This window comes from Candidatus Marinarcus aquaticus (assembly GCF_004116335.1).
Lineage (GTDB): Bacteria > Campylobacterota > Campylobacteria > Campylobacterales > Arcobacteraceae > Marinarcus > Marinarcus aquaticus.
In genome coordinates, this window is sequence record NZ_PDKN01000002.1 from 1 (window position 1) to 56,761 (window position 56,761).

Consider the following 56,761-nt stretch of genomic DNA (forward strand, 5'->3'; position numbering starts at 1 on the left):
GCCTGTGATTTGTCCACCTGGCATCCCCATTTCAAACATGGTTACACTCTTTAATCCACCTCGTGTCGCGTACAAACCTGCTGTTAATCCAGCTGGCCCTCCCCCTATTATCGCTAAGTCTAACATCGTATAATCCTCGCTTTTAGACAAGGGCAAGCCTTGTCATTAAATTTTATAAATATGTATTTAATTTCTCTTCAAGAGCAGCTTTTGAGGTTGCTCCAATAATTTGGTCAAGCACTTCGCCATCTTTTACAAAAAGAATAGTAGGAACAGAACGAATACCATATTTCATTGTTAAATCTTGTTCATCTTCCGTGTTGACTTTACAAATTTTTGCTTTCCCTTCGAAATCTTGGGCTAACTGTTCAATAACAGGTGCAATCATTCTACAAGGTCCACACCAAGGAGCCCAAAAGTCGACGAGAGAAACTCCCTCTTTAATGGTTTGTTCAATTGTATCTTGTGTTAAATCTATATATTTTGCCATAATCAATCCTATAATTTGTCTTCATTTTTACCTAAGTATTCAGCCACACCTTCAGTTGAAGCTTTCATGCCTTCATCACCTTTGTTCCATCCTGCTGGACACACTTCACCATGCTCATTGGTAAAAATCATGGTATCCACCATTCGAATCATCTCATCAATGTTTCTTCCAAGTGGTAAGTCATTGATAACGGCGTGTCTGATTGTTCCATCTTTGTCAATTAAAAATGATCCTCTAAGAGCAACAGAGTCTGCAAATAATACGTCATAATCTTTTGAAATTTGTTTGCTCAAATCTGCAACCATTGGAAATTTCACTCGTCCTATTCCCCCATTTTCAACGGGAGTCTCTCTCCATGCAAAGTGTGAGAACTGTGAATCTACAGAACAACCAATAACTTGAATCCCTCGCTCTTCAAAATCTTTGACTCTTTTTGAGAACGCAATGATTTCTGATGGGCATACAAATGTGAAGTCAAGTGGCCAGAAAAATAACACGGCACCTTTTTCACTAATATTTTCATATAAATTAAAATCCTCTACAATTTGTCCATCAGCAAGCACTGCTGTTGCTGTAAAATCGGGAGCTTTTTTTGTTACTAACATTTTTTTTCCTTAAATAATTTTTTTCTTGTGTTGAAAGTATAACGATTTAAATTTAAATAAATATTAATAAATTTTATTAAAGGATAAAAATTATCCTTTAATAAAAGAGTTTTTCAAATGCAATTATTGCTTACACTATTTGTGTACTGCGATTCAATAAGAATAAGATGAAGTGAAGTTTGGGATTAAAAAAGTATAGGAGGTATTCTTTTAAATACTTTATATAAAACTTTTTAATTCTATTTTACAATCATTATTAATTAATTGTTAGAGTTATTTATTTTAAGACGCAAGCAGCTATTGCTGCTTGTGTTATATGAATTGCGCTGAAGTCTCTTGCAAAATTTTTCCTACTTCTAAGGAATCACCATTGTATTTCACAATCTTAATACCTTGTGATATAAAAGAATTTGCAGTATTTTTACACGCTTTTTGTACAACAATATAGTTACACTCTTTTAAAGCTGTCCCCATTTTGTTGTGTTGTGCAATATGCTCTTCATCATCATGGTCATGACTACATACATGATCCTCTTGGGCATGATGATGGTCAAGATCTGTTCGTGGATTAGCAATGATGTTTTCTAAATTGAATGATTTGAACATCCCTGACCCTGCCAAAGAGTAGATTGCAAACTTTGGTGTGTGTCCTGCATTGCTAAAAAAAGTTAAGTTTTCGTCTTTTACTGGAATTGCTATTTTCATGTGTAAACCTTTATAAATTATAATCGTAGATTATACCACGATTTAAGTTTAATTATACAATTTCTACTTGAGTTAGCCTTTAATTTAGAGTCAAATATAAAAAAAGAATTTTATCAATAGATAATTTTTTATATAAGATGTCATTATACTAAAACATTTTTTGAAGTAGAAATAGTGTATAATTAAGCATGACTGAGAAAAGAAAAAATATTAATTATCTTTTATATACTATTATTATAACACTGATAGTTTTTTCATTATTTGCATTTAAAGAATTGCTTGGAAGCATTGAAAATATTGAAGAGGATATTTTCCAAACGCAAGCACACACCAATGAAAAAAATATGCAATCTTTGATGTCGGATAAACAAAATTCGACACTCTCTATTGCATTGGTACTTTCACAAGACAGAAGTGTTCAGAACTTCTTACTCAACGGTGAGGGTGTGAAAGTACAAATGGAACAACTCTCGCAATTATTAAAAGAAAAAACCCATTATCGCTCTACATGGATTCATATTATTGACAAAAATGGCACCAGTCTGTATCGAAGTTGGACGAAAAAAGCGGGTGATAATGTGCTTAATGTACGAAAAGATTTACAAAGAATGCATCAAAACCCCAAAATCATGAATACGATCAGTACGGGTATTTTTGACATGACGTTTAAATCGATGGTGCCTATTTTTAAAAATGAAACGTTTATTGGCAGTGTGGAAGTCATTACCAAATTTAATTCCATTACAAAAAAAATCCAAGCAGATGGCATTGAACCGATTATCTTAGTGGATAAAACCTATAAAAATCAACTGAAAAAACCCTATACAAAACTCTTTATTGATGATTATTATGTGGCCAATATCAATGTAAACTCAAAAATTGTTGATTATGTACGTCAAAAAGGGGTGGAACGTTTCTGGGCTAAAAACAGTTATGAGACCATGGATGGTTATTTTGTTTCGTATTATCACATTAAAGATATTGATGGAAAACTCATGGCCACAACGGTTTTTTTCTCTCCTTTACACGAAGTACAAACTGGACACTTGGACTACTTTAAAAATATCGCTTTAGTGCTATCTTTCAGTGCTATTGTTGGGTTTGTTTTAAGTATGGTTTTGATTTACAACTATTTAAAACGGCAAGAACAGGTGAACTTGAACAGTGTATTACGTACGTATAATCAAAAGTTGAAATCTAAAATAAAAAAAGAGATTGAAAACAGCCGTAAAAAAGATATCATCGTTGCACAACAAAGCAGACTTGTGGCTTTAGGTGAAATGATTGGAAATATTGCGCATCAGTGGCGACAACCACTCAGTGCCATTTCGACTGCAACAAGTGGTTTACAAATCAAATATGAGTTTGGAAATTTAAATAAAGAGGAGTTTTTGGAGTTGACCAATGGTATCATGCACAACACCAAATTTCTTTCAGATACCATTGAAGATTTCAGAACCTTTTTCCAAAAAGATAAAGAACAGGTCAACTTCAGTCTCTCTACTCTTGTATTTGAAACATACAATATTATTAAAGCACTTTATAACACACAACACATTGATGTCTTTTTTGATTTGGATGAATCCATCATGTACAGAGGTTATAAAAGTGAGCTTTCACAAGTGCTTTTAAATCTTTTTAATAACTCAAAAGATGCACTTGCACAAGTCAGTAATGAGAACAAAATGGTTTATATTAAAACCTATGAGACCAAAGAAGCACTCTTTTTAGAGTTTCATGACAGTGGGGGTGGTGTTGATGAACAGTATAATGAAAAAATCTTCGATCCATACTTTACAACCAAACATCAAAGTAATGGTACAGGAATAGGACTTTATATGAGTAAAGAGATTATTTCAAAACACTTTGACGGAGATATTTCGAACCAAAATGCTCACTTTGTTGTGGATGGAAAAGAGTATTTTGGTGCTAATTTTGTGATTGTACTTCCTAAAGTTTAACATCAACTAGTCAAAATAAGATAAAGGATAAAGATAGCATGAAACAATTTATTCTTTTCATGGTATTATATAATATTGGATTGGCTTCAAACTATGCCGGTTTACTCTTTGATGGTAATTGTGTGACCTGTCATCACAAAACCAAAGCTATTTCAGCACCTTCAATCAAAGAGGTCAAAGAGAATTATTTAAGAGCATTTCCAAACAAAGATGATTTTGTGTTGTATATGTCCAATTGGGTTCATGCGCCTAATGAAGAGACCTCTATCATGCAAAATGCCATTTTAAAGTATGGTTTAATGCCGATGTTATCGTATGACAAAAAAACACTTGAAGAGATCAGTGCTTATATTTATGATATGAAGTTTGATTAAAACAAAGGAGTTCGTATGAAGTGGCTTTTTAACTCTCCCATTGCACACAGAGGATTGCATACAAAAAATGTGTGTGAGAACTCTTTAAATGCTTTTGCTCAAGCCATAGAGCATAGTTATGGTATTGAACTGGATGTTCAACTCACTCAAGATGGTAAAGTGGTGGTGTTTCATGATTTGAATACTTTTCGTTTAACCAATAAAGATTTGGAAGTTGACAAAACAGAGTACGCAGAGTTAAAAATACTCTCATTGGGAAACAATCAAGAACATATTCCATTGCTTAAAGAGGTTTTGGATTTGGTTCAAGGAAAAGTCCCTTTATTAATAGAGTTAAAAGTGTTTGAGTATAACGGTGAACTTGAAAAGGCAGTCTCTAAATTGCTTGATAAATATCATGGCGAGTATGCTGTGTGTTCATTTAACCATCAAAGTTTAAAATGGTTTAAAAACCACTCACCGCAGATACCAAGAGGTCTGCTTTTTGGGGAAGAGAGAAAGAAGGTATCGTTGCGTGATTTTTTTAACTTTATCTATTATTTTGATGCCACAAAACCCAATTTTATATCGTTGAATAAATCATTACTGAAAAGTAAGATTGTACGTTTTTGCACGATGATTAAAATGCCTATAATTATTTGGACAGTCAACAGTGCCCAAGAGCAAAAAAAGGCTTTAAAAAAAGCCAATGCGGTTATTTTTGAAGGTTTTATGCCTTCAAATTAACCCTGTTTTAGAATAATATCTCCCACATTTTTTGAAATGGCATTGGCCACGACATTGCATTTGACTTTAAATAAAAAGAAGACGCGTTTGTCTTTTTGTGACTCTAAACATTCAAAATTTCCCATCCCTTTTGAGATAATGACATCGGCTTTTTCAAACATATGTCTGAATGTCGTGGTAGCTCTTTGAAGCTCTAAACCTGGGGTATCGACTCCTGTACTGACAACATTTGCAAATTTATCAATGCCAATTTGAAAAGCCTCTTTGGTGGTGATGTCATTGATGATGGGTTTCCCACGTGTGGCATAGGTTATTTTTTTCTCTGGATACATCCGTGTGATGATTTTTATAAGAATTTTATCAAATACATTTTCACCTGCATTGTCTGCGAGTATGAGAATATTGTTTTTGGTTTCAATTTGTTTGGCCAATTTTGCATAGTCGTTAATTGCAAAGTTGGTATGAAATACTTTGTTGATCTCTTGCTCTAAACTGAACTGCTCTTTGGCTCCAAAGTCAATTACATTTCCAGCCACAGAGGCTTTAATAGCAGTAAAGAGTTTGTCATCTTCTTGTCGTATTTTTTTTTCAATAAAAGGCACAAATGTCAGTGCATTTTCAATAGAGGCTTGTTTGATGGACTCAAGTGGATCTGCGCAGTTTGTTTTTTGTGCCAAATATTCATATACATCACGTGCCACGTAGGGAGGTGTGTGCTCAAACGAAAAACTTTTTGAACGTTTTTCAACCTCTTTTTGAATCTCTAAAGCCTCTTTTTCATCGAGTTGTAAATGGTCAATGGCTTTGTCAATTTGCCCTACAATACAGTGTACACAATCATTTGTAATATTCATATATTTTATAAACCTCATAAGTTTTTGGTCTGCTATTATCGTTTTTTCTTACTTATTAAAGCATAAAAAAATAGAACATTTATCGATATTTTTGTAAAATTCCAAACGCTTATGAGGTTTGTCATCTTTTTATCATTTGACTTTTATACAATCACAACGATTTTTTGTAGAGGAAGAGATTTTGGGTTATTTTAAACTGAAAAAACACAACACGAATGTCAAAACAGAGTTTGCAGCAGGCTTTACTACTTTTTTAACCATGTTGTATATCGTACCAGTGAATGGGTTTATTCTTTCAGATGCTGGTTTGCCAATGGATGCTGTTGTTACTGCGACGGCTTTGATTACTATTTTAGCAACTTTGTTTAGTGGGCTTTGGTCCAATACGCCTATTGCTATGAGTGTGGGAATGGGATTAAATGCTTATTTCTCTTACGGATTGGTTCTTGGAATGAAAATTCCATGGCAAACGGCTTTAGGGATTGTCTTTTTATCGGGGATTATTTTTGTGATTTTGTCATTTACAAACTTTCGTGTTTGGATTATGACGTCAATTCCACTGAATTTACGCCGAGCAATCAGTGCGGGTATTGGTACCTTTATTGCGTTTATTGGTTTAAAACAGATGGGTATGATTGTTGGCAGTGATGCCACACTGGTTAAATTGGGTGATTTTTCAAACCCTAATGTGATTTTAGGTTTGATTGGTTTGGTATTGGCTTTCTTTTTTTACGCACATAAAATCAGAGGGGCATTTATTTTCTCCATTGCAATCACCTCTGGCATTGCGTGGGCTTTTGGAATAGGCTCTTTGCCTAAAGAGTTCATCTCAGTACCTGCATCAATTTCACCTATCTTTTTGCAACTTGATATTGTAAGTGCACTTTCCCTCTCTCTTTTGCCCATCATCGTAACTTTTTTAATTACGGATATGTTTGATACCTTAGGAACATTAACAGGTGTTGGAGCACGGGCTAACTTGTTTCAAGAAGAGAACAATAAAGAGGATAAAAGTCTTCAAAAAACACTTGAAGCCGATGCCATTTCAACCGTTGGAGGAAGTCTGCTTGGGGTTTCAACGACCACAAGTTTTATTGAAAGTGCCAGTGGCGTTGAAGCGGGTGGTCGAACAGGATTAACGGCTGTGTTTACTGCACTGTTTTTTGTAACAACGCTGTTTATGTTGCCTATTTTTAAATCCATTCCTTCTAATGCCATTTACCCAGTACTCGTGGTGGTTGGAGTATTGATGTTTACTGAACTTGGAAAAATCAATTTTAAAAAAATGGATTTTGCAACGAGTGCAGGTACATTTTTTATTGTGTTATTGATGCCTTTGACCTTTTCAATCACCAATGGTATAGCAGCAGGTTTTGTTATCTATACGTTTATCAAAGTGGCCAAAAAAGAGTATGAAGATTTAAATATCGGTATTCTTTTAATCACTTTAATCAGTTTTTTAGTTTTTATATTACAAGGATAGATTTTATATGGAAAAATATTATTACGGATACAACGAGTTTTTGGAAGATACGAAAGTATTAATCAATAAGGTCAAACCTTATGGTGCAGATGTGCTTTTGGGTATCTCCAGAGGAGGCTTAACGCTTTCACACTTTATGGGGCAAGCATTGGATAATCGAAATGTGTTTACTCTTAATTCGATTCATTACAATAAAACAGAAAAGTTGGATACGTTTGATATATTTAATATCCCTGATTTAAGTAAAGCCAAAAAAGTGTTGATTTTAGATGATATTATCGATACAGGTGAAACCATGGTAGAAATTTTAAAAATACTCAATGAAAAATTTCCTCATGTTGAGTTTAAATTGGCCACACTTTTTTATAAAAAAACGGCCTTGATTTCCCCAGATTTTACGGTTAAAGAGGCACCTGCTTGGATTGATTTTCTTTGGGAAGTCGATATTTAATCTTTTAAAAGTATATTATTGTTACAAATTCGAAGTTTCGTAAAAATTAAATAATATATAAAGATATTTTTTCACCCTAAAGGGTGAAAATGTAACTTTCTTTTGTTAAAATGATAACGTTTTTAAAATAATTTAATTCATATAGGTTTTTAATGAGATATATTCTGGTTCTACTGCTTTTTTTTATTCACTCACTTTATGCAAATGCTGACTCATTAGACTCACTTCTAGAGGAGTATGAAAGCACCTCTTTAAACTCTTTGCAAACCGTAGATGAAAAGATGGGGCATGTTGTTGTCTATTCTCAAAAAGAGATTCGTCTCATGCAGTATGACACCTTGGATGATATTTTAAAAGAGTTGCCTCGAAAAAACCTTAATAAAAATCGATTTGGAGTCAACTCTTCAGCTCTTTCTGGTACCAGTGTGAGTGTGAGTGGTTTTTTCCGTTTTTTTATCAATGACCATGAGATAAGCTCTATTCATACTCAGTCTTCATCAATTACTTGGGGAGATATGCCTTTAGACTTTGTGGATTATATCGAGGTCTATTACGGAGACAGTTCCTTTGCATTGGGAAACTCAACGGGAGTCTATTTTATCCGTATTTATACGAAAAATGCTCAAAAAATCAATGGTGGAGAGATTGTTTATAAGGTTACAGACAATGGTTCGAATACACAAAGCGTGATGCATTCACAAACGTTGAGTAATGGCTGGTCATATCTCTTTTTTGCAAGCAGAAACAACGTGAATGATGAGAGTGACTCCAACTATTCTGAAACGATTGATAATGATTCACAACGAGAATATTATTATCTTGATTTAAGCAATGATCGTACCAAAATCAATTTGGCCTACAGTCATCTTGACAAAGATGCCTATTTATCGTTATCAAAAGATTTAGACCCTGATGAAGGCACAATCAAAGCTGAAAGTATCTATTTTGATGTAAGTCACTATTTTTTAGAGGATAAATCTTTAAAGCTGAACCTCTCTTATGACATTAACAATCGTTTTTTTTACCAAAAAAATGACGGTGGTTTATCCATTGTGCCTATTCGAAACCCTTATATACCTGTTTATAATATCAGTTCTTACATGGAAGATTTAGAATTAACCAAGAAAAATCTTTATCTTTCAAAATCGACACAGTTTGGTGACCATACGCTCTTTACAGCTTTTAACTATACAAACAACAAGTATAAAGTCAAAAACAGAAAATACACTGAGACGTTTATTCCAACAAACATAACCACAAATTACTCTGTGGATCACTTTAATGATTTTGAAGAGGAGAGCATTTACTCCTTTTTATTACAAGATGAGTATCGACCTTTTGATGACTTGGTGTTAATTGGAAACTTGAAGCTTGATCGATATAAACGAAATGATTTTGTGGATGATAGTACGGAGACACTTTATCGTGCAGGATTTATCTATACACCTACACAAAACTTTGGTTTAAAAGGATTTTATAATAAAACCTATATTCCACCAAGTTTTTATAATATTGACTTTATCAGTGCCAATGAAGAGGAAATCAAGACTCAAAAGTATCGATTTTATACGTTAGAAGGAGTTTTCACCACTGAAAATTCAAAAACAAGTTTACAATATAATAACATTCGGATCAATGATTTTGTTTATTTGACTCCTGTTGGATTTATCAATGTGCCGTATGTGATTCGTACGGAAGGGTTTATTTTTAACTATGAGTATCTTTTTAATAATACCGATAAATTACAGTTTAACTATTTTGTCACGACATTGAATCGCTCTGCAACCAATGCAGACAGAGGTGGTTTTTTAAAATATATGGCTAAGAAAGGAAACTTTGAGTATTTTGGTTCGGTAGTATACCGAAACAGTTATGATTATGATGAGATTACTGTACCAAGCAGTTTTGATATGAATGTGGGAGCAACATACTATTTTAGTAATGATATCAGTTTGGGATTAAAAGTAGAAAATCTTTTAGATAAATCGACACAAACGGTTTATACGGATATGAGTGATACGAATAATCCTGAACAATATGTGTTTAAAGATCGTGCTCGAAGCGCTATTTTGACACTGAAGTGGGTGTTTTAATGAAAAAGTTATTACTTCTACTGAGCCTTACTTCAGTATTGTTGGCTAAACAATACACCTTTTTAGTGGATGATTATGATAAAGAGCTTGAACTGGAAGCCAAAATTATTTTTAACATTGCCACATCATCAAGTCAAAAACCTGTGCGGTTGTTTATTCCCAATATGTCAGTTGCCGAAGAGAAATCATTTTCACGATATTTTACAATTTCTAAAGATTGTGAAAATGCCAATTTTGTGTATGTGAAAAAAAGTGTGGAAATTGATCATAAGTGTTATAATAAAAAACGACTCTTTTTTACCAATAATTATGAAAAACTGCTTTCTGACACTAAGTTTTATGGGGCATTTTTTTGGAATAAAAGCCGACCCAATATTGTGTTTATTAAAAACAGACTGACTAAAGACAATATTCAACTTCCCAATACGTATCAAAAATACGTTGAGGATTTTTGATGAAGACGAGGTTTTTTATTAAAAATCCTATCTATCTTATTCTTCTGACGCTCTCAATTGCAACCATTCTGATTTTATTGCTTTTTGGTACTTTTAAGCTTGAAGACAAAATTGAAGATAAGATGTTTGAAATTTCAACTTTGGATGTTATTTCAATCACTCAAAACAGTGCAAACAACATTGAAAACCTTCTTAATCCAGAAAAAGATTACATCTCTCAAATTCAAAAAGATATGCCATTGCGACACCATATTGAAAAAAACCTTGAATTGTTACTGACTAAAAATATCAAATATGCGTATGTGATTTATCGAGATAAAAAAGGAACATTTCGTTTTTTAGCAGATGGGTCAGACCCTTCTGATAAAGCATTTGTCAATCAAAAACTGGATGTCTTTAGTCCTAAGTGGAATGAAATTTATGAAATTAAAGAGCCTTTGATGATTCGACACACATTTTTACAAGAGTTATCGATGAGTTATTTGGTTCCTATTTCACAAAATGGCCAAGTAGAGTTGATTCTTGTGATTGATTTTTCGATTAAAAAAATTGAGAATATCAACCAAATCATTGAATGGATGAAAAATGCTATTTTGAGTATCATTGTTATTATTGCTATCTTTTTACTGGTATTGATTATTCAAACCATCAAATACACGGCGGTTAAAAAAACAGCGTATATTGATAAACTCACCAATGTATATAACCGTAATTACTTGCATGAACTTCAAGAGTTTGTTAATTTGAATGATTATATTTTAGCTGCGATTGATATTGACCACTTTAAAAAAGTCAATGATACATATGGGCATGAAGTAGGAGATAAAGTACTCAAACAAGTTGCTAATACCATACTTTTGAATATTCGTACGAAAGATGATATTGTCATACGTTATGGTGGGGAAGAGTTTTTACTTCTTATTCGAACAACAAGAGACGATCATTTAAGTGCTTTGAATGTTTTAGAAAGAATTTTTAAGAATATTCAAGAGAACCATTTTCATGTGACCAAAAAAGAGTATATTGAAGTGACTATCTCTGTTGGAGTGAACTTGGTACCAGAAAAATCACGTACGTTCTCAGATGCTTTTAAACTGGCTGATATTGCTCTGTATAACGCAAAAAATAAAGGTCGAAATAACATTGAGGTTTACGATGAACAAGGGAATGGAAATGGTTTAACACTTTCTATTAATGAGATAAAAGATGCGATGGAAGAGCAACGAGTCATATGTCATTATCAAGCCATTGTGGATGCCAAAACACAAGAGATTTCTCACTATGAGGCACTCTTAAGAGTGCGGGATAAAGAGGGAAATATTTTAATGCCGTATCAAATATTGCCTGTTATTAAAGGAACGTTTATTCTACGTAATATCACTAAGACCGTACTTAAAATTTGTCGTAAGAAGCTTTTAGAACGTCCTGATATCAGTGTTAATGTCAATTTAAATCCTCAAGATATTATCAATGAATCCATTCTTAAAATGCTTATAGAGTATGCCCGTGAAGATCAATTAGGAAGTCGATTGGGCATTGAGATTGTGGAGAGTGAAGATATAATAAATTGTCCAGATGCTAAAGAGAACCTTTTGATGCTTAAAAATTTGGGTTATAAAATTTTTATTGATGATTTTGGAAGTGGGTATTCTAACTTCATTTACCTCACACAAATTAAAACCGATTACATCAAAATTGATGGAGAAATTATAAAAAATATTTTAACGGACAGAGTCTCTTATTTATTGGTTAAAAACATTGTGGAGTTTTCAAAAGAGGCCAATATTAAGGTCATTGCAGAGTATGTCAGTAATGAAGAGATTTTCTCTGAAATTCAAATGTTAGGCGTGGATTATGCGCAAGGATACTATTTCAGTAAACCAGCTGATTTAGTGTAGGCATGTGTACACCTATCATTGAATGTAGGCTCTTCATAAAGAGTTGGTTTATGCACATACCAGTAAGCCAAACATTAACTTTCTTAGTATAAAATTTCAAAAATTTAAATGATTATATAGGATGAACAGAATGAAAAACAGCAAAATGATGCTGACAATAAAAGAGATACGAGATGCCAGTTGGTTTTCAAATCTTACCACAGCTATTATTATTTTATACGCTTCAGTATTGGGGTTTAAAACGCTTGATGAAGCCGCTCAGCCATATGGCAATATTCTTTATATCTTTGACTGGGTGATTACTATTTATTTTGTCATAGAAATTGCCATTAAGATGATTGCAGAAGAGCGTTTACGAGATTTTTTTAAAAATGGGTGGAATAATTTTGACTTTATCATTGTGGCCATTACATTAGTGCCTTTAGAAAACAGCTCTTTTGCAGCCATTGCACGGCTTATGAGGGTCTTTAGAATCTTACGACTTTTTACTGCTCGACCAGAGTTGAAACGTATCATTGATATGCTTATAAAAGCAGTACCTTCGATTATTGATATTGTGATACTCATGTTTATCATCTTCTATATCTATGCAATTATTGGGAGTTTTGTATTCCAAGATTTACCTTCAGGGTTATGGAGTAACTTCTTAACAGCGATGTTGACTCTTTTTAGAATTTTAACCTTTGAAGATTGGACCGATGTGATGTATGAAGCCATGGAGGTCTACCCTTGGGCGTGGGCATACTTTGTCAGTTTTGTTATCATTGCTGCGTTTGTTTTCTTTAATTTGTTTGTGGCTGTTATTATTGGCGAGATGCAAAAATTGCAAGAAGAAGATATGAAGCAAGAGATTCATGAAGAACATGAAAAAATTGACCAACTTTTAAAAGAGGTTCAAGAGTTAAAGGCACTGATAAAAGAGCGTGAAAAGTGATTATACTGGACTTTGAAACCAACACTCAAAATGAGCGTGATGTCATTGAAGTAGCGGCTGTTAAAGTAAGTTATGAAAAGAGTGAGTGGAAAGTTTTAGATAAGTTTCATCGATACTATTTTTCCCGTTATCCTGTCAATCCATACTCCTATGAGGTGCATAAGTTATCCCCTGAGTTGATTTCGGATATACGAGATGGTGTAGAGTATGCTCGTTATTTCAATGAAGATGAGGAGTTTATTGAGTTTTGTGCAGGTGCAAGTACGCTTGTGGCACACAACATCAGTTTTGAGTTACGTCATCTACGAAATATCATCTACTTTGAAAACCATATCTGTACCATGAAAGAGAACAAACCAAAGGTCAAAGCACTGAATCGTCAAGGCAGAATAAAAAATCCCACACTGGATGAAGTGTGTCTGTATTATGGTATTGAGTTTGATAAAAGCAAACACCACAGTGCCACTTATGATGTGACCAAAACCTTTCAAATATTAAAAAAGATGCAAGGGGTTGTATGAGTACTATTACTTTAGAGTATCATCAAATGATGGATGATAAGGTTATTAAAAAAGAGTTGAGTTTTTCAGAAGAACTTTTAACCTCACCTTATGCACTTGCTTCTTTGTTTGTCATTCAAGTTGAGGGGCGTTCAATGCAACCTTTGATAAAAGACAAAGCATTGGTTATAGCCGATTTATCGCAAAAAGTTTTTGAAGAAGAGGGCATATTTTTAGTTGATTATGAGAATAAAATGTGGATAAAAAAAGCCAGTATGGTTGAAGATAAAAAGTGTTTTGTCTCGATTAATCCTGAGTTTTCACATTTAGTGTATGAAGCTAAAGAGGTTGCAATCATTGCAAAAGCCATATTGACTTTTACAAATCTTTAAAATAACTCTCCGAGTTGGTCATCTAAATACTCATCTATTTTTTTTATAAATATTTCAAAAGAGAGACTTCCCTCTTTATCAAAAAGAACAATCTCTTCTCCAAAGTCGTTTCGAATGAAATGATTGTTCTGTAGTGTTACTTTTTTATAGAGTTTTTGGCTTAAATCATCTGATTCCTCTTTGTGGTATAAGAACCATTTACAAGTCGAGTCCTCAATGCGAATAAGACCATAAGTATTATCCTCATCCACATAGTCTTGAATGGTGCCATTTCCAAAACGTGCGCCTACTACCATGTCGTATTCATTCAGTATTGTTTCCATCATCATTTCCTAAAAGTTCTGTTATCATCACGTTTTGTGGTTTTTTTAGTTTTGGGTTTTCTCTCTTTTAACCCTTTTTTGACGCTGAGTTTCTTTGTTTTTGGTTTCTTCATACGTGGCGCTTTTTCTGTGGGTTCATAGCCATCAATGCTTTGTCTTGGGATATTGATGATGAGTTCTTTTTCAATTTCAGCCATTTGTTTATACTCTTTGGTGCAAAGTAACGTAATGGCAACACCTTCTTTTCCTGCTCGTCCTGTCCGTCCAATTCGGTGCGTGTAGTCTTGTATTCCTTCAGGCAGTTCATAATTGATGACATAAGGCAACTCTTCAATATCAATTCCACGTGCAGCAATATCGGTTGCGACTAATACTCGAATCTCACCCGCTTTAAACTTACGAAGTGCTCGAGCTCGTGCTGGTTGTTTGATATCTCCATGAATTGCAAGTGCAGGAAGTCCATCCAAGTTGAGTGTATCAACAATTTCATCGACGCAGGCTTTGGTGTTGGCAAAGACCAAAACTTGTTGGAAGTTTCGTGAACCAATTAAAAAAGAGAGCAGTTCTCTTTTTTTTTCAAAATCCACTTTAATGATTTGTTGCTCAATGATTTTAACGGTTGAACGTTGAGCAGCAACTTCAATCACCATAGGATCAAAGAGAAACTCTTTGGCCAGTTTTTTTACATTTTGAGTTAAAGTAGCACTGTACATCATGATTTGTCGTTTGGGACTTGCAAGTGGGAAAATAGCTTCAATATCTTCTAAAAATCCCATATCTAACATGGTATCCACTTCATCTAGAACAATTTGATTGACACTGCTTAAATCAACACTTTTATTTTGAATATGTTCCATGAGTCGACCTGACGTTGCCACTAAAATATCAATACCCTTTTCAATTTTCTTCGCTTGTTCTTTAGCGCTTAATCCCCCTACAGCTATTGCATGGGTAATGTCTAAGTGTCGTGAATAGTGAGAGATGTTTTTAGCAACTTGTGCGGCCAGTTCTCTTGTGGGAACTAAAATAAGTGCTCGTAAAATGGTCTCTTTCTCTTTTTTTTGTTGGCTGATATTTTGAAGTATGGGCAGTAAAAATGCAGCGGTTTTCCCCGTACCACTTTGTGCGGTGCCCAATACATCTTTCCCATTTAGAGCAATGGGTATGGCTTTTTTTTGTATGGCCGTTGGTTTTTCATACCCTTCTTCTTGAAGAGCTTTGATGATTTGCGGCATTAAATTGAGTGTTTCAAATGCTTTGATGATGTGTCCTTATGGTAAATAGTATAAAAAGTAAACGGATTATAACATGAGAATATAAAAATAACAAACTCAATGGAAAAAATATAGAACTTGCTAAGAAACAATAAAGAATTTAAGCTTCTTCAAGTATAATAAATAAAATTATTCTTTAAAGGCAAGTCATGAGAAAAATGAGTATCATCAGTGACAAGATTAAAAACAGTAAAAGCAACTATTTTGGTCGTGGCCATTTTGAAACCATCATCAAAGAGAACAAAAACCAAATTTTAGAGTGGTTTGATAATCTTGTGCCCGTACAAGAACAAATTAAAGAACTGAATGCTTTGGGTTGCGATAACCTTCAAAAAAGAAATTATGTACGTATCATTACAAAGTTGTTTCCACAAGAGTATCGACAATTCATCTCAATGAACATTCTTTTGCGAGACATTGATGCTATCACTGCAGTTGTCAAAGGGATACACGATACCAGAAAACAGTACGACACACTCACTGAACATCTTAAACTCAAATTTCCAGGGCGCCATCACAAGTTTGTTGACTTTCATACATATCAGCAGTTTGTAACGTTTTATAAAGAAGATTTAATCAATCGTGCACTCAATTTTGAGATTGATGAGAGTATTGAAATAGAACCACATCAACAATATATTTATAATGTCTATGCCGATAAAAAAACAGACAAACAAGAAGCGGTTCAAGAGGAATTAAAAGAGCTTACCTCTCAACAAGAAACAGCAGGCCAAGCAGAAGAAGCGGTTGAAACTGCTGTAGAGATTAAAGAGGGAAAAACGTCATCAAAAGTTGATAAAGATAATAAAACAAACTGGATGAAAGTGTTACTTAAAGGAGTTTAATTTAAAAACCAAACTTCTTTAAAATACGTTCAATACCATTCATATAACTCACCCCAAAAGCTCGAACATGAACCAAATAGGAGTAGAGGTTGTAAATATCCACTCTCTCTTCAAAGAACCCTTTTTCTATGGGATTGAGCTCATCATAGGTATTATAAAAAACATCGCCTAATGTGTTAAACATTTTAATAAATGCCAGTTCAACTTCATTGTGTCCATAATAAATGGCAGGATCAATGAAATAAACACTCTCTTTTGTGGGAATGATATTACCGTTCCAGACATCTCCATGTAATAAAGAGGGTTGTTTAGGTTCATATAAATAGTTGGGAATTTTATCTGTAAAAGATTCAATGCGTCTTAATAAATCAAGCTCTATGGCTCCCTCTTCAAATGCTAAAATCGCGAAACTCAAAATACGTTGTTCGATAAAAAAATCAATCCATGATTTTTTAGTAAGATTGGATTGCAAATAACCACCAATCGTTGTATTCATCTCAAACCCATAGGTTTCCTGGGTGTGTTGGTGTAACTTTGAAAGTTGCAGAGCTATGATCTCTTCGTGTTGAGTTGTCAATGTGCTTTGAGCAGGAATATACTGCGTTGTTAAGAGATTATCTTTCATAGAGATAATATCAGGTACATTTAATCCATGTTTTTTTAAATAGTTGAGCATAAAGGCTTCAATTTCAACAATTTTTGCATCACTTGATTCTTTTAAGATGTGTGTTTCATTTTTAGTGTGGATTTTGTAAATTGAGGCAATTGAACTTTGAGATAAAAGTGTTCTTGTTGTATGTGTTGTCATAAATCACCTCCGAAAGAAGTTGTTACATTGTAGCACAATAGAATAAATAATAATTAAATCATACCATCTAGTCACAATGTTTCATTCAGAAGTGAGTTTACTACAATACCTTTAGAAATCTTCCCACTCTTGCTCTTTTTGAACGGTTTCTGTGGGTTTTACTTTGGGTTTTTTAATCTGCTCTTGAGCAACTTCTTCTTCAATATGAATGGAGTCTTTACCTTTAAACTCTTTTTTATTGGCATCATCCACAATCATTTTAGCAATACTGTCTGTTTTGATTGCCACATCATGAGTTTGTGATGCGACCATTGCATTTTGTTGAGTTTGTTGGTCAAGTTGATTAACGGCATCATTGATTTGTTCAATACCAACAAGTTGCTCTTTTGAAGCATTTTCAATATTGGAGATGGTTTCAATGGTTTGTGAAATGTTTTGGTTGAGTTTTTCATACCCTTCAATCATATCACTGGCAATGGATTTACCTTCATTGGCTTTAGTTGTTGCATTTTCCACTAAAAATTTTATCTTTTTGGCTGCTTCTGCACTTCTGCTTGCAAGATTTCTTACTTCTTGCGCAACGACTGCAAACCCTTTTCCTGCTTCACCTGCAGTGGCAGCTTCAACAGCAGCATTGAGTGAAAGGATATTGGTTTGGAAAGCAATTTGATCAATGACCGTAATGGCTTCATTGATTGAGTTGACTTGATCGTTAATTTCATCCATTGATTTATTGGTTGCATTGGCTAGTTTTGCCCCCTCTTGTGCCGATTGTGTTACATTATTAGAGTAGGTTGCCATTTGTGCAATGTTATCGGTGTTGTGTCGGATATTACTTGTGATTTCTTCAAGAGCAGCGGCTGTCTCTTCAAGTGAAGAAGCTGCTTCGTTGGAACTGGCATTAAGCATATCGACATTTTTAAGCAGTATGTTTGAACTGTTATCTAAAATAAGTCCATTGGTTTTACTTTCAACCAACATACCAGTAATGGAATCACCTAAACTGTTCACTCCCGTTGCAAGTTTAAGTAAATGCTCTTTAAGTCCTTCGGTTTTAATCCGATTTAAGTAGGTGTATTGACTGTACTCTTCTAAAATAGAGAGGATGGCATCAATGTTGTTCTCTAAATTATCGGCCATTTTGTTGAGTACATTTTTGAGTTCTTGTAAAGCAGGATTAGAGACATTGCCTTCTAATCTTTGACATAAATCTCCACTTTCAAACTCATTTAACACTGTGATGGTTTGATCAATGAGTTCTCGATCCTCTTCGATGCCTTTTTGTGTTTTTTGAATATTGACATTTACCACTTTGGCCATCTCTCCAAATTCATCTTTGGATGTATCATTTAAAAAGGAGATGTTATCTTGTTCTCGATTTAAGTAATTGAAAAAACTCAATAAGCCCGATTTAAACTCTTCAATCGATTTTAAAACCGTATTGGAAATAACCAACGATACCAGTATAAAGATGATAATAGCAATAATTACAAGAGCTATTAAAATGGTATTGAGTTGAGTAACAGCATCCTCTTTTAATGTAATAGCACTTTGATTAATATGTTCTAAATCTTTGGCAATTTTCAATCCAATATTGACCATTTTTTGTACGGTTTGTTCCATTTCTAAAGAGTCTTTAGTTTGATTTGCTTGTTGTGTTTGTTCTATTTTCATTTCTGAAAACGTATAAAAATAGTTAAGATAACTTTGGATATCGTTTATGATTCCATCACATAATTCAACATTTTTTTTCGCAGACAGACCTGATTGAAATACGGTTACCTCTTTTTTTAAAAATTCAAACTGATTTTCAACATTAAGTGCAGTTTGTTGTGAAGGATTACGTAAAAACTGATACACGGCAATTCTTGCGTTAAGAAGATTTTGAACAAGCAGTTCACTTTTGCTTGCAGCAGTGTTCCTGATATTTGCAATGGAACTGTAGTGTTGGTAAATGAATGTTGTAAAAAATACAATGACAATAAAAAAAAGCGGAAATAAAAACAGCTTTTTTTTGGTGTTTAAATGAGTAAACATAAGTGATTCCTTTATTAAGATTATTTTATAAATGTGATTGTAAACTCTGCTCCACAATAGTGTTCGCCTTCATATGTAAATTTAGAGTTTTGAACTTTTATGCTGCCATGCATATGTTCTTCAATGATTTTTTTAACCATACAGAGTCCTATTCCACTCCCTTTTGTTGGGGATTTGGATGTAAAGTGTTTGGTGAAGATGATGTTGGTGTCTTCAAAAGGGATACCTCCCGCACTGTCTTTAATACTTAAAACAATCAATTTGTCTTTGACGCACGCCCGGATAAAAATCAGATTTCTTTTATGTAAGTTGTATTCATACAGTGCATAAATGGAGTTGTTTAAAATGTTTAAAATAACTTGCATAAACTCCACTTCAATGCCAAATAACGTGGCTTCATCCAATTCGGAAAAAACCTCTATTTGATTGTTATTCAGAAGGGGTTGAATGATATTGATGGAGCTTAAAATGGATTGTTTTAAACTGAAAGGTTGAACATAATTTTTTTGATGAATAAAATCGTTAAAATAGTTCATGGTTGTTAAAAGATGCTCAATGTTTTGGTTGATGGACTCTAACGTCTCTTTATAATGCTCCTCTTTACAAAGTCCCAACTCTCTTTTTAAAAGTGTGCCACTTGAAAGTGTATAAATCGCGTAGAGCGGTTGTTTCCATTGATGCATGATGTTTTGCATGACTTCGGCAACTTGAAGAAGTTTTTGGGATTTTTTATCAAATTGAGTATCAGGCATCATGTCCCACTAGTGCATCGTTTTAGATTGTAAAATATAGGTTTGTCCAGAGTACTTTTGGTTGTTATGCATAAACTCTGAATGGACAATATTCAATCTTGCATTGATGGTTTGATTGATGATTTTTTGATGAATATAATGACCATAAATACTCTCTAAATATGCAGGTGATGTAAAGGATTTAGAAGAGGAGCTTACATTAAAATGAAGCTCCAACTCATTGAGTTGATTTTTGGTAAAGGATTCTATAAATATGACTTTCTTTTTGTTGGTGGGTTTGCTTGATATTGTGAATAAAATAGAGTTAAGAATATTTAAAATAATCAAACGAAAATGTTCTTCGTAGGAATTACATTCAATTTTTTCACAGTGATTTAAAACAGAAATATTATAAAGTTTAAAGAGTTGTTGTAGTGTTTCAACTGATTGTTCAATGCAACTGTTCAGACAGAATATCTTTTTTTCTGGTTCGTTGTTGATCACACTATCAAACAAAGTATTCGTATTGATAATATGTTGTAAGTGGTAGGGAACCGCATTATTTGAAGTGGTGTTCATAAAAAGTAATCTCCCCTAAATTATGTATTCTTTATGTAAATCAAGTATAATGTGCCAAACAAAACGAAATGTGACTTTGTGCAAACGTGCTCTTAATTATTGGAAGTTCAGAGCAGAATAAGTCAATAAAAATATAAAAACAACTTATAATTGTTTTTTTGATACGGTGTTATTTATTAAAAATTACTATGAATTATAGAATTCAATTATATTTATCCTATAGAGTAAAGATTAAATGCAATTATAACGATATAGTTATATTGTCACTATATCCTATAGGATAAAAAATGGAAGTTGATTTTTCAAATATAGATGAGGAGGAAATAACCAGGTTTTATCGTCGTATTTCTCGTAACATAAAAAGAGTGAGATTGCAAAAAAATATGAGTCAATTAGATGTTGCATTAGAGCTTGGTATCAAGTCAGTTGCATTTTATTCTAATTGTGAAAACTTAAAATACAACAAGCATTTTAATCTTGAACACATATATAAAATTGCAAAATTATTTGATATGCAACCGCATGAGTTCTTAAAATGAAATGTTACAAAAGTTGTGCTATACTGTAAAAAAAATTGGAAGTGAATAATGAATGCAAATACAAAAAAGTTTTTAATCTTGGGCTCACTTTTGATGCCTTTAGCGATTGGTTTTGGAGCTTTTGGAGCTCATGGATTAAGAAGTTTAGTCTCTCCTGAAATGCTTAAAGTGTTTCATACGGGTGTGGAGTATCAGTTTTATCATGCGTTAGGTATGTTTGTGGTTGCTTTTTGTGCCCATTTCAAACCTGAAGAGAATTATATTAACATTGCAGGTATTCTCATGCTTGTTGGTGTGGTGATTTTCTCCTTTTCACTCTATTTCTTAGTGCTTTTTAATGTGCCTATGTTAGGAATGATTACGCCCATTGGTGGTGTTACGATGATTATAGCTTGGATTATTTTACTTATTGGAATAATACGAGATTAACACACTCTTAGAGTGTGTTAAATGCTCGATCACCTGCATCTCCCAATCCTGGACAGATATAGTTGTTTTCATTGAGCTTTTCATCAATTTGTGCAATGTACATGTGAATATCACTGTGTAGGTCATTGACTCTTTGCACTCCATGTGATGAGCCAATAATATTAAGCGTAATAATCTCTTTGGGTTCATGCTGTTTGACCACATCAATGCCATCACTTAAACTTCCTCCTGTAGCAACCATGGGGTCAAGAAGTACCACTATTTTGCCTTTTAAGTCAGGCAATTTCTCATAAAAAAGATGACTTTTTGCAGTTGTTTCATCACGTTTCATGGCTAAAAAACCACTTTGGGCATGTTTAAATATCTCGAACACTCCATTGAGCATCGGTTCGCCTGCTCTTAAAATAGGAATAAAAACCAATTTTTTTTCATCAATAAAGGTAGTATTGAGAGGTCCTTGCCATGTTGTGATGGTTTTTGAAAAAGTTTCATGGGTGTTAAACGCTTCACAGACCAACAGTTTTGCAATTTGTTCGATATAACTTCTAAATTCATGCGGTTTGGTATTGGTGTCGCGAAGAATATTGACCAGATGTTTAATCACAGCATTTGAGCTTTCTTGATACATTGGGGCTCCTTTTAATTCATACTGTATTGTATCAAATTTCTTTATAAATTTTTTTTGGTAAGATATAAAAAAAGATTTAAGGACAGACGTATGGCAAAAGCAAAAGAACATCATTTTGATATTTCAGCAAAATTGGACATGCAAGAGATGAAAAATGCGGTTGTTCAAGCACAAAAAGAGGTGGACAATCGATATGACTTTAAAGGGGTTACTAAAGAGATTAACCTCAATGAAGCAGCAAAGTCAGTGGTATTATTAAGTGCAACGGACAATAAAGTAGAAGCAATCTATGATGTTTTGATTTCTAAAATGAATAAAAGAGGGATCTCTATTAATTCACTTGAAGAGGTAAAAAAAGAGGATGCCAGTGGCGGAAATAAAAAATACAGTTATAAAATTATAGACAGTATTGAAAAAGATGAAGCCAAAACGATTCAAAATGAGATTAAAAAACTTAAACTCAAAGTCACTGCTGTTAATCAAGGCGATGAGATACGAGTGACGGGTAAAAATATTGATGATTTACAAGAAGTGATGAAACACTTGCGAAGTTTAGAACTCAAAGCGCCTTTGGTTTTTGATAATTTTCGATAGATCAAAAATTATTGTGAATTTTTAAAACGGCTTCTAAGCCGTTTGCCTCTTCTAAAATTTTCAGTTCAGGATTCAGCGTATTTCGTGTAGAGGACAGATGCCCTTGAATGGTCTGCAAAGTGTGCCAAAACCTCTCATAAAATGGTGTTTGTATCTTTTTGATTTTTTTAGCTTTAATTACTTCAACAATTGTATCAATAATATGCATATAAAAAATTTTATTTTTAGCACGTTGCAGTTTATACTCTTTCATTACTTGTAAATTTCCTACAAAAGCCTCTTTTTCTATTGAGCTTAAAAGACGGTGTTGTTTCACTTCTTCAATCTCTTCATCTAAATGAACCAAATAGTCATTGATCTCTTTTGTCATGGTTTTTTCAATGTCAGGATGGTAGTGCAAAATCACTTTTAACATCTCCTTTTCATTGAGTCTTTGAGTGTTATTACTGTAACAAAAAGAGTCACTTGTATAATCGCAATGGTCAATGGCTGTGAGTATTTGAATGGCAATGATTAAATAGACATATTTGTCCTCTTTCCCATCTTTAAAACTGATTCCGTGTTCTGAAATCATGGGTTTGGGACCTGCATATTTAAGTTGCATCATGGTATCCTTATTGATAATATAATTCAATTATAAGATAAGAAGACTTAATTATAATCAAGGCGTATTAAAAATGAATAACATCATCAAAGATTTTAAAAAGCACCCTTTAACGCAGACTCGATTTGTGCACCCTGTGAAGTTGACCTATGAACAAAACGGTAAGCAAAAAGCGTGGGAAGCAGTACAAAGCTTTGATAGTGTTGCTGTGTTGCTTTATCATACGCAACAAGATGCTTTTGTTTTGGTCAAGCAGTTTCGACCACCTGTATACTTAAATGATGAAAGTAAAACTTTTACTTATGAATTGTGTGCAGGTATTATTGATAAAGATAAATCACTTGAAGAGATTGTCAAAGAGGAGATTGATGAAGAGTGCGGCTATAATGTGGCTTTAGAGAACATTCAAAAAATCACTTCGTTTTATACCAATGTGGGTGTGAGTGGTGCGAAACAACATCTCTTTTTTGCTTGCATTGATGAGAGCATGAAAATGCATGAAGGAGGGGGAGTTCATGATGAACAAATTGAACTTTTGTATCTGCCTTTTAAAGAAGCAAAAGCATTTGTTTATGATGAAGAAAAAGCCAAAACACCGGGGCTAATTTTCTCATTTTATTGGTTTTTTGAAAACATCAAATCGCTTTAACGTGAGAGCGAAATACCAAACCCAATGCGGTTAATCTCATGGTCATAATCAATCAAGCTGTCACCATAACCGCTTGAGAGTTGAATATAACCAAAAGTATCTTTGCTTCCAGGAAAAGGGAAAAGCCAACTGGCTTGTGCAAACCCTTTGTTATCATCATTGAATTTTAAGTTATTACGCAGTAAAAGTTTAAACGTATGCTCTCCATAAGCATAAATTAAATTCAAATCACCGTACCCTAAGTAGTCTTCAATATCACGATTATCATCATCACTTTTTTTCTCAGGAATTCGGTACCAAACGCGTGGAACAGCAAAAAAGTTTTCAAATTGAAAATAACCTTCTAAATAGAGGCGGTTCCATGACCTCGAATCATTTCCATGTTGACCGTTGGATTCATGTAGAAAACCTATTTTATATGCTTTTAAAGTGGATTCTTCATGATTAAAATAGGGTGCTAACATATAGATTTCAGGTTGATAATTGGTCTCTCTAAAAGGGGATGAGTCCGAATAGATTTGCCACCACGAGGTTTGTGTGTATCCAAAGTTCAATGTCTCTTTTAAACCAAAAAGGTTATAACTGATGGGTTTTTTAATACTGATTTGAAATTTCGCTTCATTTCTGTCTCTGTCTTCACGTGATTTTGTGTCATAACTGATGGGTAAAAAGTAGTTCTCTTTATACGGATAGATATTAAAAGCTGAAGACAAAGCTTGTTCAATAGCACTGTTGGTGGTTTTATCTTCCACTTCTTTAAAAGCCTTTTTGATGTGATTTAATCCATTTTTGAGATTGACTTTCTCTTGTTCCACTTCATCCATACTTTGAAGCGTGGCCTCTAACTCTTCTTTTGTATCTTCATTTTTTAAAGCCAGTTGTTTATAAATCAACATCGCCTCTTTATATTGCCCCGCTTCTTCAAGCTGCATCGCTTTTTTGATTTGTTCATCTTGACTCAAAAGAGTGGATATGGTTAAAAAGAGTAAAAGTATCGATTTTTTCATGTTAATATTTTAGTGTGTGTATGCTTTGATTTTGATTTTGAAAAGATAAAATGATATAATCCCGAAAACAGTTTATAAAGGGTCTTAATGTTAGTAGCACCTTCAATACTTTCAGCCGATTTTGGAAAATTAAATGAAGAGATAAAAGCAATATGTGATGGTGGATGTGATTTGATTCACGTGGATGTGATGGATGGACATTTTGTGCCGAATATGACGATTGGACCAGTGGTCGTTAGTCCGGTTGCAAAAGTGGCAACAAAACCTTTAGACGTACACTTGATGGTGGAGAATAACAGCTTTTTTATTGATCTTTTTGCCCCACTTAAACCCGAATATATCTCTTTTCATATTGAGAGTGAAAAGCATCCACACCGTGTGATTCAAAAAATCAGAAGCTTGGGAATTAAACCTGCTATTGTTTTAAACCCCCACTCAACCCCTGAAAGTATTGAGTATTTGCTTGAAGATTTAGACATGGTTCTTTTAATGTCTGTAAACCCAGGTTTTGGTGGACAAAAGTTCATTGAAAATGTTGTTGAAAAGACGAAAAAACTCAAAGCACTTATTGAAAAAAGAAATCCAAACTGCCTGATTGAAGTCGATGGTGGAGTCAATGATAAAAATATCCATATCTTAAAAGAAGCAGGTGTGGATATTGTTGTGGCTGGTTCATATGTCTATGGTGCGCCTGATTATGCACAAGCAATTAAAAGTTTACAAGTTTAACAGTAATACAAAGGGCTGTTAATCGCTCTTTTACTGGAAATAGGTTATTATTTTTATACTTTAAAAGAAGGTTAATGATTGAGCAGAGTTAAAATATGTGGGATTACCAATTTAGAAGATGCACTCAATGCCATTAAAGCAGGCGCAGATGCTTTAGGGTTTGTTTTTTATGAAAAATCACCTCGTTATATCACCTCAAAACAAGCACGAGAGATTGTAGAAGCAATTCCTCCTTTCATACAAACAGTGGGACTGTTTGTCAATGAGAGTGAAACCATCATTAACCAAATCTCAGCTGAAGCCAAAATGCAACTGGCACAAATCATTGATGATAATAATCAATTAAATTATAAACAACTCAACATCAAACATGTTCGAGTTATTCGAGCCCAAAGTAAAGAGGATATTCTAAATATTCAAGATGAATATGTGCTTGTGGATGCCTTTGTTCCTTCCTTTGGAGGAGAAGGTAAACGTGTGGCTTTAGAGTGGTTTGATGATGTGGATTGTTCTAAAATCATTCTTGCAGGTGGTCTTAAAGCGCGAAATCTTAAAGAGCTTCATGGATATAACTTTTATGGTGTGGATGTCAGCAGTGGCGTAGAGGCTTCAAAACGTAAAAAAGATGATCAAAAGATGATTGACTTTGTAAGTAAAGCGCATGAAATCTAGAAAGAAGAGACATCCTCAAGTCAACGCGTTGGAGCTTTTGGTTAATAAGCTTCGAAAAAGAGACTATGCGCTTGAAGAGTTTTTAGAATTGCTTTCAAAAATTGAGACCAACTTTTTTGAAAATCCACAATTAGAACTGGAATTGCTCATATCCAACGGCTTACCAATTGTTGTAGAAAATGATAAAGTGAGTTTGCTCACCTCAAAACGTTTCATCAGTGAACAAACCTTTTGTATTGTTGACATTGAAACCAATGGAAGCAATGCACACAAAGGACAAATCATTGAACTGGGTGCAGTAAAAATCAAAAATGGTAAAGTCATAGAACAGTATGACTCTTTGGTTTATGCCAAAGATATTCCTGCATATGTTCAAGACGTCACCAATATTACACCAGATATGCTTGTGGGAGCCCCACCTCTTAAAGAGGTATTAGAAGAGTTTAAACTCTTTTTAGAAGACGATGTTTTTGTAGCCCATGATATTAAGTTTGATTATAAATTTATCTCTGACTCATTTGAGAAATATGATTTAGGAAAACTTCAAAACAGAAAGTTATGTACAATTGATTTGGCCAAACGAACCATTTTTGCACAACGTTATGGATTGGACTTTTTAAAAGAGTTACTCGATATTGATACACACAAACAACACCGTGCACTTAATGATGCAATCAGTACCACACATATATTTGAAAACTCATTGAAAAACTTGCCCAAAGAGGTAAAAACCGTTGAAGAGCTCATTGTATTTTCAAAATCTGACAATATCTTAAAATCATAAATTTTTTTATACGTCTGTTAGTCTTTTTTATGTAACATTTTTTAAATAGATAAAAGGTGAAAAATGAAACATATAATATTGGGTGTTTGCATCCTTATTTTGTTATCGGGTTGTGCAACCACAGGTGTTCAAAATATACAGATGGATAAAAGTTATGGATCCATAAAAGAGAGTACAATAGCGTTTGTATCGGGTAGTTTTAATGTTCCAAATGGCAGTATTTGTCAAAAGGCGATAGAGAATACCCGTCAACATTTATCCAAAAGTACGATTCTACATGATGAATATCGAGCACGTGATATTCAAATTGTTAACTTGGAAAAAAATCCAAGATATATCACTAAATTAATTTTAAATAAATACCAAACGAATAACAGAAACAGTGGTTGTAAGCCAAGTGTTATTGGAGTTACGGTGCAAATTGAAGACATAGAATATATTACAAAAAATTGGAAAGGGGATATTGATTCTACTAAAATCAATAACGTTTTTAGAAATGAGTCTCCCAAAGTGATTTGGAAAGGTGATTTTACGTTAGTTTTTAGTAATAATACAAAGCTGGATGATCTGTTTGAAGTAATCTTAAACTCATTAGATAAAGCGGCAGTATTGCCTACAAAAACGAAAACAATAGCTGAAATTAAACAAATAAAAGCGTTAGAACAAGAGAAAAATGCCAAAATCTTTTTAAAACAGTGCCTTACGAATGAAGATAATCTTAAATTGAACTATGATGCCAACTTAAAAACTTTATGCATAGGAAAAGCAGGCTTTGCTCATGTACAAAGAGAATATCATAAAAATAAAAAAGAGACACTGTTTCCAATCTCAACAAAGATTGAAGAGTATGTTACAGCTGATAAAGCGTGTTCATCCATAGGTTATAGTGTGGTCAACGGTGAAGAGTTGAAACATAAATTAAATTTTAAACAGACCTACGAACAGCAATTAAATGAGAAGTTTAATCGTGATTGTAAGATAGAACGCGTCAATGGATTGAACTTTTTGGTTTGTAAAAATAAGAACAAAAAAGAGTATTTCATAGAAGAATCACGTAAAACAGCAAATAGAATTTACGATAAGACTTTAGTTCATGTGGAGAAGTTATGTTTTGACAAATTAAAGGCATTTAATCAAAGCAAAGATAAAAAAGTATTTGAAGATAACTTTACAAATGAAGAAATCAACCAATCTTTCACGTTAGAAAGGTTGGACTTCTCTTCACAGTTAAAAGATGAACGATACAACTTCTCTTTTTATAATGGAGGAACCTCTTTACAAAAAGATGATGGTAAGTTTTATTTTGTAGGAAAAAGATTAGAAGGAGAGAAAACAAAACCAACTAGAGTTGAAGAGTATTATTTCTTTTTAGAAGATGAGAAGAATTATAATCTTAATAATGGCAAGTTTGAATTTACAAAAAAAGTTGTTAAAGAGTTTGATAAAGATGGATACGACCAAGAAGGATATGACTACAGGGGATATAATAAAAAAGGGTACAATAAATTAGGCTACGATATGAATGGTTTAGATGTACATGGTTATAACAAACATGGATGGAATCCAAAGTTAAGAATACGAGGAAAACAGATATTTGATGCGAAAGGATATGACCAAAGAGGTTATGATAAAAATGGATATGATAAAGATGGGTATGACCGCGATGGTTGGAATCCAAAGTTGAAAAAATTCAGAAAATGATAGGTTATAAACAGCCAATTGGCTGTTTATAATTAGATTTGTTTTGCTTCTGCAGCGTATTTTAATCCTAAGTCAAACGCTTTGTTATTGATATCGTGTACTTTTGCAGGTACTTTTGAAAGCATTGTTGTTCTTAAAATTTCATTATCAACAGTTTCACCCGTCATATAGTTTGCAATAGAAAGAGCAAGAACGGATTGTGTAATCACGTTTCCGACTTCTTCTTTAGCAATGGTGATGATTGGAATCTCATAAATCTTCCATTTTTGTCTGTCCTCTTCAGTTGGTGTAACTAAGTTAGGTTCAATTACAATAACTCCGCCTGGTTTAACACCTTTTTTGAACTGGTCATAAGATACTTGTGCAACTGAAAGCATGAAATCAATTTCACCATCATTTGCATATGGAAATAATATTTCACCATCTTCTAAAGTAATATCAACTACGGTTGCTCCACCTCTTACTTGTGAGGTATATGTAGAAGTTTTTAAACCATTTCCACCCGCTTTAATTTTAGCAGCAGCAAAAATAGATCCAGCAAGAAGTACACCTTGTCCACCAACACCTGTAAATCTCATTAATGTTCTAGCCATTGTGTCTCCTTATAGTTGAACCGCTGTTTTATTCTGATGTGCTTCTTGTACTTTTTTGTACATATCAGTATATTCAGCAGCTTCTGTGTCTTGTTTTAAGATACCAGTTGGGAATAACCCTTTTTGTTCTTCTTCACTCATTTTGTCAAACTTTGTTTTTGCAACTGTAATAGAGTCAATCCACTCTAAGTTTGCCATTGCTGAGTTCATTTTGTTTTTTCTACCTAAGTTAACGTGGCAGTTTGAGAAAATATCAAAGAAAGAGTAACCGTTGTGCTCTAAACCTTTAACAAATACTCTTTCAAGTTTTTTAGGATCAAGCATCGTCTCTCTTGCAACAAATGATGCTCCTGCTCCAATAGCTAATTTACAAGCATCAAATGTAGGGTCAATGTTTCCTCGTTTCATTGTAACTGTCCACATACCTTGAGGCGTAGTTGGAGAAGTTTGAGAGTTTGTTAACCCGTAAATGAAGTTGTTGACAACGATATGGTTAATATCGATATTTCTTCTACATCCATGAATGGTATGGTTACCACCAATTGCAAGTCCATCACCGTCACCTGATACACAAATTACGTGTTTATCTGGGTTCGCTAATTTAACACCCGTAGCATACGCAATTGTTCTACCGTGAGTAGTGTGAATGGTATTACAGTTGATGTAAGATGAGAATCGTCCTGAACACCCAATACCAGATACAACACACACATCGTCCATGTTCCATCCAAGTTTATCAATTGCTCGGATAAGTGCTTTTAAAATAACACCATCTCCACATCCCCAACACCATAGTGTTGGCATTTTATTAGTTCTTAAATATTCATCATAATTAAATGCCATCTTACATTCCTTTCACTTTTTCAACGATTTCAAGAGGTGCAATTGGTCGACCGTTTGCTTTAAACAACGTATCGAAATCTTGTCGTCCACTTGCTCTTTGAATCTCTTCTAAGTATTGACCTAAGTTTAACTCAGTTACCAATACTTTTTGAATTTTGTCGCATAACTCTTTGATTCTTTTTGCAGGGCTTGGCCATAAAGTAATTGGTCTGAACATACCTACTTTAATTCCTTCTGCTCTTAATCTGTTAACAGCTTCTTTAACAGATAAAGCCATTGAACCGTATGCAATAATCATAATCTCTGCATCATCTAACATATACTCTTCATTTGACTCAATTTCATCAGTGTAGTTTTCAACTTTTCTGAACAATCTTTTCATTAAGTCATCACACATTTGCTCATCTTCAGTTGGGTGACCGTTAAAGTCATGGTGAAGACCAGTATAGTGGTATCTGTACCCTTTAAACATTGGGTTCAATACGGCTGGTTGGTCATTAGGAACATTGTATGGCTCATACTCTTTTGCTGGACCATCAAATGTAGCTCTTGGTTTGATACCTGCTTTTACCTCTTCTAAAGTAGGCAGTACAGCTTTACCACTCATGTGACCAATGGTTTCATCTAAAAGTACAAATACAGGTTGCATGAATCTGTCTGCAAGGTTAAATGCTCTTACCGTTTCAGTATAACATTCAGAGAGTGTACCTGCACATAACGTGATTGATTTATAATCTCCGTGTGTTGGAGATTTTGCTTGTAAAATATCTCCTTGAGCAACACGAGTTGGAAGACCAGTCGATGGACCACCTCTCATGACGTTAACAATTACTAATGGAACTTCTGCAATATACGCAAGACCAATGTTTTCAGATTTTAAAGAAATCCCTGGACCTGAAGTCGCAGTTAATGATCTCTTTCCAGACATAGCACCACCGATTGCTGCACAAATACCTGCAATCTCATCTTCCATTTGAATCGATGCACCACCTGCAGCAGGTAGTAAATCTGAAATAGTGTGCATTACTTCACTTGAAGGAGTAATTGGATATCCACCAAAAAACTCACATCCAGCATCCACTGCAGCAATTGCTGCCAAGTCATTACCAGTTGAAATTATTTCTCTAGCCATTCATTCTCCCTTAAGCGCTTAAAACTCTGTAGTTGTTATTCTTAATCGCTTCACCACGAGCTTTTGCTTCGTCGGTTAATTTAGCGAATTTAAATTCTTTCTTGTCTGCAACATAGATTGCGAAGTCTGGACACGACAACTCACAATCCGTACAACCAATACATGATTCACTTGCTACAATAGAAATCATTGCACCTAAAGTCGAAGTTGGTTCTGGTTTCATTGCAAGCACACCAGCAGGACAAACAGATACGCATACATCACATGCTTTACATCGGTTTGTATCTACCCATACTGGAGTATTTGCAGGAGCTTCCATAATTGCCATTTTTTCCCCTTAATTTTAGTAGATAAATACATGAGAATAAACTCAAATATTAATGTTATGATAATAACCTATATTCATATAATATTTCGTAAAATAGGGATTATTTTAGAGCAATATCAATGCTTGTTACATTTTGATACAAGAAAAGTTGACATAAAAAAACGATGCATTTGTCCATATTATATTGAGATTTATGAATACTTATAATTTGAATTGTTACATTATTTCTCTTTTAAATTCACTGAGATATGATTAGAATCATAAAAGCTCTTTTCCTCGCCCCAAACTTTTTATTTTTATTGGGTATAATTACAAAAAATCAGAGATGCAAAAGGAATGGCTTGGTTTTATATCAACCCCAAAACGGGTACTGTTATAACAGCGATACACACTTTTTATACCATTTTATTGTTCAAAATCTTAATACGTTTAAAAACAATCAAGGTCAACTTTTAGATATTGGGAGTGGAAGTGGGATTTTAGGGCTCTTAATCAAACGTGATTTTCCCAAATTTCACCTCAATCAAAGCGAAGTGCAAGAGGAGTTTATTTGGCTTTCAAGTAAAAATGCACAAACCAATGGCTTAAAAAATAAGATGTATGAAGGGAATTTTTTAACACAGAGCTTTGAACAAAAGCAATTTGATATTTGTGTCTCAAATCCACCATTTTATCATGGAAGTGTGATAAAAAGTGAAAATAAAATTCTTAAAATTGCACGTTATAATGACTCCATGCCTTTGGAAAAATTCATTCAAAAAACTTACGATATTTTAAAGCCAAAAGGTAAGTTTTTCTTTTGTTATGATGTTAAGCAGATAAATGATATTATGTTACTTTTAAACAAATATAAATTTAATATTGAATCGATGCAGTTTATATATCCAAAGAGAGACAGAGATGCTACCTTGGTATTGGTTTATGCCAGAAAGAACTCCAAATCTTTGACAAAGGTTTTTCCTCCTTTGATGGTCTTTGAGAATGAAGACTTCACGCAAGACGTTCAAAACATTTATGAAAAAACACAAACACACAGTATAAAAGTAGAAATATGAGTCTTTTAACCCATAAAGAGTTTCCTTATTCGTTTGATGCAAACGAGTGTGCAAAATGCCAAGGAAACTGCTGTATTGGAGAGTCAGGTTATATTTGGATCAATAAAGATGAACTCCAGAACTTGGCGAAGCTGCTTAACATCAGTATTGAAGAGTTGGGTAGACATTATTTAAAGAAAGTAGGGTATAAATACTCTATTGTTGAAAAAAAGATTGCACAAGATAATTATGCGTGCATCTTTTTTGATTTAGAAAAACGCCAATGTAGTGTCTATGAAGCCAGACCGAGTCAATGTCGTACGTTCCCTTTTTGGGACTATTTTAAAAAAAATGAACAGGAGGTATATGAAGAGTGCCCAGCTGTAAAACCACTTTAATTGCACTTTGTAGTATACTGCTGTTTGGTGCTTGTTCGCTTAATCAAGCTGCGATTTCTGCGGATCAAAAGCTTTTTGAAAAAGAGGATGAGTATATTTTGTATGCTTTAGAGTACACACGACAAAGCAACTATGAAAAAAGCCGAGATATTTATATCAAGCTGTTTGATGAAACCAATAAAAGCGAGTATTTACTTAAAGCATTGCGTTTTTCAATTCAACTTAAAGATTTTGAGTTGGTCAAAGAGCTGTGTGAAGAAAATATGCAGATCACACAAAATGAGTATGAAGATATGTATCGCATCTATATTGTGGCACTGATTAATCTTGAAGAGTTTGATAAGGCATTGATTGAGGCTAAAAAACTGCTCAAAGCTCATAATAATATTTTAAACTATGAACTCATTGGAAATGTTTATTACATGAAAAAAGAATTTTATGAAGCAGCAGAGTATTTAGAGAGTGCTTACAGCGTCAATCATAACCCTTCAACACTTTTAAGTTTGGTTAATATTCTTTATTCATTTATCAATGAAAAAGAGAAAGCCATCTCTTATTTGGAGACCCATATCCGACTTCAAGGATGCAGTATTGAGGTGTGTACGAAACTTCTAGCCATTTATCAAGAAGAGCAAAATATGGATGGTGCGATCTCTATTTTAAAGAAGACGTACAACACTTTTAAAGCCCAAGAGAACTTCAATGGTATGATAAAAGTCTATAAACTTTTGATTGCGTATCTGGAGAAAAAAGATATCAATGAAGCGATTGCTTTTTTAGAGAAAAATCATATTGATGATTTGAAATTGATTGATTTATACAAACGAGCCAACCGAATGGATGAAGCACTGACATTGGTAAAAAAAGTCTATAAACTCAATAAAAATATTGATTTGTTAGCCCAAATTGCTATTTTGGAGTTTGAGAGTGCTAAAGATAAACGCAAAGTGCTTAAAAGTGTGATTAAAAAGTTTGAAGATGTGTTGGTGATTTTAGACAACCATGTTTATCAAAACTATTTGGGTTATTTACTCATTGATTATAATATCAATGTTAAAAAAGGGTTGTCTTTGGTGGAGCAAGCGTTGAAAAAAGCCCCTAATAACTTGGCTTATATTGACTCATTGGCATGGGGCTTGTACAAACAAAAACGGTGCAAAGAGGCCAAAAAACACATGAAACATATTGTCGATACGATTGGTTTACAGGATGATGAAATCAAACACCATTGGAAAAAAATACAGGAGTGCGGTAAATAATGATTTTAGATGAAATTATTGAAAGAACAAAAAAAGATTTAGAGAAAAGAAAAAAAGATATCAGTTTAGATTTATTGGGACGAAGTTTGGCTTCAAACCCTTTCCCTCCAAGAGATGTAAAACCTTATTTAACATCAAGCAAAGAGGAACCTGTACGAATCATTGCTGAGGTGAAAAAAGCAAGTCCAAGTAAAGGCATCATTAAAGAGGATTTTGACCCACTATTAATTGCTCAAAGCTACAGCAACAGTGGTGCCAATGCGATTTCAGTTTTGACAGAACCTCACTACTTTAAAGGAGACTTGGAGTACTTAACTCAAATCAGACGTTATGTACCAACGCCACTATTAAGAAAAGATTTTATTGTGGATAAATATCAAATTGTTGAAGCGTTGGTCTATGGAGCTGATTTTATTTTACTCATTGCTAAAGCCTTAAGCACTAAAGAGCTCAAAGAGTTGTATGAGTATGCACTGCACTTAGGATTAGAAGTATTGGTTGAAATTCATGATAAAGAGGATTTAACTAAAGCGATGAAATGTGGAGCCAATATTATTGGTATTAACCATCGAAACCTTGATACCTTTGAAATGGATATGAAACTGTGTGATGAACTCATACCTATGATTCCCAATGGCAAAATCATTGTTGCAGAAAGTGGAGTAAGTGATGTGGATACGATTAAACGTCTCAATTCTATAGGTGCTGATGCCTTTTTAATTGGGGAGCACTTTATGAGAGTGCCGTCAATTGAAGAGGAATTAACAAAATTCAAAAACGCCGTTAACGCATAAGATTGATTTAAAATCTATGCGTTATTGTAAAAATTGAGAAACTCATTTACTTTATGTAAACTCCTACCTCAATTTTTACAGCTTGCCTTTTCCTTTTAAATTCTCTTATGCGTTAAATATTTAAATCTCTGCGGTAAAAACAAGTTCACGAATCTCAGTCTCACTGAGTTCTTTTTGTTTCTCCTCAACAGTAGGTGGGTTTTTGATCTCCATGACTTTCTCTTTTAAAGAGTGCAGTTGATATTTTGTGAGATTTTTAAGCAACGTATCATTGATCATCTCTTTTTTCAAAGCATTGTTGCTAATCATTTTTGAAATAACATTTTGAAGGTTCTTTTTGGTCTTTTCAAAGTTGACTTCTTCTTCGGTTAATGCAATATACTCTTTATCTAAATAATCCATCACAGCCATGCCAGGATATTTATAGGTTTTAATGCCATTATAGACAAACTCTTGTCCTTTAATGGATGAGATAGCCACACTTGTGAAAACAGATCCTTGTACAGAAATCATGCCCTCGAGACTTGTAAGCGGATTGTGTGAGCAGATATAATCCTCTTTTACAATGCCAGGAGAAAACTCCAATGAAGCAATATTATTTCTTAAAACAATAAAACTTTTTCCTACTTCTTTAGGGCCACCACGAAGTGAAGAAATTTCATTTTTAAATGCAAGAAAACTTCCACCCACTTTTCGTGGAGAGCCTTCTAAACTGACCAATTCATTATCGCTGATGTCAAAATCACCCTCAACTTCATTGAAGTTTAATGGCAGTTTTGAAAGATTGGCAAGACGATCTGAGAGTCGAACGTTGCCTTCTACATTCACTGAGTTGTCTTCTAAAATAGTGTAGTTCTTGACTTGGTTTTTATCCAACCACTTTATAATTTCTTCTTGGTTATTCAGAGCGACTACAGGTTTATAGACATGAGAAACCACATCTTTACCCACATATTTCCAATATTTTTTCTCTTCATCAAAGCTGCTTTGCAAGTGGTTCAAACGATAATCTGTTAAGATATTCCAACCAATATCATCGGCAACACTGTTAAGATCTTTGAGTCGGTTCCAGTAGCAAATATAGTCTTGTGCCACCGTAATAGGTCCACCATAAAGTGTCTCTATATAGTTACCTGAGCAATCAAAGGTACCTTCAACATATTTAGGTCCACCACGTAAAGAGATGATTTTATTGTTTGAACATTTGAAGTATCCCTTTACTGTTCTTGGACTTCCTTTAATGGATTCTAACTCATTATTTGAGCAATCAAAATAACCTAAAACCTCTTTGGGCGCATAGGATAAATCTTTGAGTTTATTAAATGAACAGTTGAAGTCACCCACTTTTTGGGGAGCCCCAAAAAGAATATCTAAGTTGTTGTTTGAACAGTTGAAATCTTTGGTCACTTGATTTGGGCACCCTTCTAAAGAGACTAATCCATTATCGCTGATATCAAAATATCCATCGACCAAATCAAATTCTACAGGTAAACGTTTGTTTTTTAATTTACCTTTTAAATTGACACTTCCATACACGTTGACTTGGAAGTTGCTTGTAACACTGTAATTACTAATCGAAAAGCTGTCTAACCAATCTTCTATCTCTTTTACGCTTCTCATTTTTTGTCACCTTAATAACAGGACGTTGTAGTTAAAAAAATATTATTAAATATTCTAATTGATAAATTTTATCATTTTATTTCTTATATATTATTAATTTCAAAGGTTTACATGGAGCGTGTTATAACTATATTTTTTGTGTGACAAAAATTTGAGGAAAAGTTATTTGTGATAATATAAAAAGTTATTTTATGAGGTTTTTAACTTTATTTCTTTCATTTTGATTATGTTTTATTCTTAATATGGCTTCGGAAATCTCTTCAGGTAGCTCTTTTTCTATGGCAAGTTTTTCAGCTTGAACATAAAATTTAAGTGCCTCATCTAAGTTATTCAGTGCTTCATAACTCAACGCTAAATTATAGAGTACAACATAGCTGTTAGGAATTTCACGATGAAGTTGCATAAGAAGTTCTTGTGCTTCGCTGTAATGGTTGTTTTGAAGCATTTTGAGAGCATTTTCAAATCGATTCTCTTGAGATGTTGTCATCTCTTGATCCATCTCTTCAAGTAAAATAACACTGAATGTTCGATAAGATGGCGCAATATCTTTAAGTACTTTTTTAGCAATTCGTTGTGCCAATACAGCATTTCTTGTACTTTTGCTGTCCAATAAAGTTCGTTCACTGCCACATGCACTTTGTGTATCCTCTTCTAAATAACGCTCAGAAAATATGACGTGAGCACTCTCAACTTCAGTGAGTTTGATTTGCGTTAAGACACTGTATGTGTTGGTTTGACAATGCATAAAAATTTTTGAATAACGGATACACTCTTTGTCTTTATTATATTGAGCACATCGATTGTAGTTATTGACAATTTTATTATAGTGCCGTCTTTGCATACGTGAATGAATCACTTCTCCCGTTAAAAAAGCTTTGACTTGTGTCAGGCCTTTAATCGAACTAAAATCTTTAATATCAACCAATGCAGAGTCGTTGAGTCGTTTTTCTTTTAAAATTTCTTCTAAATGCTCACGCTCAACTAAGGTGAAATAGGGTTTGTTTTCAATTTTTAATTTGGATAATTCAGCAATAATACTGGCTCGTTGTCCAATCTTGTCTTGTTTAAACTCTAAAACAGAGAGTTGACGACTGCTTGGGTTGTTGACTTTAGAAGATTGAAGTGAACTAATGGTGACTTTTGGAGCACACCCTGTGAAAAAGAGTAGAAAAGAAAGGAACAGAAGACTCTTTTTCACAAATAACCCTTTATTTAAAAAGTGCAGAACCCACACGTATCATATTTGAACCGCATTTAATGGCCAACTCATAGTCGTTACTCATTCCCATAGAGCAGTAAATTGCCCCTAATGGTTCTAATTCCTTAAAGATAGCATGTGTTGTTTTGAAGCTTTTTATGATGGCTTCTTCATCTTCAACATGCGCACCAATACTCATAACTCCTTTGAGTTTGATATTTGGACAGGTATCTAAAATAGTCTTATATGTAGAGATAGCATCTTCAGGTAAAATACCTGTTTTACTCTCTTCATACGCTGAATTGATTTGAAGCAGACATGACATGTTTTTACTTTTTGATTCAAGCTTTTTTTGCAGTTCTTGGGCTAACTCTAAAGAGTCTAAGCTTTGCATCAAGGTAGGGTTTAAATCAATGAGGTTATTGATTTTGTTTTTTTGAAGACGCCCCACAAAGTGCCACTCTAAAGGAAACTCTTCAAGTGTTTCACTCTTTTGTTTCAGATCTTGTACTTTGTTTTCTCCAAAGGCTCGTTGTCCTGCTTCATAAAGTTTTTCTATATCTTGGGCCGTTGAGTATTTACTGATGCCGATGATTTTTACAATATGGTGATGACTCACACTCAAACGAGCAGTTTCAACTTCAGCAATGACTCTATCTAAATTCTCAATGGCTGTTTTAGTATCCATTTTTTCTATCCTTGCATCAAACGATTGATATCGTTAAAAATTCCCAATAACATAAGACCCGCTAAAATGACCCAACCTGTAATGGTTAAAATCATAAAGACTCTGTCACTTGGTTTTCGTCGTGTGATCATTTCATAAAGATTAAACATAATGTGCCCACCATCCAGTGCTGGAATAGGCAGTAAGTTTAAGACCCCTAAGTTCACTGAAATCAGTGCCATAATAGAAAATAGAGCAATGATTCCACTTTGTGAAGCATCTGAAATGACTTTTCCAATGGTAATTACACCACCCACTTCACTGCTTGGAATAATGCCTTGGATGAGTTTTTGAACACCTAAGAAAATCATTTTTGAAGACTCAATGGTTTTATCATAAGCAAATACAAGCGCTTCAATAGGGTTATGGTGAATGGTGACAACCTTAGGTGCAGGAGAAATCCCGATCATTCTTTTTTTAATCTCTTCGCCAAAGATGTTTTGTGCATCTGAGATATGAGGATTAATATTAATCACACGCATGGTGTTCTCTCGTTTGATATGAAGTTGAATCATACCTTGTGAGTTTTTAATAAAATTACCAATATCATCCCACGTTTTTACCTCTTTGCCATTGATTCTTAGAATTTCATCATTTATTTGAATCCCTGCTTTTGATGCAGGAGAGTTTTCTAAGACTTTTCCAATAGTAGGAGCAAGTGCATTACTTCCCATGAGTGCAATGGCAAAGTATAATACAGCAGCCAATGCAAAGTTGGCAAAAGGGCCAGCAAAAAGTATGACAATACGTTGCCAAGGCTTTTTGTTGTTGTAAGAATCATCTCCCGCTTCATTGAGGTTGGGTTTCGAGTCATCTTGCCCTTTCATTCGCACATATCCACCCAAAGGGATAAGTGAGAATTGCCACGTTGTACCTTTAAACTCTTTTGAAATGAGACGTTTTCCAAATCCAATTGAGAATGTGTGCACGGTAACACCAAAAAAACGTGCGGCTAAAAAATGTCCTAATTCATGGATAAATACAAGTATGGATAGAACAATAAGAAAATTAATTAAACCCATAATTATCCTTTAAAATATTCTTTACTGTACTCATATCCAGAGTACAGTGTTAATGCAACTGCAATCCAAAGTAGAGCAGTGGCATAAGGCCAATTCATGATTAAAAATCCAATGGCAATCATTTGCACCACGGTTTTTACTTTGCCTGCCATAGATGCAGCCACACTTTTACCTTCGGCAACTGCCATGACCCGAAGTCCTGTGATGAAAAACTCTCGTGTAAGAATTAAAAAGACAGCCCACACACTTGCACGGTCAATCAACATAAGACCTAAAAAACCTGCAAGCATGAGCATCTTATCTGCCAGTGGATCTAAAATAGCTCCCAGCTTTGTTTTTTGATCCCAGTTTCGTGCAATAAAACCATCAAAAAAGTCTGTCACTGAAGCAATGACAAAGATTAAACCTGCAAAGTAATCCAACCAACTTGGATGCCATGAAGCAAAGAGTTCATTGTTTCTATCAACTAAAAACCACAGCATCAAAGGGGCCAAAGCAATTCTAAAAAGCGCCAGTAAATTAGGTGTATTTAAAGCTTTCTTCATTATCTGAACGTTGTTCCACCATCAACAATAAGCGTATGACCTGTAACCCATGAAGCTTCATTGGTGCATAACCAGTAACACGCATTGGCTAAATCTTCTGGTTGACCCATTCTATTAAGTGCAGAAAGCTCAGCAGTTTTTTGTTTCACTTCTTCATAATTTGTGAATGCTCGTAATGCATCGGTTTCAATTGGACCACCTGAAACGGCATTGACTCGAATACCTATCTCTCCAAGTTCAGTTGCAGCATATCGTACCATTGCTTCAACGGCAGCTTTATTGGTACCATGACCTGCATAGTTTTCGATGTAGACTAAATTTCCTGTTGAACTTAATGAAACAATGGCACCACCACCTATTTTTTCCATTCGTTTAGCGGCTTGTTGTGCACCACAAACAAAGGCGTTGACAGTGGCTGTGTAGATGTTGTTCAAACCTTTTGGTTTGAGTTTCATAAATCGCCCATATCCACCTACAACAGCTCGTCCATAAATCATTGCATTTGAGATAAAGTAATCAACTCGGTCGAAATCTTCATCGATTTTTGCAAAGAGCTCTTTATAGTTCTCTGGTTCTAAAATATTAAAAGCATAACATCGTGCTTTAATTCCGTATGTTGACTCTAAGTCTTTGACCATCTCTTTGGCCACCTCTTCATTTGAGTTATACGTAAACGCTACATTGACTCCCTCTTTAGCGAAACGATACGCTGTCGCTCGACCAATTCCTTTTGTAGCACCTGAAATAACTAATGTTTTACCTTGCATTATTTTTTTACCTCATATTGTTGAATTACATCTTCTAATTTTTTCATTGTATCTGCACTTGGCATGGTAAGTGGCAGACGATACTCTAAAGTATCTAAAAGACCCGCAATGTACATGGCGGCCTTAATTGGGATGGGGTTGCTCTCTACAAACAGTGCCGTGTTAATCGCATAGAGTTCGTTGTGAATTTTACGTGCTGTTTCAAAGTCACCCTCTAATGTTGCATGTACCAATTTACTTTTTAAGTTTGGAAGTAAGTTGGCTGTAACAGAGATAATCCCTTTCCCACCATTTGCAAGCATAGGAAAATCAATGGCATCATCTCCTGAAATCACACAAAAGTCCGGTCGTTCGGAAATAAGTTGTGTGGCTCGCTCCAGTGAACCCGTTGCCTCTTTAATGGCGTAGATGTTTTTTACATCATCATACAATCGAATGGCAGTAGAGGCTTCAATATCAACCCCGGTTCTTCCTGGTACGTTATATAGCATAAAAGGAATCTCAACGGAAGTTGCAATGGCTTTATAGTGTTGATATAACCCCTCTTGAGTTGGTTTGTTATAATATGGAGCCACAGATAAAAGTCCATCTGCTCCCACGGCTTGTGCATGTTTTGCAATATCACACGCTTCATGGGTTGCATTTGACCCAGCACCGGCAATAACTTTAACATGTGTATTTTTACATGTAGCAACCGCAATTTCAATACACTCTTTATGCTCTGCATGGCTTAAAGTGGCACTCTCTCCTGTTGTCCCCACAGGAACAACAGCATCCATACCTTGTTCAATTTGTCTTTGTATCAGTCTTTCATAACTCGCAGTATCCAGTTTCCCATCTTTAAATGGCGTAATCAATGCGGTCATTGCACCAATAATATTATCCATCCTATCTTTTCCTTTTAAAATTATCTGTTATTATTTGTTTGATACTGTATCAAACGGTTTACTCTTTATCTTTTTTCAAAATCACAGTTGTAGAGTTTTTCTTGGTTAAATATTTTTTTGCAACTTCCACAATATCTGCAATTTTAAGTTTTTCAATATTCGCCTCATGTTCAAATAAAGGTTTAATATTCTCTCTTACAAAGTAGCTACCATATAAAGAGGCCACACTGCTAGAGTTTTCCAATGAAAATACGAAGTCTGCTTTGGTATTGATTTTAATCTTCTCCAACTCAGACTTCTTAATCTTGCCTTCTTTAATCTCTTCAATGATTTGAAGAATCTCTTTTTCAACCTCTTTGGCTTTTACATTTGGGTTGCATACCGCAATAAACATAAACACGCCTGGGTCTTTAAGTTCCATATTGTATGCATAAATTCCATTGACCAGTCGTTTTTCATCGACCAGTTTTTTATGTAAAATGGAGCTCTTCCCTGAACTTAACAGCTCACTTAATGCTGAAAGTGCAACTTGATCTTTATGTTCAAAGTTGGGTACATGATACGCCATGGCCAACATTTGAACTTGAGAGTCTTTATAGATTGTAACTCTCTTTTCACCATCTTGTACGGGTTCTACTGTATGTATACTTTCAGGAATCTCTTTGGTGTTCTTAATGCTTTTGAAGTACTCTTTAGTCTCTTCAAATACTTTGTCTTTATCTATGTCTCCTGCGACAATTACAATGGCATTTTTTGGTTGATAATAGGTTGCATGAAACTCTTTAATGTCTTCAATCGTCCAGTTTTTAATATCATGGGTAAACCCAATTGGTGTCCAGTGGTATGGGTGATATAAATAGGTATTGTTAAAGAGTCGAAACTGTAAATATCCCATTGGGTTATTGTCTGTTCTCCAACGTCTCTCTTCTGCAACAACATCACGTTCTGGCTGAAACTCTTCATCTTTAAGTGTTAAGTTTTCCATCAATTCTGCAAACAGTTCTAAAGATTTAGAGATGTTTTGAGTACTTGATTTGATGTAATAGTGCGTATAATCAAATGATGTTGAGGCGTTGTTTACTCCGCCAAATCCTTTTACAATTTCATCAAATTCACCTGCATCAAGATTTTTAGTTGATTTGAAATTGAGGTGTTCAAGCATGTGTGCAATACCTGATTTTCCCATTGTTTCATTTCTACTTCCAACTTTATAAAAAATATCTGTTGTAATAACATTGGTTCCATTTTGCATTGGAATAGCAACAATTTGTAACCCATTTTCCAGAGTTTGTGTATAATATTTTGGTAAGCTGTTGCTCATTAACTCTCCTGTTAATAAAATGAATAGTGAAAAATGAATAACGGACCATTTTTTAAGAATGGTTAATATTGTTTTATTCATTTAAACCCTTTATTTTAAATCTGAACCGATCACTTCTTGAATGTTTTTAAAGCCATCTTTGTGCATCAATTGAAGCAATCCAAGATTGATGTTTCGAACCATTCCTGGCCCTTCAAAAATAAGACCAGTATAGCATTGTACTAAAGAAGCACCTGCCTTTAAACGTCGGTATGCTTCTTGCGCATCGCTGATTCCACCCACGCTGATTAAAACCGTTTTACCGTACAACTCTTTGGCAATGGCTTTAAAAAGTTCATACGATTTCTCTCTTAATACTGCACCTGAAAGTCCACCAATATCTTTTGGGTTTGGAACAAGCGAGTAGTCAATGGTGGTATTGGTTGCAATAATACCATCTGCACCACTTTTAACAGCTGTGTTACATAACTCAATGGCTACATCGGCTTCCATATCGGGAGCAATTTTAAGAAAAATAGGCTTTTGCGTTAAACTTTTTGCCATGGTAAAAAGCTCAGTAATAAAAGCTTCATTTTGTAAATCACGAAGGTTTGGTGTGTTTGGACTTGAAATATTAATCACCAAATAATCACTGATATCTTTAAATCGATTGATTAAGATTTTATAATCTTCCAGTGCATGTTCTTGGGGTGTTGTTTTGTTTTTACCAATATTAGCACCAATAGGAATAGAGTACGGATACACCTTTGCTAAATTTTTAGCAACAACAAATGAACCTTCATTGTTGAATCCCATTGCATTTTGAAGACTCTTTTGGTTTGGATGTCGAAACAGTCTTGGTTTTGGGTTTCCCTCTTGCGGACGAGGTGTCATGGTACCAATTTCAGTAAAACCAAACCCCAGTGCTTTCATACCTCTTATCATGGTTGCATTTTTGTCAAAACCTGCCCCTAAACCAACAGGATTTTGAAACGTCATGCCTAAAATTTCTTGTTGTAAATCATCACTGATAATAAAATTTCTTTTGACCATGTAGTTGTCAATGCTCTTTAAATAAGGCAAGGTTCTTAATCCACACTCTGCAATGGCATGCGCCGTTTCAGGGTTAAACATAAACAGTATTTTCTTTAATCCTTCGTATTTAAACAATGTGCACCTTTTTAAAAATTTTAATATTTTATCGAAATTGCTTTGAAATAATCTTAATTATAAAACAAAGCTAGATATTTGCAAGGTTGTGAAGACGTTGATACTCTTTGCATGATGTTTTCAATTCTGCTTCACTTCCCATACATACAATTTTCCCTTGCTTAAACACGGCAATATTATTGGCATGTTTAATTGTACTTAAACGGTGTGCAATGATAAACGTGATTTTATCTTTGCTGATTTCTCCAATCACTTCTGAGATAATGGATTCACTCTCATTATCCAATGCCGATGTTGCTTCATCTAAAATAAGAATTTTAGGGTTTTTATATAAAGCTCTGGCAATGGCAATACGTTGTCTTTGCCCTCCACTTAAGTTCACTCCAAACTCATCGAGTATGGTATGAATACCTTGTGAAAGACCTTGTACAAACTCATACGCATGGGCTTGTTTAAGCACTTCGATGACTCTTTGTTCATCAATTTCTTGACCATAGGCAATATTGGCTGCAACGGTGTCATTAAAGATATAAACTCGTTGCGTTACAATAGAGATATTGTCTCTTAAAGCAACAGAATTAAGCTCTTTAATGTTCACCCCATTAAAGAGAATCTCTCCCTCATTGGCTTCATAGAATCTTGGAATAAGGTTGACTAATGAACTTTTTCCTCCACCACTGTCTCCTACAAGTGCAATGGTCTCTCCCAAGTTAGCTTCTAAGGAGATACTCTCTAAGGCTACTTTTTCATCATATTTAAGTTGCACATTTTTAAACTCTATTTTCTCTAACTTCTCAGGAAAAGCTTCACTTCCTGATGGAATCTCTGACTCTAAAGCTAAAATTTGATTGATACGTTCATTGGCTGCAAGTGCACTTTGCATTTTGTTGTATAAAGATGAAAGCCGTTTAATAGGCGTGTAAAGCATAAAAAGTGCTGCCATAAATGAGAAAAATGCACCTACAGTAAGAGTGCCATCAATGACTTGGTGCCCTCCAATGATAATAACAGCTGCCACTGCTACTGCACCCAGAGTCTCCATAAGCGGTGAAACCAATTCATTGGTCTTAACACTTTTGATACTGACGTTAAAAAACTTTTGGTTGTATTGACCAAATTTCGTGCTCTCTAACTCTTCAGTAGAGTTGGCTTTGATGATTTCAATGTTGTTAAACGTTTCACTTAAATGCGATGTGATGTCTGAAATAGACTCTTGTGATTTAAATGAGAGTTTCTTCATTTTTTTAGCAAGTCGTGAAAGGGGATAAATAGCAATGGGCATGACTACCAAACCATAAAATGCAAGTTCTGGACTTTGGTAAATAACGACACCCACTAAAGCAATGATGGTTAAAACTTCTCGTAAAAACTCTGCAATGTGACTGGATACGGTATTTTGAATTTTATTAATATCATTGGTAATACGAGAAATCAGCTCTCCACCATGTCTTTTTTGGAAAAAATCAATATCCAAAGTGAGAATATGGCTTAAAAGTTTGTCTCTTACTTGACGAATAATATCTTGTCCCACATAAGAGATATAATACGCTTGTATATAACCACCAAACCCTTTAGCAAAATACAAAACAATCACAAAAAAAGGCAAAATTTGAAGCATTTGCTGATCTTTGGCAATAAAAATTTCATCTAAGAGTGGTTTAATAACATACGCACTTCCACTTGAACCACCTGCTACCATTAACATACCAATAAAGGCATAAAAAAATTTGAGTTTATAGTTGGCGTAGTAGGGGATATACTGTTTAAAAAAATCTAACATCGAGTTCCTTATAATATCTACATTTATTATGAAAAGAGGATATTATAGCCAAATCCTTTAAAAGGATAGCTTAGGACTTTAAAAGAGTATAGAAACGTCGGAAACCAAACGCTTTGATAGTGAGATAAAAAAGAATAAATCCACTTAATGTTGATGCAAATGCTAACCCAGCAGCTTCAAATGGAATGATAAAAGCCAATGAAAAAACAATGTTCCAAGCAAGCGCTTTCATTGAAATTTTAGCAGCCAAAAACTGTTTATCCGTTGCGTATAACCACAGTGAAAATATCTTTGCTAACCCAAAAGGGATAAGTCCAATGAGATACATGGTCAGAATCAGTGCCGTGTTTTGAGTATCTGTTGATGTAAAGGCTCCTCTTTCAAAAAGCAATCGAATAATAAGTTCATCAAAAACGATGCCAACAAGAGTCGCGACACTTAAAAGACCTAACAAAATCATGAATGACTTTTTCATCAACTCCAATGCTCTGTTTTCATCTCTGTTTTTAATCGCTTTTGCGACCATTGGAAACAGTGCAATGGAAGTGGCAATGGCAAAAAGAGCCAATGGCAGTTGAAAAATACGGTTTCCATAATACAAATATGAGATGTTTCCAGCAACTAAAAAAGAGGCCAACCAGGTATCTAAAAAAGCAGAAATATGGGTAGTTGATGAACCCATCGTCGCACTTAAAAAGTTTTTATAAAACTTATTGGTGGTGTTGTTTCTAAGCTTTTTAAAGGTGAAGACTTTAAGCAAATTTTTGCGTTTCATTGCCATGATATGCACCAATACTTGTAAAACTCCACCTGCAAGGACGCCATAACTTAAATAGTATGTGATGGTGTATTTGTCCATATTTTGTGAAAGCAAGAGTGCTGCAATAAGGGTTAAATTTAACAGTGCTGTTGAGTATGCAGTGGTGGCAAAATGATTTTTATACTGAAGCAGTGCCGCCATAAAAGTAACAATAAATATCAAAGGCAAATAGTAAAAGTTTATGGCAACCAGTGGCGCAGCTAAATCAACGGTGTCTTGCGAAAACCCAATGGCAATGGCTTTTGTAATGACGTGTGAAAAAAGAGTTACAATGAGTGATAAAACAATGATAAATGCTAAAAATTGTAAAAAGACAATCGATGAAAAACGGATTTTTTGTCGTGTTTTGGCATAAGCTGGAATAAAGGCTTGTGTAAATGCCCCTTCTGCAAAAATTCTTCGAAACAGATTGGGTACTTTAAAAGCAATAAAAAAGATGTCTGAAAAGATATTTGCTCCTAAAATAGAAGCCATCAGTAAATCTCGGATAAATCCTAAAATACGTGATGTTAAGATACCACTGCTGTTGGTGAAGATTGATTTAATTAACACGGAAATCACTTTTTTGATAAATTATAATTTGAACATGAGATTTATAGTATCCCAAATGTCCTGACATTATAGTGATATTTTGCCCATTGTTGGGTAAAAGAGTTTTATCTTTGGCGTAGAGTTTGATCTTTTTATCATCAAAATATACATAGCCATTTTTAAATACACCTGTTAAGTTTGTGATGATTTCATTTTGTTGTTCTAAATCAAATAAATCAATACTGTTCGCCTCTTTGTAAAAAGAAGAGGGATTTATGGTGTTCACTTTATGCGCTACGATTGTAAAATTTTTAATCTCTTTAAGACCAAAATAGTTCTGTATTTGTTCCACTTCTAAATCATATACCTCACCTAAATTTAACTCTTTAGCATTGTTAAACGCATAAATAGCTCGGCTCTTTTTTTGTTTTAAAATGGCACTGTTATCATGTTTGTATATCACCATGACCTCTTTTAATGTAAGGGGTTTATCCAAACGTTTTGTTTTGTAAAGATACCCTGTCGTGTAATCAGGCAGTGTATCCTTGGTGGGTACATAGGGTTTGGTATCAAACGAGGCCATGATAGGAAGATGGTCAGAGTAACCTCTGTTTTTATTCCATCGTTTGATATTTCTATTTTGATACAAGTAGTCTGGTTTAAAGACTTGAAAACTCTCTTCAAGATAAGAGATGTTTTGATTATCAAACAAAGAGGCACTGAGTAAAATGTTGTCAGGTGTTTGATTGTGTCCTTTGTAGATGTAGCTGAACCGTTCATTATAAGGCAGGTCAAGCCAGAGGTTATAATGCACTTTTTGCGTATGATTTAAGATGTTTTTTTTAAGAACAAATTCATTGTCCAGTGTGGTATTTAAAATTTGATTGATGCCTGTAATGCCTAAAGAGTCATTGAGCTTTTTATCCTGTTTTAAACTTAAGTATTCGTTGTAATTGGAGTTAAAATCTCCCAATAAAATATAATCAATGTCGTGCGCGAGGGCGTCGATATATTTTTTTAATGCCAAAGCGTACTCTATACGTGCACTTTCTGGTTGTCTTTTTGAACTCCAGTGATTGTTAAAGAGGTGAAACTTTTTATTCTCAATGAGCACAATGACCTTTTGAATATGTCGTATGGTTTTCGATTTTGAAGTGACATAGACTCTTTTTGGGTTAAGCAACTTATATTTACTGATAAATGCTGTACCTACAGCTGTTTTACTGTTTTTTAAAAAATGATGATATTGGTATTGTGGTACTTTTTGAAGCAAAGCATCCAAAGCTGCTTGTGACTCTATTTCTTGTAAGGCAACAATATCTGCATTCATTTCATTGAGGACTTGTGCAAGATTATTGAGTTTGGTTTCTTGTATTTGTGTATCCCATTGCCCTTTTTTAGGGATATACTCTTTGTACTCTGTCTGGTCATAATTCAAATCAAAAAGGTTTTCTACATTATATGTGGCAACACTGAATGGGGTCGCATGAAGATAACAGAGTGTCAATATAAAAAGGATGAGTTTTTTCATAGAGGAATTATAGTTTAATTTTGATTATAAAAAGGTGTTGTAATTGTTACAACAAAACCCAAAGGTTTCGTTGTAAATTGGATTTATTTTTTAGAGTTAAGTCGTGATTGATACTCTTGTGGGTGTTTACACACAGGACACATTTTAAGTGCTTTTTTACCTCTGTGAACGTGTCCACAGACTTCACAAATCCACTCTTCTTCGTCATCATCACTGACATGTTCTTTTCCTGCTTCAAGTCTTTCAAGAAGAGATTTGTACATATTTTCATGTTCGATTTCAATTTTTCCAATAAGGTCTAACATTCTTGAAATATCATTGTGACCTTCCTCTTTAGCAATTTTTGCAAAATCAGGATACATCGTAACATTCTCATAACTTTCACCTGCAATGGCAATACCTAAGTTCTCTAAAGTATCTCCTAGTTCTTTTCCACTGTTTAATAAGTTGTAGGCTTTTAGCTCAAGTTTTGCGTGCATTTTTTCATTGTTTGCTGCACGTTGGAAATGCTCAGCAATATCTCTGTAACCCTCTTTTTGTGCTACTTTTGCAAAATATTCGTATTTATTTCGAGCCATTGATTCGCCTGCGAATGCTTTCATAAGATTTACAGAAGTTAAATTTTTTGTAATCATTTCCATCTCTTGATCACAACAGGTCAGTTTTCCCCCACCTACACTTGTAACTTCTACAACGTTACCACATTTATTACACTTGTATGATTCATACTGTCTCATTCTTTCTCCTTAAGTTATATTGGATAATTTTTTTCCTTTGAGAATTATACGCGACTAATTCTTAAAAGAAAATAATTATCCACAAATAATTTCTTTTATTAACGAACACTTTCAATTATATTATATATACTTTTAAGATAAAGTATAGTAATTAAACGAAATTAAAATAAAAATTACTTATTATACAGTTTTAAAATAAGGTTTTTAATATGAATTATGTAGATTTATTAAAAAGATATAATTTAAAGGTTACACCGCAAAGAGTAGCAATTGTTCAAGAATTAAATGATTATGGACATTTAAACATTGATCAACTCTACAATAAAATGGTGAATAAATTTCCAACAATTTCATTGGCTACTATTTATAAAAATATGAATGCCATGATTGAAAAGCTATTTATTCAAGAAGTGAAAATTCCAAATGAAAAATCAGTGTACGAACTCTCTAAAGAGCAACATGCACATGTGGTTTGTGAAAAATGTAAGAAGATTGAAGATGTGGTTTTAAATACAACGGCATTGATGAGTGAAGCACAAAGCAAATCTCATTTTCAAATCAACAGTTCTGCATTTGTCTTCAGTGGAATTTGTTCAGAGTGTTCAAAATAGTCTGTTACAGACTGTTTTGAATCACCAAACCAAGAACTACGAGTAACGCAATCCCTGCACTTTTATTATAAAGTTTATTTGCTGCTATAAAGACCAACATCAGTGATACTATAAACGCCGCACTGATATCAAAAAAGTTTCCTGATAGATTTACATTAAGTGGGTTAACAATTGAACTTAATCCCAATACCATGGTAAAGTTTGCTACGTTTGATCCAATGATATTTCCAATGGCTAAATCAGCATTGTTTTTAATGGCCGATTGAATAGATATCATTAATTCGGGCAGACTTGTACCAAAGGCAACTAAAAACAGACCAATCACCCACTCACTGATACCAAACGTTCGAGCAATGTTTGAAGCACTCTCCACAGCAAAATCGGCTCCTCCAATAGTAAGCACAAAACCAATCAATAAAAAGAGGATTGTTTTTAACCAGTTGAATTTTTCATTGGCCAAATCTTCATCGACTTCTTCAACTTGATTGCTTTGAATGAGAAAGATAAGATAAGCGCCCATAAGAATAAGAAATAAAACACCATCAACTAAGTTGAGCTTTCCATCAATGGCCATTAAAATAAAAACGAGAATAGGGAACAATGCCCATGCGGAATCTTTTGCAAAAATATCTCGTTTGGGTGTAATGTTTTTAGCAATTAAAAAAACCAATCCCAATACCAATGAGATATTAAAAATGGTACTTCCAATCACGTTTGCTACAGCAATATCTCCGCTTCCTTTGAGTGAAGCTGACATTGATACTGCCATTTCAGGTAAGCTTGTTCCCACTGCAACCAAAGTAGCACCAATTACAAAGTGAGAGATGTTGTAGTGAAGTGCAATACGTTCACTCTCTTTAATAATAAAATCTGCACCATAAATCAGTGCAGTCATAGCGACTATAAAAATAATAAAATCCATTAAAAACTGTTCCTTACGATTAAACTTTTAGGTAAATTAAATGCTTTAATAAGCTCCTCTTCCTTTGTTCGGTGTTGACCCTCATCCACCTCATGGTCGTATCCAACCAAGTGCAATAAACCATGTATAAAAAGAAGTGCCATTTCATTTTCGAATGAGTGACCATACTCTTGTGCTTTGTCTTGCACATAGTTGTATGAAATCACAATTGAACCCAAAGGCATATTGGGTAAATCAAACTCTAAAGGAAATGAAAGTACATCCGTAGCTTTGTCTAAACCTCGGTGTTCTAAATTAAGTTCTTGAATATGTGCATTGTCTGTAATGATGAGTTCTAAATCTTTTTGTGTAACTTCAGCTGTGATTTGTTCAAGCAGTTCCAGTGGAACATCATAGTGTGTTTGATTCTCTAACTCAATCATGGTTTACCTATTTGTATTGATTTAATGGTGCAATAGTATCGAAAATTTGTTGAAAAAGTATAAAAAAGTGTGTAAGAGAGTAGGGAAGTGCTCGTTAAATTGAGCACTTCTTTGTAATCATGCAAAGTGGACAAAAGTTGGTTACACCTGCAATTAAAGGAATAATCCCTAAAAAAAACCAGGCATTTCCTGTAATAAGACCAATTGCAATGAAAATTACTCCAAAAATAACTCTAAAAGATCGGCAAAATCGTTTAATTTTATCAAAAAGATTCATTGTTTGTTTCCTTGAAATATAATAAAACATAATTATATCTTATAAATATAAAAATATATTTAAGAAAATAAAAATATATATAAATATTAATAAAACTTATATTTTATCTTAAAAAAGTTCAATCATTTTAACCACTTCATCTACTTCAAAACACTTCATATTTTTAATGTTTTTAGGTTTACTGGCAATAATCGCTTTTGTGATACCTTGTGTAGAAGCCTCTTTTAATCGAATATCCATAGAATAGACATCTTTGATTTCACCTGTGAGACTCACTTCACCAACAAAAACAGACTCTTTTGAAATGGGCCTGTTTCTAAATGAAGAGATAATGGCTGCAATAACAGCTAAATCGGCTGAACTCTCTTTTATTTTTATGCCACCACTGATATTGATAAATACATCATAATGATTTAAAGGCAAATCAAGTTTTTTCTCTAACAGTGCTAAGAGCATGTTTAATCTGTTTGAATCAAAACCGGTGGCACTGCGTTTTGGATTGGGGTAGGTTGACTCAGTTACCAGTGCTTGAACTTCTAAAATAAGTGCTCGCGTACCTTCAACACTGACGGTTAAAGCGGAACCTGCTTGAGGTTTACTTCGGTCAAAGAATTTTGAAGCGATATCTTTAGCACTGATAAGCCCTTCATTGCGCATTTCAAAAATACCTATTTCACTGGTACTTCCAAAACGGTTTTTAAATCCTCGAAGCATTCGTATTTCTCGACTGGCTTCTCCTTCAAAATATAAAACAGTATCCACCATGTGTTCAAGAACTCTAGGACCAGCAATACTTCCATCTTTGGTAATATGCCCAATAATAAACATCGCAATATTGCTCTCTTTTGCTTTTCTCATAAGCTCAAAAGTAATCTCTCTCACTTGTGAAACGCTTCCGGGAGCGGATGTTAGGTTTCCTGAATAAATGGTTTGAATGGAGTCAATAATCACCACTTCATACTCTTGACGTAGCAGTTCGGCTTGTATCTCTTCAAGTTTGATTTCGGAAAGTAAATAGAGATTTTCATGATTGGATTCTAAACGATTGGCACGTATTTTAATCTGACCCGAACTCTCTTCCCCTGAGACATAAAGCACTTTTTTATTGGTTTTAGCAATGTTTCCTGCTACTTTTAAAAGCAAGGTAGATTTCCCTACACCTGGACTTCCACCAATTAAGGTCAAACTTCCTGGAACAATTCCACCACCTAAAACCAAATCAAACTCTTCATCATTGGATGAAAAACGAGTAATATCATCTTGCTGAATTTCTGTGATGGGTTTGGCTTTGGATTCACTGTAACTGACTTGTGAAATTTGTTTTAAAACTTCTTGTTGCTCTTCATTGAGTTCAATAAAACTCTCCCATGAGCCACAATTTGGACATTTACCTAACCATTTACTTGACTGTTCTCCACAATGTTGACACTCAAAAAGTGAACGTTTCCTTTTTGCCATAGACCTATCCTTTGATTATTACAAATAATTCTTGGTCACTTTTAGTTGACCTTCTATTTATGTTGGTATAATACAAAAATATTTGTTAAGCGAACAAAAACATTTCAATTTGTAATATCTTAAGGTCTGTTTTGAACAAAATCTCCCCTTTTAAAGCACACATGTATGTACTATTGGCCACTTTCTTAGTTGCTGGGTCGTTTATTGCTTCTGAAAAATTGGCACAAGTAGTGAACCCGTTTTCACTCACTTTGTATCGGTTTTTTTTCTCACTGATTATTCTTGCACCCTTTGTTATCTTCCGGTCATCATTTCGTGCTAAGATTCTATCAACGATGCCAAGAGCGATGATAATAAGTCTTTTTTACTCCCTTTATTTTATGGCACTGTTTGAGTCGCTGAAAAGTACGACAGTGTTGAACACAGGAACACTGTATACGCTCGTGCCACTTATTACAGCAATTTTGGCATTGTTTGTTTTTAAAGAAAAAATTGGTTTTAAAAAATTGTTGGTTTATATTGTTGGACTTATTGGAACGTTATGGGTTGTTTTTAAAGCCGATGTTGCGCTGATGCTCTCTTTTAGTCTGAACAGTGGAGATTATATCTTTATGTTAGGAGCACTGAGCATGTGTTGCTACTCTATTTCATTGAAGCTTTTATATAGAGATGACAATCCAATTGTACTGGTGTTTTGTACTCTTATTGGTGGTTCTATTTGGATGTTTTTGGCCACCATGGTTTTAAATGAACCACTCAATTGGGATAAAATCGAAGGTGAACTTTTTTATCATATGACTTACTTGATCATAGGTACAACTATCTTAACGCTTTTTTTATATCAAAAAACAACGGTGATTTTAGGTCCAACAAAAGTGATGTCTTATATCTATTTAAACCCAGTGGCTGTGGCATTGTTGGCGTATGTTGTTAATGCACAAAGTATACAAGCAATGGTAATTCCTGGTATTATTATATCCGCAATGGCAACCATTATTTTACAAAAATCCTAAAAGGAGATCATATGATTATTTATATTCACGGTTTTGGAAGCAGTGGATTTGGTGGGAAAGCCAAACTTTTTAAAGAGCATTTCAAAGATAACATTATCATGCCCTCTTTGAGTTATGTACCATCTTTAGCCATTCACACTTTAGAGCAACTCATTGAACTTTTTTTAAAAAAAGGAGAAAAGGTGAGTTTGATAGGCTCCTCTTTAGGTGGGTATTATTCGATGTATCTTGCCAATAAATTTGGCTTAAAGGCAGTATTAATTAATCCTGCCACTACTCCCTATAAAACGCTCGATAAAATTGGAATGGCTACGAATTATTTTGATTTATCGAGTTTTGAAGTGACACAAGAACACATGCAAGCATTGAAATTTTTAGAAGTCAAAACCTTTAAAAATCAACAAAATTTTTTGTTGCTGTTACAAACTGGTGATGAGTTATTAAACTATAAAGATGCTTTAAAAAAACTGCCACAAGCTCCTCGTATTGTACAAGAAGGTGGCGATCATAGTTTTGTTAATATTGATGATTATTTTGATGAAATTGCAGATTTTGTTAAGTAGTTCGAAGTGAGTTGAACTCACTTCGATAAAGAAGATTACTCTCCTTTGATAGTTTTTAAATCTAAACCAAACTCTTTGAAGTTTGTTTCTACAGTATGTTTCTCTTCAAGTACTTTTGAGTTGTAATAACCCATCTCTTCTTTTGGTAAGAGTCTTGTTTTCAGATCAAATGGCGCTCTCTCTTGAGCGTTCATATAAATAACCACGTCTGCAACCTCTTGATCACTTAAACTGTTACCTTGCCCCAATGGCATGTTTGATTTAACCCAAGCAGCTGCTTTATCAAGTTTACTCATACCAGCACCCGTGTTGTAGCTCAACCAGTTACCATTGGCATCTTTACCCCATAACGGAGGGAATGCTCCAGCAATACCTTCACCGTTTTGCCCGTGACATGATGCACATTGAGAAGCATAGACTGCTTTACCTGCTACATAGTTTGCATGAGTTGCTTTTTTTTGAATCGCTTTAAAGTGTTTTACCCCTTTAGGATAGAGTTTGGTGTTGTGTACACTCCAAGGTCCTTTTTCATTCATTTTAATCGTATGACCTTCTGATAACCACGTAATATAAGCAGCAATTGCCATACTCGCTTCTGTGTCAATGATAGGTCGTTTACCGTTCATACTTCGCATAAAACAGTTGTTTGATCTGTCTTGAAGTGATTGAACTGTTTTTTCTCTTTTTGACCATGCCGGGAATGCTGCAGCTGTACCAATCCAGCTAGAAATACCTTCACCTGTACCTACTTTACCATCACTCCCTTTTAAGTGACAGCTTTTACATTGAAGTTTATTTCCAACAAGGTCTTTTGTTAAAGGATGTGTGTCTGTATTATTTACAATATCCTCACCTAATTTAACCAATTCACCCACTTCTCCCGATGGGTAGTTTGCTGGAGCTTTATACTCAAATGCAAACATAAGTGATGCTAAACTTAGAAATAGAATCAACTTTTTCATAACTTCTCCTTTTTGTTTGATTTATTGTAACGGATTATTGTTACTTTAATGTATACAATAAAAGAGATGAATTAAGATTATTTTAAGAAATTATATTGAAAAGAGGTGCCGAGCTCTTCACTGGAATCTACATCAATAAGAATATTATTCTCTTCACAGATATTTTTCACAATATTCAAACCAATACCAAACCCACCTTTAATGGAGTTTTCTTTGTAGTATCGATTGAAAATACGTTTGGTGTCTTGAATGACTTCCCCAATATTATGCACTGCAAAAAGGGTACGTTGGTCTTCTTGTATTAGGTTTATTTCAATGGTTGTTTTTTTGTAAGAGTATTTAATGGCGTTAGAAACAGTGTTATCAATGATACGTTGAAGATGCATTCTGTTGATTTGAACTTGAACATCTTTTTGAATATGAGCTTCTAAAGTGAGCTCTTTTGAATGTGTCAAACTCTCAAATTGGTCTAATCGTTGTGAAAGCAAATAAGAAAAATCTACCCACTCTTTATTGTAATTCACGCTTTTTTGTTTGATTAAATACTCAATGTCTTCATAAACCAAAAAAAGATTTTTAGTCGCATTCATTGAGCGTTGCAACTCTTTGGTGTGAGGTTGCTTTTCATGAAGCATCTCTAAGTTCATTTGTATTACACCCAAA

The 56,761-nt window shown here is 34.2% G+C and carries 64 protein-coding genes (1 of these 64 cut by a window edge); 27 read left to right on the plus strand and 37 right to left on the minus strand.

Annotated elements, in window-relative coordinates:
- The 4 genes from CRV04_RS02620 to CRV04_RS02635 form a co-directional block, all read right to left on the minus strand.
- On the minus strand, positions 1-126 hold a 126-nt coding region (locus tag CRV04_RS02620), incomplete at its 3' end, for an FAD-binding protein (protein WP_164969123.1).
- Positions 127-172: 46 nt separating this feature from the next.
- Positions 173-490: a thioredoxin gene (trxA, locus tag CRV04_RS02625; RefSeq protein WP_128995110.1), complete on the minus strand. Its 318-nt coding sequence runs from the start codon at positions 488-490 to the stop codon at positions 173-175.
- Between the two features lie 8 nt (positions 491-498).
- Positions 499-1,095: a peroxiredoxin gene (locus CRV04_RS02630; protein ID WP_128995112.1), complete on the minus strand. Its 597-nt coding sequence runs from the start codon at positions 1,093-1,095 to the stop codon at positions 499-501.
- A gap of 312 nt (positions 1,096-1,407) precedes the next feature.
- Positions 1,408-1,800: a NifB/NifX family molybdenum-iron cluster-binding protein gene (locus CRV04_RS02635; protein ID WP_128995114.1), complete on the minus strand. Its 393-nt coding sequence runs from the start codon at positions 1,798-1,800 to the stop codon at positions 1,408-1,410.
- A 188-nt stretch (positions 1,801-1,988) separates the two neighbouring features.
- Between CRV04_RS02635 and CRV04_RS02640 the strand changes: the two genes are divergently transcribed.
- The 3 genes from CRV04_RS02640 to CRV04_RS02650 are packed head-to-tail and all read left to right on the plus strand — an operon-like array spanning position 1,989 to position 4,861.
- The gene (locus CRV04_RS02640; protein ID WP_128995116.1) at positions 1,989-3,761 is read left to right on the plus strand and encodes an ATP-binding protein; all 1,773 of its coding nucleotides are present in this window, start codon (positions 1,989-1,991) and stop codon (positions 3,759-3,761) included.
- A 38-nt stretch (positions 3,762-3,799) separates the two neighbouring features.
- A complete protein-coding gene (locus CRV04_RS02645) occupies positions 3,800-4,135 on the plus strand; it encodes a cytochrome C (protein WP_228126451.1) in 336 nt (111 codons plus the stop codon).
- A 15-nt stretch (positions 4,136-4,150) separates the two neighbouring features.
- A complete protein-coding gene (locus CRV04_RS02650; RefSeq protein ID WP_128995118.1) occupies positions 4,151-4,861 on the plus strand; it encodes a glycerophosphodiester phosphodiesterase family protein in 711 nt (236 codons plus the stop codon).
- On the opposite strand, the gene CRV04_RS02655 is transcribed toward CRV04_RS02650, so the two are convergent.
- Positions 4,858-5,715, minus strand: coding sequence for a damage-control phosphatase ARMT1 family protein (locus CRV04_RS02655; protein WP_164969107.1), 858 nt, complete (start codon positions 5,713-5,715; stop codon positions 4,858-4,860). The genes CRV04_RS02650 and CRV04_RS02655 overlap by 4 nt on opposite strands.
- Before the next feature lie 181 nt (positions 5,716-5,896).
- Here CRV04_RS02655 and CRV04_RS02660 point away from each other — a divergent pair, with 181 nt between their 5' ends.
- The 8 genes from CRV04_RS02660 (at position 5,897) to CRV04_RS02695 (ending at position 13,921) form a co-directional block, all read left to right on the plus strand.
- Positions 5,897-7,198, plus strand: a complete 1,302-nt coding sequence (locus CRV04_RS02660; protein WP_128995122.1) for an NCS2 family permease — start codon at positions 5,897-5,899, stop codon at positions 7,196-7,198.
- Positions 7,199-7,205: 7 nt separating this feature from the next.
- Entirely contained in the window at positions 7,206-7,649 is a 444-nt protein-coding gene (locus tag CRV04_RS02665; protein WP_128995124.1) for a phosphoribosyltransferase, read from the plus strand.
- A gap of 152 nt (positions 7,650-7,801) precedes the next feature.
- A complete protein-coding gene (locus tag CRV04_RS02670; protein WP_128995126.1) occupies positions 7,802-9,742 on the plus strand; it encodes a TonB-dependent receptor plug domain-containing protein in 1,941 nt (646 codons plus the stop codon).
- Positions 9,742-10,197 carry a hypothetical protein gene (locus CRV04_RS02675; protein WP_128995128.1) on the plus strand — a complete coding sequence of 152 codons (456 nt, stop codon included), beginning with the start codon at positions 9,742-9,744 and terminating at the stop codon, positions 10,195-10,197. The genes CRV04_RS02670 and CRV04_RS02675 overlap by 1 nt, the downstream gene beginning before the upstream one ends.
- Complete coding sequence (locus CRV04_RS02680; protein WP_128995130.1) at positions 10,197-12,095, plus strand: putative bifunctional diguanylate cyclase/phosphodiesterase; 1,899 nt, start codon at positions 10,197-10,199, stop codon at positions 12,093-12,095. The genes CRV04_RS02675 and CRV04_RS02680 overlap by 1 nt, the downstream gene beginning before the upstream one ends.
- Before the next feature lie 130 nt (positions 12,096-12,225).
- Positions 12,226-13,029: an ion transporter gene (locus CRV04_RS02685; RefSeq protein WP_164969108.1), complete on the plus strand. Its 804-nt coding sequence runs from the start codon at positions 12,226-12,228 to the stop codon at positions 13,027-13,029.
- Positions 13,026-13,550: a 3'-5' exonuclease gene (locus tag CRV04_RS02690; RefSeq protein ID WP_128995134.1), complete on the plus strand. Its 525-nt coding sequence runs from the start codon at positions 13,026-13,028 to the stop codon at positions 13,548-13,550. Before CRV04_RS02685 ends, CRV04_RS02690 begins: the two co-directional genes overlap by 4 nt.
- Positions 13,547-13,921, plus strand: coding sequence for a S24 family peptidase (locus CRV04_RS02695; protein ID WP_128995136.1), 375 nt, complete (start codon positions 13,547-13,549; stop codon positions 13,919-13,921). Before CRV04_RS02690 ends, CRV04_RS02695 begins: the two co-directional genes overlap by 4 nt.
- Here CRV04_RS02695 and CRV04_RS02700 read toward each other — a convergent pair.
- Entirely contained in the window at positions 13,918-14,244 is a 327-nt protein-coding gene (locus CRV04_RS02700; RefSeq protein WP_228126452.1) for a hypothetical protein, read from the minus strand. The two genes, CRV04_RS02695 and CRV04_RS02700, sit on opposite strands and share 4 nt — an antisense overlap.
- 2 nt (positions 14,245-14,246) lie before the next feature.
- Positions 14,247-15,479, minus strand: coding sequence for a DEAD/DEAH box helicase (locus CRV04_RS02705; protein WP_128995140.1), 1,233 nt, complete (start codon positions 15,477-15,479; stop codon positions 14,247-14,249).
- Between the two features lie 188 nt (positions 15,480-15,667).
- On the opposite strand from CRV04_RS02705, the gene CRV04_RS02710 reads away from it, so the two are divergent.
- On the plus strand, positions 15,668-16,363 hold the full coding sequence (locus tag CRV04_RS02710; protein ID WP_128995142.1) for a hypothetical protein: 696 nt from the start codon (positions 15,668-15,670) through the stop codon (positions 16,361-16,363).
- Between the two features lies 1 nt (position 16,364).
- Here the strand turns inward: CRV04_RS02710 and CRV04_RS02715 are convergent, their stop codons facing one another.
- The 4 genes from CRV04_RS02715 to CRV04_RS02730 all read right to left on the minus strand — a co-directional run bounded on the left by CRV04_RS02715 (position 16,365) and on the right by CRV04_RS02730 (position 20,518).
- On the minus strand, positions 16,365-17,171 hold the full coding sequence (locus CRV04_RS02715; RefSeq protein WP_128995144.1) for a fructosamine kinase family protein: 807 nt from the start codon (positions 17,169-17,171) through the stop codon (positions 16,365-16,367).
- A gap of 111 nt (positions 17,172-17,282) precedes the next feature.
- Positions 17,283-19,208: a methyl-accepting chemotaxis protein gene (locus CRV04_RS02720; RefSeq protein ID WP_128995146.1), complete on the minus strand. Its 1,926-nt coding sequence runs from the start codon at positions 19,206-19,208 to the stop codon at positions 17,283-17,285.
- Positions 19,209-19,228: 20 nt separating this feature from the next.
- Positions 19,229-19,963, minus strand: coding sequence for a sensor histidine kinase (locus CRV04_RS02725; RefSeq protein WP_128995148.1), 735 nt, complete (start codon positions 19,961-19,963; stop codon positions 19,229-19,231).
- A gap of 6 nt (positions 19,964-19,969) precedes the next feature.
- The gene (locus CRV04_RS02730; protein ID WP_128995150.1) at positions 19,970-20,518 is read right to left on the minus strand and encodes a hypothetical protein; all 549 of its coding nucleotides are present in this window, start codon (positions 20,516-20,518) and stop codon (positions 19,970-19,972) included.
- Positions 20,519-20,805: 287 nt separating this feature from the next.
- Here CRV04_RS02730 and CRV04_RS02735 point away from each other — a divergent pair, with 287 nt between their 5' ends.
- Positions 20,806-21,057 carry a helix-turn-helix domain-containing protein gene (locus tag CRV04_RS02735; protein ID WP_128995152.1) on the plus strand — a complete coding sequence of 84 codons (252 nt, stop codon included), beginning with the start codon at positions 20,806-20,808 and terminating at the stop codon, positions 21,055-21,057.
- A 48-nt stretch (positions 21,058-21,105) separates the two neighbouring features.
- On the plus strand, positions 21,106-21,486 hold the full coding sequence (locus CRV04_RS02740; protein ID WP_128995154.1) for a DUF423 domain-containing protein: 381 nt from the start codon (positions 21,106-21,108) through the stop codon (positions 21,484-21,486).
- A 7-nt stretch (positions 21,487-21,493) separates the two neighbouring features.
- Here CRV04_RS02740 and upp read toward each other — a convergent pair whose 3' ends face one another.
- Positions 21,494-22,114 carry a uracil phosphoribosyltransferase gene (gene upp / locus CRV04_RS02745; protein ID WP_128995156.1) on the minus strand — a complete coding sequence of 207 codons (621 nt, stop codon included), beginning with the start codon at positions 22,112-22,114 and terminating at the stop codon, positions 21,494-21,496.
- Positions 22,115-22,204: 90 nt separating this feature from the next.
- Between upp and CRV04_RS02750 the strand changes: the two genes are divergently transcribed.
- On the plus strand, positions 22,205-22,708 hold the full coding sequence (locus tag CRV04_RS02750) for a YajQ family cyclic di-GMP-binding protein (RefSeq protein ID WP_128995157.1): 504 nt from the start codon (positions 22,205-22,207) through the stop codon (positions 22,706-22,708).
- A 1-nt stretch (position 22,709) separates the two neighbouring features.
- On the opposite strand, the gene CRV04_RS02755 is transcribed toward CRV04_RS02750, so the two are convergent.
- Positions 22,710-23,312, minus strand: a complete 603-nt coding sequence (locus tag CRV04_RS02755; RefSeq protein ID WP_128995159.1) for a hypothetical protein — start codon at positions 23,310-23,312, stop codon at positions 22,710-22,712.
- A gap of 73 nt (positions 23,313-23,385) precedes the next feature.
- Here CRV04_RS02755 and CRV04_RS02760 point away from each other — a divergent pair, with 73 nt between their 5' ends.
- Positions 23,386-23,961, plus strand: coding sequence for an NUDIX hydrolase (locus tag CRV04_RS02760; protein ID WP_128995161.1), 576 nt, complete (start codon positions 23,386-23,388; stop codon positions 23,959-23,961).
- On the opposite strand, the gene CRV04_RS02765 is transcribed toward CRV04_RS02760, so the two are convergent.
- Positions 23,958-24,968 carry a phospholipase A gene (locus CRV04_RS02765; RefSeq protein ID WP_128995163.1) on the minus strand — a complete coding sequence of 337 codons (1,011 nt, stop codon included), beginning with the start codon at positions 24,966-24,968 and terminating at the stop codon, positions 23,958-23,960. The genes CRV04_RS02760 and CRV04_RS02765 overlap by 4 nt on opposite strands.
- An 87-nt stretch (positions 24,969-25,055) precedes the next feature.
- Here CRV04_RS02765 and rpe point away from each other — a divergent pair, with 87 nt between their 5' ends.
- From rpe to CRV04_RS02785, 4 genes are all read left to right on the plus strand, one after another.
- Positions 25,056-25,697 (plus strand): ribulose-phosphate 3-epimerase, encoded by a 642-nt coding sequence (gene rpe / locus CRV04_RS02770; RefSeq protein ID WP_128995165.1) that lies wholly within the window; start codon positions 25,056-25,058, stop codon positions 25,695-25,697.
- 78 nt (positions 25,698-25,775) lie between these two features.
- A complete protein-coding gene (locus CRV04_RS02775) occupies positions 25,776-26,369 on the plus strand; it encodes a phosphoribosylanthranilate isomerase (protein WP_128995167.1) in 594 nt (197 codons plus the stop codon).
- On the plus strand, positions 26,359-27,153 hold the full coding sequence (locus tag CRV04_RS02780; RefSeq protein ID WP_128995169.1) for a 3'-5' exonuclease: 795 nt from the start codon (positions 26,359-26,361) through the stop codon (positions 27,151-27,153). The genes CRV04_RS02775 and CRV04_RS02780 overlap by 11 nt, the downstream gene beginning before the upstream one ends.
- A 63-nt stretch (positions 27,154-27,216) precedes the next feature.
- Positions 27,217-28,854 (plus strand): hypothetical protein, encoded by a 1,638-nt coding sequence (locus CRV04_RS02785; RefSeq protein ID WP_128995171.1) that lies wholly within the window; start codon positions 27,217-27,219, stop codon positions 28,852-28,854.
- A 32-nt stretch (positions 28,855-28,886) separates the two neighbouring features.
- Here CRV04_RS02785 and CRV04_RS02790 read toward each other — a convergent pair whose 3' ends face one another.
- From CRV04_RS02790 to CRV04_RS02805, 4 genes are read right to left on the minus strand one after another with little or no spacing between them, the layout of a single operon-like run.
- A complete protein-coding gene (locus CRV04_RS02790) occupies positions 28,887-29,447 on the minus strand; it encodes a 2-oxoacid:acceptor oxidoreductase family protein (protein WP_128995173.1) in 561 nt (186 codons plus the stop codon).
- A 9-nt stretch (positions 29,448-29,456) separates the two neighbouring features.
- Positions 29,457-30,290 (minus strand): 2-oxoglutarate ferredoxin oxidoreductase subunit beta, encoded by an 834-nt coding sequence (locus CRV04_RS02795; RefSeq protein ID WP_128995175.1) that lies wholly within the window; start codon positions 30,288-30,290, stop codon positions 29,457-29,459.
- Position 30,291: 1 nt separating this feature from the next.
- Positions 30,292-31,422, minus strand: a complete 1,131-nt coding sequence (locus CRV04_RS02800; RefSeq protein ID WP_128995177.1) for a 2-oxoglutarate synthase subunit alpha — start codon at positions 31,420-31,422, stop codon at positions 30,292-30,294.
- A 10-nt stretch (positions 31,423-31,432) separates the two neighbouring features.
- Positions 31,433-31,750: a 4Fe-4S dicluster domain-containing protein gene (locus tag CRV04_RS02805; protein ID WP_128995179.1), complete on the minus strand. Its 318-nt coding sequence runs from the start codon at positions 31,748-31,750 to the stop codon at positions 31,433-31,435.
- A gap of 341 nt (positions 31,751-32,091) precedes the next feature.
- Between CRV04_RS02805 and CRV04_RS02810 the strand changes: the two genes are divergently transcribed.
- The 4 genes from CRV04_RS02810 to trpC are packed head-to-tail and all read left to right on the plus strand — an operon-like array spanning position 32,092 to position 35,235.
- Positions 32,092-32,805: a tRNA1(Val) (adenine(37)-N6)-methyltransferase gene (locus tag CRV04_RS02810; protein ID WP_128995181.1), complete on the plus strand. Its 714-nt coding sequence runs from the start codon at positions 32,092-32,094 to the stop codon at positions 32,803-32,805.
- On the plus strand, positions 32,802-33,182 hold the full coding sequence (locus CRV04_RS02815; RefSeq protein WP_128995183.1) for a YkgJ family cysteine cluster protein: 381 nt from the start codon (positions 32,802-32,804) through the stop codon (positions 33,180-33,182). The genes CRV04_RS02810 and CRV04_RS02815 overlap by 4 nt, the downstream gene beginning before the upstream one ends.
- Positions 33,158-34,441 (plus strand): tetratricopeptide repeat protein, encoded by a 1,284-nt coding sequence (locus tag CRV04_RS02820; protein WP_128995185.1) that lies wholly within the window; start codon positions 33,158-33,160, stop codon positions 34,439-34,441. The genes CRV04_RS02815 and CRV04_RS02820 overlap by 25 nt, the downstream gene beginning before the upstream one ends.
- The gene (trpC, locus tag CRV04_RS02825) at positions 34,441-35,235 is read left to right on the plus strand and encodes an indole-3-glycerol phosphate synthase TrpC (protein WP_128995188.1); all 795 of its coding nucleotides are present in this window, start codon (positions 34,441-34,443) and stop codon (positions 35,233-35,235) included. Before CRV04_RS02820 ends, trpC begins: the two co-directional genes overlap by 1 nt.
- Before the next feature lie 120 nt (positions 35,236-35,355).
- Here the strand turns inward: trpC and CRV04_RS02830 are convergent, their stop codons facing one another.
- The 13 genes from CRV04_RS02830 to CRV04_RS02895 all read right to left on the minus strand — a co-directional run bounded on the left by CRV04_RS02830 (position 35,356) and on the right by CRV04_RS02895 (position 49,870).
- Positions 35,356-36,855, minus strand: coding sequence for a hypothetical protein (locus CRV04_RS02830; protein ID WP_128995190.1), 1,500 nt, complete (start codon positions 36,853-36,855; stop codon positions 35,356-35,358).
- A gap of 184 nt (positions 36,856-37,039) precedes the next feature.
- The gene (locus CRV04_RS02835; RefSeq protein ID WP_164969109.1) at positions 37,040-38,053 is read right to left on the minus strand and encodes a tetratricopeptide repeat protein; all 1,014 of its coding nucleotides are present in this window, start codon (positions 38,051-38,053) and stop codon (positions 37,040-37,042) included.
- A gap of 10 nt (positions 38,054-38,063) precedes the next feature.
- Entirely contained in the window at positions 38,064-38,741 is a 678-nt protein-coding gene (locus CRV04_RS02840) for a YggS family pyridoxal phosphate-dependent enzyme (protein WP_128995194.1), read from the minus strand.
- A 5-nt stretch (positions 38,742-38,746) separates the two neighbouring features.
- Positions 38,747-39,802: an RIP metalloprotease RseP gene (rseP, locus tag CRV04_RS02845; protein ID WP_128995196.1), complete on the minus strand. Its 1,056-nt coding sequence runs from the start codon at positions 39,800-39,802 to the stop codon at positions 38,747-38,749.
- Positions 39,803-39,804: 2 nt separating this feature from the next.
- On the minus strand, positions 39,805-40,347 hold the full coding sequence (pgsA, locus tag CRV04_RS02850; protein ID WP_128995198.1) for a CDP-diacylglycerol--glycerol-3-phosphate 3-phosphatidyltransferase: 543 nt from the start codon (positions 40,345-40,347) through the stop codon (positions 39,805-39,807).
- Positions 40,347-41,114, minus strand: coding sequence for an enoyl-ACP reductase (locus CRV04_RS02855; protein WP_128995200.1), 768 nt, complete (start codon positions 41,112-41,114; stop codon positions 40,347-40,349). Before CRV04_RS02855 ends, pgsA begins: the two co-directional genes overlap by 1 nt.
- Positions 41,114-42,001: a 4-hydroxy-tetrahydrodipicolinate synthase gene (gene dapA / locus CRV04_RS02860; RefSeq protein ID WP_128995202.1), complete on the minus strand. Its 888-nt coding sequence runs from the start codon at positions 41,999-42,001 to the stop codon at positions 41,114-41,116. Before dapA ends, CRV04_RS02855 begins: the two co-directional genes overlap by 1 nt.
- Positions 42,002-42,059: 58 nt before the next feature.
- Positions 42,060-43,322, minus strand: a complete 1,263-nt coding sequence (locus CRV04_RS02870) for a M16 family metallopeptidase (protein WP_128995680.1) — start codon at positions 43,320-43,322, stop codon at positions 42,060-42,062.
- 90 nt (positions 43,323-43,412) lie between these two features.
- Positions 43,413-44,471 carry a quinone-dependent dihydroorotate dehydrogenase gene (locus CRV04_RS02875; RefSeq protein WP_128995204.1) on the minus strand — a complete coding sequence of 353 codons (1,059 nt, stop codon included), beginning with the start codon at positions 44,469-44,471 and terminating at the stop codon, positions 43,413-43,415.
- A gap of 70 nt (positions 44,472-44,541) precedes the next feature.
- Positions 44,542-46,251 carry an ABC transporter ATP-binding protein gene (locus CRV04_RS02880; RefSeq protein ID WP_128995206.1) on the minus strand — a complete coding sequence of 570 codons (1,710 nt, stop codon included), beginning with the start codon at positions 46,249-46,251 and terminating at the stop codon, positions 44,542-44,544.
- A gap of 70 nt (positions 46,252-46,321) precedes the next feature.
- Positions 46,322-47,623, minus strand: a complete 1,302-nt coding sequence (gene murJ / locus CRV04_RS02885) for a murein biosynthesis integral membrane protein MurJ (protein ID WP_128995208.1) — start codon at positions 47,621-47,623, stop codon at positions 46,322-46,324.
- Positions 47,613-49,133 (minus strand): endonuclease/exonuclease/phosphatase family protein, encoded by a 1,521-nt coding sequence (locus CRV04_RS02890; RefSeq protein ID WP_128995210.1) that lies wholly within the window; start codon positions 49,131-49,133, stop codon positions 47,613-47,615. The genes murJ and CRV04_RS02890 overlap by 11 nt, the downstream gene beginning before the upstream one ends.
- Before the next feature lie 83 nt (positions 49,134-49,216).
- Positions 49,217-49,870 (minus strand): ferritin family protein, encoded by a 654-nt coding sequence (locus CRV04_RS02895; RefSeq protein ID WP_128995212.1) that lies wholly within the window; start codon positions 49,868-49,870, stop codon positions 49,217-49,219.
- A 209-nt stretch (positions 49,871-50,079) separates the two neighbouring features.
- Here CRV04_RS02895 and CRV04_RS02900 point away from each other — a divergent pair, with 209 nt between their 5' ends.
- Positions 50,080-50,481, plus strand: coding sequence for a Fur family transcriptional regulator (locus CRV04_RS02900; RefSeq protein WP_128995214.1), 402 nt, complete (start codon positions 50,080-50,082; stop codon positions 50,479-50,481).
- Between the two features lie 4 nt (positions 50,482-50,485).
- On the opposite strand, the gene CRV04_RS02905 is transcribed toward CRV04_RS02900, so the two are convergent.
- The 4 genes from CRV04_RS02905 to radA form a co-directional block, all read right to left on the minus strand.
- A complete protein-coding gene (locus CRV04_RS02905) occupies positions 50,486-51,403 on the minus strand; it encodes a calcium/sodium antiporter (protein WP_128995216.1) in 918 nt (305 codons plus the stop codon).
- Complete coding sequence (gene ybeY / locus CRV04_RS02910; RefSeq protein ID WP_128995217.1) at positions 51,403-51,825, minus strand: rRNA maturation RNase YbeY; 423 nt, start codon at positions 51,823-51,825, stop codon at positions 51,403-51,405. The genes CRV04_RS02905 and ybeY overlap by 1 nt, the downstream gene beginning before the upstream one ends.
- A gap of 94 nt (positions 51,826-51,919) precedes the next feature.
- On the minus strand, positions 51,920-52,102 hold the full coding sequence (locus CRV04_RS02915; protein WP_128995219.1) for a YgaP family membrane protein: 183 nt from the start codon (positions 52,100-52,102) through the stop codon (positions 51,920-51,922).
- 108 nt (positions 52,103-52,210) lie between these two features.
- Entirely contained in the window at positions 52,211-53,560 is a 1,350-nt protein-coding gene (radA, locus tag CRV04_RS02920; protein ID WP_128995221.1) for a DNA repair protein RadA, read from the minus strand.
- A 131-nt stretch (positions 53,561-53,691) separates the two neighbouring features.
- Here radA and CRV04_RS02925 point away from each other — a divergent pair, with 131 nt between their 5' ends.
- A complete protein-coding gene (locus tag CRV04_RS02925; protein ID WP_228126453.1) occupies positions 53,692-54,573 on the plus strand; it encodes a DMT family transporter in 882 nt (293 codons plus the stop codon).
- A gap of 11 nt (positions 54,574-54,584) precedes the next feature.
- Positions 54,585-55,136 carry a YqiA/YcfP family alpha/beta fold hydrolase gene (locus CRV04_RS02930; protein WP_128995223.1) on the plus strand — a complete coding sequence of 184 codons (552 nt, stop codon included), beginning with the start codon at positions 54,585-54,587 and terminating at the stop codon, positions 55,134-55,136.
- A gap of 35 nt (positions 55,137-55,171) precedes the next feature.
- On the opposite strand, the gene CRV04_RS02935 is transcribed toward CRV04_RS02930, so the two are convergent.
- On the minus strand, positions 55,172-56,098 hold the full coding sequence (locus CRV04_RS02935) for a c-type cytochrome (RefSeq protein ID WP_128995225.1): 927 nt from the start codon (positions 56,096-56,098) through the stop codon (positions 55,172-55,174).
- Between the two features lie 77 nt (positions 56,099-56,175).
- Positions 56,176-56,761, minus strand: partial view of a sensor histidine kinase gene (locus CRV04_RS02940; protein ID WP_128995227.1) — the 3' portion only. 539 nt of this gene lie beyond the right edge of the window; only the last 586 of its 1,125 coding nucleotides appear in the window; its start codon lies off the right edge, out of view; the stop codon is at positions 56,176-56,178.

What these genes read in the sequence shown, in the direction of transcription:
- trxA (WP_128995110.1), bottom strand. Translation starts at nt 490, where the DNA reads ATGGCAAAATATATAGATTTAACACAAGATACAATTGAACAAACCATT.
- CRV04_RS02630 (WP_128995112.1), bottom strand. Translation starts at nt 1,095, where the DNA reads ATGTTAGTAACAAAAAAAGCTCCCGATTTTACAGCAACAGCAGTGCTT.
- CRV04_RS02635 (WP_128995114.1), bottom strand. Translation starts at nt 1,800, where the DNA reads ATGAAAATAGCAATTCCAGTAAAAGACGAAAACTTAACTTTTTTTAGC.
- CRV04_RS02640 (WP_128995116.1), top strand. Translation starts at nt 1,989, where the DNA reads ATGACTGAGAAAAGAAAAAATATTAATTATCTTTTATATACTATTATT.
- CRV04_RS02645 (WP_228126451.1), top strand. Translation starts at nt 3,800, where the DNA reads ATGAAACAATTTATTCTTTTCATGGTATTATATAATATTGGATTGGCT.
- CRV04_RS02650 (WP_128995118.1), top strand. Translation starts at nt 4,151, where the DNA reads ATGAAGTGGCTTTTTAACTCTCCCATTGCACACAGAGGATTGCATACA.
- CRV04_RS02655 (WP_164969107.1), bottom strand. Translation starts at nt 5,715, where the DNA reads ATGAATATTACAAATGATTGTGTACACTGTATTGTAGGGCAAATTGAC.
- CRV04_RS02665 (WP_128995124.1), top strand. Translation starts at nt 7,206, where the DNA reads ATGGAAAAATATTATTACGGATACAACGAGTTTTTGGAAGATACGAAA.
- CRV04_RS02670 (WP_128995126.1), top strand. Translation starts at nt 7,802, where the DNA reads ATGAGATATATTCTGGTTCTACTGCTTTTTTTTATTCACTCACTTTAT.
- CRV04_RS02675 (WP_128995128.1), top strand. Translation starts at nt 9,742, where the DNA reads ATGAAAAAGTTATTACTTCTACTGAGCCTTACTTCAGTATTGTTGGCT.
- CRV04_RS02680 (WP_128995130.1), top strand. Translation starts at nt 10,197, where the DNA reads ATGAAGACGAGGTTTTTTATTAAAAATCCTATCTATCTTATTCTTCTG.
- CRV04_RS02685 (WP_164969108.1), top strand. Translation starts at nt 12,226, where the DNA reads ATGAAAAACAGCAAAATGATGCTGACAATAAAAGAGATACGAGATGCC.
- CRV04_RS02695 (WP_128995136.1), top strand. Translation starts at nt 13,547, where the DNA reads ATGAGTACTATTACTTTAGAGTATCATCAAATGATGGATGATAAGGTT.
- CRV04_RS02700 (WP_228126452.1), bottom strand. Translation starts at nt 14,244, where the DNA reads ATGGAAACAATACTGAATGAATACGACATGGTAGTAGGCGCACGTTTT.
- CRV04_RS02705 (WP_128995140.1), bottom strand. Translation starts at nt 15,479, where the DNA reads ATGCCGCAAATCATCAAAGCTCTTCAAGAAGAAGGGTATGAAAAACCA.
- CRV04_RS02710 (WP_128995142.1), top strand. Translation starts at nt 15,668, where the DNA reads ATGAGAAAAATGAGTATCATCAGTGACAAGATTAAAAACAGTAAAAGC.
- CRV04_RS02715 (WP_128995144.1), bottom strand. Translation starts at nt 17,171, where the DNA reads ATGACAACACATACAACAAGAACACTTTTATCTCAAAGTTCAATTGCC.
- CRV04_RS02720 (WP_128995146.1), bottom strand. Translation starts at nt 19,208, where the DNA reads ATGTTTACTCATTTAAACACCAAAAAAAAGCTGTTTTTATTTCCGCTT.
- CRV04_RS02725 (WP_128995148.1), bottom strand. Translation starts at nt 19,963, where the DNA reads ATGATGCCTGATACTCAATTTGATAAAAAATCCCAAAAACTTCTTCAA.
- CRV04_RS02730 (WP_128995150.1), bottom strand. Translation starts at nt 20,518, where the DNA reads ATGAACACCACTTCAAATAATGCGGTTCCCTACCACTTACAACATATT.
- CRV04_RS02735 (WP_128995152.1), top strand. Translation starts at nt 20,806, where the DNA reads ATGGAAGTTGATTTTTCAAATATAGATGAGGAGGAAATAACCAGGTTT.
- CRV04_RS02740 (WP_128995154.1), top strand. Translation starts at nt 21,106, where the DNA reads ATGAATGCAAATACAAAAAAGTTTTTAATCTTGGGCTCACTTTTGATG.
- upp (WP_128995156.1), bottom strand. Translation starts at nt 22,114, where the DNA reads ATGTATCAAGAAAGCTCAAATGCTGTGATTAAACATCTGGTCAATATT.
- CRV04_RS02750 (WP_128995157.1), top strand. Translation starts at nt 22,205, where the DNA reads ATGGCAAAAGCAAAAGAACATCATTTTGATATTTCAGCAAAATTGGAC.
- CRV04_RS02755 (WP_128995159.1), bottom strand. Translation starts at nt 23,312, where the DNA reads ATGCAACTTAAATATGCAGGTCCCAAACCCATGATTTCAGAACACGGA.
- CRV04_RS02760 (WP_128995161.1), top strand. Translation starts at nt 23,386, where the DNA reads ATGAATAACATCATCAAAGATTTTAAAAAGCACCCTTTAACGCAGACT.
- CRV04_RS02765 (WP_128995163.1), bottom strand. Translation starts at nt 24,968, where the DNA reads ATGAAAAAATCGATACTTTTACTCTTTTTAACCATATCCACTCTTTTG.
- rpe (WP_128995165.1), top strand. Translation starts at nt 25,056, where the DNA reads ATGTTAGTAGCACCTTCAATACTTTCAGCCGATTTTGGAAAATTAAAT.
- CRV04_RS02780 (WP_128995169.1), top strand. Translation starts at nt 26,359, where the DNA reads ATGAAATCTAGAAAGAAGAGACATCCTCAAGTCAACGCGTTGGAGCTT.
- CRV04_RS02785 (WP_128995171.1), top strand. Translation starts at nt 27,217, where the DNA reads ATGAAACATATAATATTGGGTGTTTGCATCCTTATTTTGTTATCGGGT.
- CRV04_RS02790 (WP_128995173.1), bottom strand. Translation starts at nt 29,447, where the DNA reads ATGGCTAGAACATTAATGAGATTTACAGGTGTTGGTGGACAAGGTGTA.
- CRV04_RS02795 (WP_128995175.1), bottom strand. Translation starts at nt 30,290, where the DNA reads ATGGCATTTAATTATGATGAATATTTAAGAACTAATAAAATGCCAACA.
- CRV04_RS02800 (WP_128995177.1), bottom strand. Translation starts at nt 31,422, where the DNA reads ATGGCTAGAGAAATAATTTCAACTGGTAATGACTTGGCAGCAATTGCT.
- CRV04_RS02805 (WP_128995179.1), bottom strand. Translation starts at nt 31,750, where the DNA reads ATGGCAATTATGGAAGCTCCTGCAAATACTCCAGTATGGGTAGATACA.
- CRV04_RS02815 (WP_128995183.1), top strand. Translation starts at nt 32,802, where the DNA reads ATGAGTCTTTTAACCCATAAAGAGTTTCCTTATTCGTTTGATGCAAAC.
- trpC (WP_128995188.1), top strand. Translation starts at nt 34,441, where the DNA reads ATGATTTTAGATGAAATTATTGAAAGAACAAAAAAAGATTTAGAGAAA.
- CRV04_RS02830 (WP_128995190.1), bottom strand. Translation starts at nt 36,855, where the DNA reads ATGAGAAGCGTAAAAGAGATAGAAGATTGGTTAGACAGCTTTTCGATT.
- CRV04_RS02840 (WP_128995194.1), bottom strand. Translation starts at nt 38,741, where the DNA reads ATGGATACTAAAACAGCCATTGAGAATTTAGATAGAGTCATTGCTGAA.
- rseP (WP_128995196.1), bottom strand. Translation starts at nt 39,802, where the DNA reads ATGGGTTTAATTAATTTTCTTATTGTTCTATCCATACTTGTATTTATC.
- pgsA (WP_128995198.1), bottom strand. Translation starts at nt 40,347, where the DNA reads ATGAAGAAAGCTTTAAATACACCTAATTTACTGGCGCTTTTTAGAATT.
- CRV04_RS02855 (WP_128995200.1), bottom strand. Translation starts at nt 41,114, where the DNA reads ATGCAAGGTAAAACATTAGTTATTTCAGGTGCTACAAAAGGAATTGGT.
- dapA (WP_128995202.1), bottom strand. Translation starts at nt 42,001, where the DNA reads ATGGATAATATTATTGGTGCAATGACCGCATTGATTACGCCATTTAAA.
- CRV04_RS02870 (WP_128995680.1), bottom strand. Translation starts at nt 43,322, where the DNA reads ATGAGCAACAGCTTACCAAAATATTATACACAAACTCTGGAAAATGGG.
- CRV04_RS02880 (WP_128995206.1), bottom strand. Translation starts at nt 46,251, where the DNA reads ATGTTAGATTTTTTTAAACAGTATATCCCCTACTACGCCAACTATAAA.
- CRV04_RS02890 (WP_128995210.1), bottom strand. Translation starts at nt 49,133, where the DNA reads ATGAAAAAACTCATCCTTTTTATATTGACACTCTGTTATCTTCATGCG.
- CRV04_RS02895 (WP_128995212.1), bottom strand. Translation starts at nt 49,870, where the DNA reads ATGAGACAGTATGAATCATACAAGTGTAATAAATGTGGTAACGTTGTA.
- CRV04_RS02900 (WP_128995214.1), top strand. Translation starts at nt 50,080, where the DNA reads ATGAATTATGTAGATTTATTAAAAAGATATAATTTAAAGGTTACACCG.
- CRV04_RS02905 (WP_128995216.1), bottom strand. Translation starts at nt 51,403, where the DNA reads ATGGATTTTATTATTTTTATAGTCGCTATGACTGCACTGATTTATGGT.
- ybeY (WP_128995217.1), bottom strand. Translation starts at nt 51,825, where the DNA reads ATGATTGAGTTAGAGAATCAAACACACTATGATGTTCCACTGGAACTG.
- CRV04_RS02915 (WP_128995219.1), bottom strand. Translation starts at nt 52,102, where the DNA reads ATGAATCTTTTTGATAAAATTAAACGATTTTGCCGATCTTTTAGAGTT.
- radA (WP_128995221.1), bottom strand. Translation starts at nt 53,560, where the DNA reads ATGGCAAAAAGGAAACGTTCACTTTTTGAGTGTCAACATTGTGGAGAA.
- CRV04_RS02930 (WP_128995223.1), top strand. Translation starts at nt 54,585, where the DNA reads ATGATTATTTATATTCACGGTTTTGGAAGCAGTGGATTTGGTGGGAAA.
- CRV04_RS02935 (WP_128995225.1), bottom strand. Translation starts at nt 56,098, where the DNA reads ATGAAAAAGTTGATTCTATTTCTAAGTTTAGCATCACTTATGTTTGCA.